This is a genomic window from Thioalkalivibrio sp. ALE28, assembly GCF_000377425.1.
Classification (GTDB): Bacteria; Pseudomonadota; Gammaproteobacteria; order Ectothiorhodospirales; family Ectothiorhodospiraceae; genus Thioalkalivibrio.
The window spans coordinates 12,973-56,175 of the sequence record NZ_KB898097.1 but is presented as its reverse complement, the minus strand read 5'-3'; the positions used below and the strand labels follow the sequence as shown (position 1 = coordinate 56,175).

The window sequence follows — 43,203 nt, the reverse complement described above, 5'->3', positions numbered from 1 at the left end:
GGGGTCGCGGCAGTCGGGCGTGTTTCTTGGTGACTTCTTTGCACGAGCAAAGAAGTCACTCGGGGCGCGCTGGCGAGTCAGCGCACGGCAGTATGTGGACCGGAGGCACCGTAAACACCGGATGCTGAACCAGGGCCAGCCTCAACAAGGCAGACGGCTGTCCGAAGCCACCAAACGACGGACGAGGACCGGCCACAGGGCGCGTCGGCAGACGGGAGGAGCGCGGCGCAGATCGTCGGGGCCGTACTGCGCGAGACGTGGACTAGTCCAGGCGCAGGGAGTAGTCGATCGCGTGGAGGTGCTTGGTCAGCGCACCCACGGAGATGTAGTCCACGCCGGTCGCCGCGATGGCCGCCAGGCTGTCGGCGGTGACTCCGCCGGAGGCCTCGGAGATCGCGCGGCCACGAATGAGCAGCACCGCAGTGGCCAGGTCGTCCAGCGACAACTCGTCGAGCATGATGACGTCGGCACCGGCGGCCAGGGCCTGGTCCACCTCGTCGAGGGTCTCGGTCTCCACCTCGACCCAGCGTCCGGCACCCAGGGTGCGGGCGCGCTCGACCGCGGCGGCGATGGAGCCGCATGCGGCGATGTGGTTTTCCTTGATCAGCACCGCATCCCACAGCGCCAGCCGGTGGTTGTAGCCGCCGCCGCAGCGCACCGCGTACTTCTGCCCATGCCGCAACCCCGGAAGGGTCTTGCGGGTGTCCAGGACGCGGCTCTCGGTGCCTTCCAGGCGCGCGACCCAGCGCGCGGTCTCGCTGGCGGTTCCGGAGAGGGTCTGCAGCAGGTTCAGGGCCGCGCGTTCGGCGGCCAGGACGGCCCGGGCCGGCCCCTCGAGCGTCGCGATCACCCGGGGTTGGCCGTCCACGGTTACCCGGGCGCTCTCGGGTACCTGCCAGTCGATGCGGATCTCCGGCGCGAGGCTGGTGAATACGCGCTCGAACCACGCCTGTCCGCAGACGATCGCGGGCTCCTTGAGCAGCAGCGTGGCGCGCGCGACGCGTTCGGCCGGGACCAGGGCGGCGGTCAGGTCGCCGTCCAGACCGTTGGGGCCCAGGTCTTCCGCGAGGGCGGCCTCGACCTCGCGCACGAGCATGGCGGCATCGGGCCGCGCCGGGCCCTGGGCGAACGGGTCGCTGGGGCCGCCTGCGACCAGGGCCTTATCCGTCATGACGATCCGGGATCGGGCGGTGGGCCACGTAGTCGTCGCGCAGCTTCTTCACCAGGCCGGCCAGAAGGATGAGCGCGATCAGGTTAGGTGCGGCCATGGCGATGTTGGCGATATCGGAGAAGTTCCAGACCACGCCCAGCGGGATGGTGGCCCCGATCACGATCAGGATGACGAACACGATGCGGTAGGGCATGACCGCGCGCTCGCCGAACAGGAAGTAGGCCGAGCGGTCGCCGTAGTAGGACCAGGCGATCATGGTGGAGAAGGCAAACAGCATCAGGCTGATCCCTACCACCATGGCGCCGAACGGGCCCAGGGTGGAGCTGAAGGCGGTGGCGGTCAGGGAGGCACCCACGACGTCGTCGGCGCGGTCAATGTAGGCCCCGGTAACCACGATGGCCAGACCGGTCAGGGTGCAGACTACGATGGTGTCGATGAACGGCTCGAGCATGGCCACCGAGCCCTCGCGCGGCGGATCGCCGTTCTTGGCCGCGGCGTGCGCCATGGCCGAGGACCCCAGGCCCGCCTCGTTGGAGAACATGCCGCGCGCGACGCCGTACTGGATGGCGAGACCAATGGCCCCGCCACCGGCCGCCCAGGGGTTGAGCGCAAGGTTCAGGATGGTGGCGACCGCGGCCGGGACGGCATCGATGTTGGCGACGATCACCACGAAGGCACCCAGCATGTAGATCACGGCCATGAACGGGACGATGGTCGAGGCGATCATGGCGATGCGCTTGACGCCGCCGATGATGACCAGCGCCACGAGCACGGCCATGGTCAGGCCGATGATCAGGGCCATCCAGCCCATGATGTCGTCGTCCGCGCGCAGGTCCGGCACGATGAAGGTCAGGCCGTCGACCACGGAGTTGGCCTGCACCATGTTGCCGATACCGAACGAGGCGATCAGGGTGAAGGCGGCGAACAGGATCGCCAGCTTCTTCATCTTCAGGCCGTTGAGGAGCGTGAACATCGGGCCGCCGGCGATGCTGCCGTCCGGGGCGATCTCGCGGTAGCGCACCGCCAGGGTGGTCTCCGCGAACTTGGTCGCCATGCCGAAGAAGGCGGTGACCCACATCCAGAACAACGCCCCGGGGCCGCCCAGAGCGATGGCCGTGGCTACGCCGGCGATGTTCCCGGTCCCGATGGTCCCGGACAGCGCGGTGGAGAGCGCCTGGAACGGCGAGATCTGTCCGGTGCCGCCGGCCCGACCGTCCGACCCGCGCAGGGCGCGCCAGCCCTCGCGGAAGGCCACGACCTGAACCAGACCCAGGCGGATGGTGAGATAGAGCCCCGTGCCCAGCAGCAGGATCAGGGTAATCGGGTTGCCCCAGAGAAGGCCGGCGGTGTCGCCGAGGAACTGGTCGATGGTGTCGAGCATCGGTGGGTCCTTGTAATCCGGGTGGGACGGCCGCAGTGCTGGCCGAAAACTCTACCGCGCACGGCCGTCGTTTACGATAGGTTGAGCGCACCGCGGCCATAGCCTGTGCCTGTGAAACCCGCAGGCGGCCCGGGAATCCATGGTAGAAACACCACGCCGTCAGGACGTTCAAGGATCGAGCATGAGCGAATCAAACGAGTCCGTCGTCGAATACGATCACGGCAAACCGGTCCCCCGGGTCTTCCTGATCGGGTCGCTGATCGCGCTGGCGGCCTTCATCTGGCTGGTCAGTCTGGTCTGGCCTTCGCTGGAAGAGCGGCTCGTCGGCCTGAGTACGCTGCAGATCGGCCTGCTGGCGAGCTTCGTGGCCGGGCTGATGACAGCCGTGGGCGCGCTTCCGATCTTCTTCCTGCGCCGGATCAGCCAGTCGGTAGAGGACGCGATGATGGGCTTCGGCGCCGGAGTGATGCTCTCTGCCACGGCCTTCGAGCTGGTTCTGCCGTCGGTGGAACAGGCCGAGCTGCAGTATGGCGGCGTGGGTATGGCGATTGTCGTGCTGGCGGTGGGTATGGCGCTCGGGGGCGGCGCGCTGCTCGCCCTGCACAAGTGCGTGCCGCACGAACACTTCCACATCGGCCCGCAAAGCGGGGCAGACCCCGCCAAGATCCGCCGTGTCTGGTTGTTTATCTTTGCCATCGCCCTGCACAACCTGCCCGAGGGATTGGCCGTCGGCGTAGGTTTCGGGGGCGATGACGTCCGTGACGGGATCGCGCTGGCCATCGCGATCGGTCTGCAGAACATGCCGGAGGGGCTGGTGGTGGCAATCGCCTTGCTGTCGCTGGGCTACAGCAAGTGGGCCGCATTCGGGGTGACCCTGCTGACCGGGCTGGTGCAGCCGGTCGGTGGTCTGATCGGGGCCGGCGCCATCACGCTGATGGAGTTCCTGTTGCCCTGGGGGCTCGCCTTCGCGGCCGGGGCGATGCTGTTCGTCATCAGTCACGAGATCATCCCCGAGTCGCACCGCAAGGGGCACGAGGCGCAGGCGACGGTCGGCGTGCTGGTCGGTTTCGTCGTCCTGCTGGCGATCGACCTGGCGCTGTAGGGCGCCACGCACATGCACCGTCATTCCGAGGAACCCCAGACGACGCGGCACAAAAACGCGCTGCGCGCTGAACGGCCGCAGGGCGGCCCGAAAGGCGGGCGCAGCGAGTCACCTTCGAAAGCTGGCCGCGCGTCAGCATCCGGTGGTTTCGTAAGGAGGTTGCTTCGTCGCTGCGCTCCTCGCAATGACGGTGCCCCGGTTGCGCGAAGGGGGCGCGGGTCGAGCGGTTGCTCCGGGCCGGAAAGTCGCCGCCGGGCGTCCGGGCTTTCGCGCCGGAGATATTTTGGTCTACAATTAGTTTCGTCTGCGGGTGCCCGACAATGCCCGCACACCGTTCTGGAAGAGATCTGCGATCGCGAGTCGATTGGCAGACGCCGAAGGCGCAACATCCGCCCGGAATCGCTCAGGCTACAGGACCGGAACGGTGCAGGAGACACACTCTGGAGAGCGGCCGGAAACGGCCCACCGAAGGGGGCGGTCACGCAGTCCGGAAACGGATTGACGCGACGCAAACTCTCAGGTTTCAGGACAGAGGGGCGGCTGGCAGATAATCCCTGCTGGCCGCCCCTTTTTTTATGCCCGGCGCACGGCGACCGGGCCTCGCGGTTCCACCGGCGGCTGCCGGCGAATCGACCACGAAACGGACGCAAGGCGAGAATCAGATGACGACGTTGAAGACAACTCCGCTCCATGCCGCGCATCAGCGCGCGGGGGCCAAGCTGGTCGATTTCGCCGGCTGGGAGATGCCGCTGCACTACGGCTCCCAGATGGAGGAGCACAAGCACGTGCGCCAATCCGCAGGGATGTTCGACGTCTCGCACATGCAGGTCGTGGATATCCATGGCCCGCAGGCGCAGGCCTTCCTGCGCTACCTGCTGGCGAACGACGTGGCCAAGCTCAAGACCGAGGGCCGCGCGCTGTACAGCTGCATGCTGAACGAGGCCGGAGGGGTGATCGATGACCTGATCATCTACTGGACCGGGGGCGCCAGTTACCGCGCGGTGGTCAATGCCGCCACTGCCGAGGGCGATATCGCCCACATGCAGAAGGTCGCGAAGGATTTCGATGTGAACGGCGAGCCGCGCCCGGAGTTCGCGCTGATCGCGATCCAGGGCCCGCAGGCGGTGGAGAAGACCCTGCCGCTGCTGCCGGATGACCTGCGTAGTGCCGGGGATCTCAAGCCGTTCTCCGCGGTCTGGAATGACACTTGGTTCGTCGCCCGCACCGGCTACACCGGCGAGGACGGTTTCGAGGTGATGCTGCCGGCCGAGGCCGCCGACGGTTTCTGGGAGAAGCTGAAGGCCGCCGGCGTGCACCCCATCGGTCTCGGCGCGCGCGACACCCTGCGCCTGGAGGCCGGCATGAATCTCTACGGCACGGACATGGACGACCAGACCAATCCGCTGACCGCGAACCTTGGCTGGACCATCGCGCTTAAGGATGCCGAACGCGATTTCATCGGCCGCGCGCCGATCGAGCGGTCGAAGGCCGAGGGCGTGCCGGAACGCATGGTCGGGCTGGTGCTGGACGGGCGCGGGGTGCTGCGTGGCGGCACCCGCATCGAGACCGAGGCCGGCGACGGCGTGGTCACCTCCGGCAGCTTTTCGCCCAGCCTCGGGGTGTCGGTCGCCTTCGCGCGGATCCCGGCCGGGGTCGAGGCCGAGGAGCTGCACGCGGACATCCGCGGACGCAAGCTGCCGGTGCGCGTGGTGAAGCCGGTGTTCGTCCGCAATGGCGAGCCGCAGATCGAACTGAATCGCTAACGAATTATTGCCTCATGCCGCGTGTGCCGGACTACACTGCGCAGGCGGGATCCAAACGAAAAAGGAAGACGTCATGAGCGAAGCACCGAAGGACCTGAAGTACACCAAGAGCCACGAGTGGGTGCGCAGCGAGGCCGATGGCAGCGTGACCGTGGGCATCACCGATCACGCGCAGGAACTGCTGGGTGATCTGGTGTTCGTCGAGGCCCCGGAAGCGGGCAGCAGCATCGAGGCGGGTTCGGCCTGTGCCACCGTGGAATCGGTCAAGGCCGCCTCGGATATCTATGCGCCGATCTCCGGCGAGGTGACCGAGGTGAACGAGGACCTGGCGGACAGCCCCGAGAAGGTCAACGAGTCCCCCTTCGAGGACGGCTGGCTGTTCAAGGTGAAGCCCTCCGATGCCGGTGAGCTGGACGTCCTGATGGACGCGGATGCCTATGCCGCGCACGTCGAGGCCGAATCCTGAGCGTAGCTGTGCATCATCGGTCCCGGCCGCGTCCGGCCGGGACCCAACCGAAGTTCGCCGCAATCGGCGAAAGCGAGACCTGACATGCCGTTTATCCCGCATACCGAAGAAGACATCCGCGCCATGCTCGACCGCATCGGTGCCGAATCCGTCGAGGACCTGTTCGACGAGATCCCCGCCGATCTGCGCTCGCCGCCGCTCACGGGGATCCCCGAGGGCGAGAACGAGATGGGGATCACCCGCCTGATGCAGGAGCGGGCGGCGAAGGACGGCATGCCATCGAATTTCATCGGGGCCGGTGCCTACGAGCACCATATCCCGGCCGCCGTGTGGCAGATCGCCACCCGTGGCGAGTTCTACAGCGCCTACACGCCTTACCAGGCGGAGGCCAGCCAGGGCACGCTGCAGCTGATCTACGAATACCAGACCATGATCAGCCGCCTGACCGGTATGGAGGTCTCCAACGCCTCCCTCTATGACGGCGCCTCCGCCCTGGCCGAGGCCGTGCTGATGGCGGTGCGCGTGAACCGCCGCTCCAAGGCCAAGCGCGTGCTGCTGCCGGGCGCCCTGCACCCGGACTACCGCAAGGTGGTCAGGACGCTGATCGGCAACCAGGGCATCGAGCTGGTGGAGCTGCCGTTCGACGAGACCACCGGCCAGACCCCGGTGGACGCCCTGGCGCCGTATGCCGACGAGGACGTCACCGCCATGGTGATCAGCCAGCCGAATTTCTTCGGCATCCTCGAGGACGTGGACGCCCTGACCGGCTGGGCCGAGGAGCGCGGCATCCCTGTGATCGCTGTGGTGAACCCGGTCTCGCTGGCGCTGCTGAAGCCGCCGGGCGAGTGGGGCACCAACGGCGTCGATATCGTGGTCGGCGAGGGCCAGCCACTGGGGGCGCCGCTGTCCTCCGGCGGGCCGTACTTCGGCTTCATGACCACCCTGAAGAAGCACATCCGGCAGATGCCGGGGCGGATCGTCGGCCGCGCCGAGGATGCCGACGGCAAGCCCGGCTTCGTGCTGACCCTGCAGGCGCGCGAGCAGCATATCCGCCGCTCCAAGGCGACCTCGAACATCTGCACCAACCAGGGCCTGGTGGTGACGGCCGCGACCATCCACATGTCCATGCTGGGTGACGAGGGTCTGACCCGCGTGGCCGAGGCCTGCTATGCCAACACCCACGCACTGGTGGAAAAGCTGGCGGCCAAGGGCATCAAGCCGCGTTTTACCGGCGAATACTTCCACGAAGTCGCGCTGGACTTCGGCGGCGATGCCGCCAGCCGCGTGCAGACCATGGCCGACGCCGGCGTGCTCGCGGGCTTCGAGCTGGGCCGCGACTACGCGCAGCTGGATGGCTGCGTGCTGGCCTGCGCCACCGAGACCAAGACCGAATCCGACCTCGAGCAGTACGTGACCACGTGGGAGCAGGCCGCCTGAGGCGGTCTGATTCCCCGGGTCAACGACCCCACGCGCCATACACACAACGCCGGGAGGCAACCATGGCCGAAATCAAGCTGCAAGGTAACCCGATCAACACCAACGGCGACCTGCCGCATGTGGGCTCGCCGGCCCCGGACTTCAAGCTGACCAACAAGGATCTGCAGGATGTCTCGCTGGCCGACTTCGGCGACAAGCGCAAGCTGATCTCCATCGTGCCCAGCCTGGACACGCCGGTCTGCGCCGATTCCACCAAGAAGTTCAACGAGATGGTGGCCAGCCGTCCGGATCTCGAGATCCTGATCGTCTCCGCCGATCTGCCGTTCGCGATGAGCCGCTTCTGCGCCGCCGAGAACCTCGAGCGCGTGACCGTCCTGTCGATGATGCGCGATCGCAATTTCGCCAAGGACTACGGCGTGCTGATCCAGGACGGCCCGCTGGCCGGGATCACCGCCCGCGGCGTGGTCGTGCTGGATACCGACAATCTGGTGATGCACGCCGAGCTGGTCTCCGAGATCGGCGACGAGCCGGACTACGACGCCGCGTTCGCGGCCCTGGATGACCGGGCCAACCTGAGCCCGACCCAGTAACCGGCGCGGAGAACCACTGCGCCGCCGGCGGCCGGGCCCCAGCTCGGCCGTCGTCACCCGAATATGCAAGCGAGAAACCGCTATGAGCACCACAGACGCCCATCTCATCTTCGAACGTTCCCGCGCCGGTCGCTCGGCCGTGGCCCAGGCGCCGCGCGAGCATGCCGCGACCCGCATCCCCGCGAACCTGCAGCGCAAGTCCGAGCCGGGTCTGCCGGCCGCCTCGGAACTGGACGTGGTGCGGCATTACACGCGGTTGTCGCAGAAGAACTTCTCCATCGACACCGAGTTCTACCCGCTGGGCTCGTGCACGATGAAGTACAACCCGCGCGCCTGTAACAGCCTGGCGATGCTGCCCGGATTCCTGAACCGGCATCCGCACGCCCCGGCCAGCCACAGCCAGGGCTTCCTGCAGACCATGTTCGAGCTGCAGGAGATGCTGAAGGAAGTGACCGGCATGAAGGCCGTGTCGCTGGCGCCGATGGCGGGTGCCCAGGGCGAGTACACCGGCGTGGCCATGATCCGCGCCTACCACGACGCCCGCGGCGATACCGAGCGCCGCGAGATCATTGTCCCGGACGCCGCGCACGGCACCAATCCGGCGACCGCGATCATGTGCGGCTACGAGGTGCGCGAGATCCCCACCGACGAGACCGGCGACGTGGATATCGAGGCCCTGAAGGCCGCGGTCGGCCCGCAGACGGCCGGGATCATGCTGACCAACCCGTCCACCGTGGGCGTGTTCGAGCGGCGCATCTCCGAGATCGCGAAAATCGTCCACGATGCCGGCGGGCTGCTGTACTACGACGGCGCCAACCTGAACGCGATCCTCGGCAAGGTCCGCCCGGGCGACATGGGCTTCGACGTGATCCATATGAACCTGCACAAGACCTTCTCCACGCCGCATGGCGGGGGCGGTCCGGGTTCCGGTGCCGTGGGGGTCTCCGAACGCCTGCTGCCGTTCATGCCGATCCCGCACGTGATCGAAGCGGAGCAGGGCGGTTACCGTTTTGCCGAGGAGTCCGACCGCCCGCAGAGCATCGGCCGCCTGTCCGCGTTTGCCGGTAATGCCGGCGTGCTGCTGCGCGCCTATGTGTACATGCGCATGCTGGGCCGCGAGGGCATGGTGCGGGTCTCCGAGTTTTCTACCCTGAACGCCAACTACCTGGCCCGGGAACTGGCCGCGGCCGGTTTCGATCTGGCCTATCCCAAGCGCCGCGCCACCCACGAGTTCATCGTCACGCTGAAGAAGCAGGCGAAGGAACGCGGCCTGACCGCGGGCGACGTCGCCAAGCGCCTGCTGGACCACGGTTACCACGCGCCGACGACGTACTTCCCGCTGCTGGTGCCGGAGTGCCTGCTGGTGGAGCCGACCGAGACCGAATCGAAGGAGACGCTGGACGGCTTCGTCGAGGCGATGGCCTGCATCCTGGCCGAGTCGGAGAACGACATGGAGACCATCAAGGCCGCCCCGCACACGCTGCCCAATCGGCGTTTCAACGAGGTGGCCGCGGCCAAGGCGCTGGATGTGGTGTTCCAGCCCGCCGAGGAAGGGGACGACAGCGCGCCCCGGACCGGTACTCACGGCTAGGGTCGGATCCACCCCGGGCGCTTCGGCGCCCTGCTCGAGACGCCCCCGCTCGCCGGGGGCGTTCTCGTTTTGCACGGCAGTAATCGCGATTTTGTAGGGTCAAGCAGAAACCAGACTCGGCATCTGGTAGTTTCTGGATTCAGTCTACTCAAGCACTGTCAGGCCCGAGGGCAGCCGGCACCGCGAGCGTGTGTCGATCAAGTCTCCGTCAAGAGAGACCAAGACGGGCAAGGAATGCAATCCAATGAGCGAGATTTGTGGCATCCACGGCTATGCGGCGCTGTTCGAACATGCGCCGGTGGGGCTGGCCGAGATGGATACCGAGGGGCGCATCCTGCGCGCCAATCCCCGCCTTGGGGCCCTGCTGGCTTTTGATCCGGCGGATCTGGCCGGTGCCACGCTGGAAGCGCACGTCTGCCCGGACGACCGCGAGCGGGTGGAGGCTCATCGCCATGCCCTGCTGAATGGCGGGTGCGGCAACGGCAAGGTCGAGGCTCGGCTACTGGATGCCACCGACCAGGCCCAGTGGGTGGAGATGACGACCAGCCGCATCCCGGCCACCGAGGAATGTCCCGAGGCCCTGCTCGTGGTGGTCGCCGACATCGGCACGCGCAAGGCGGCCGAGCAGCGCACCGAGACCCTGCTGCGGGCCAGCCCGGCGGTGATCTACACCATGGATCCGTCGGATCTGGGCACCATGACCTGGCTCAGCCGCAACGTGCAGACGGTGACCGGCTGGAGTCCGGAGCAGATCACGCGCGAGCCGGACTGGCTCGCCACCCATCTCGCCCCCGAGGACTACCGGCGCTGCGCAAGCCAGGTCAAGCGCTGGCTGGCGGAAGGCGCCCGCGGGTTCTGTCGCCTGAACTATCGCCAGCGCATGCCCGGCGGGCACTGGCAGTGGCTGGAGGACCAGATCACCGCGATCCGGGACGACCAGGGGGCGGTGGTCGAGCTGATCGGCGCCTACCAGGATGTGGGCGCGCGGGTGGAAACGGAGCGTCACCTCGAGAAGATCGCGCAGAACCTGCCGGGGGTGATCTATCAGTACCGCCAGTTCCCGGACGGGCATGCGGCGTTCCCGTATGCCAGCGAAGGGATCGTGGATATCTACGGGGTTACGCCCGAGGCGGTGATGCGCGACGCCAGCAGTGTCTTCGAGGTGATCCATCCCGAGGACGTGGACCGGGTGCGGGCGAGCATCGAGGCGTCCATGCGCTGCCTGGCGCCCTGGCGCCAGCGCTACCGGGTGCGTCATCCCGAGCGTGGCGAGATCTGGCTGGAAGGGCATTCCAGCCCCGAGGCCCTGGACGACGGCAGTGTGTTGTGGCACGGCGTGATCCTGGATATCTCCGAGCGGGTGCAGGCCGAGGAGGCGCTCCATCTGCGCAAGCGCGAACTGGCCGAGGCCCAGCGGATTGCCCACATCGGCAACTGGGTGTCGGACTTCGTGCGCAACGAGATTCGCTGGTCCGACGAGGTCTTCCGGATCTTCGGCCTGCGTCGCGGCCAATGGGGCGGGACGCACGAGGCCTTCATGCAGTCCGTCCATCCCGACGATCGCGACCGTATCCAGGCCGACGTGGATGCGGCGATGGCCGGGGAAGGAACGTTCGATACCACCCATCGCGTGTTGCGCCCCGGCGGCGAGGAACGCGTGGTGCACGAGCGCGGCTACGTCGAATTCGCCGAGGACGGCCGGGCCTTGCGCATGATCGGGACGGTGCAGGACATCACCGAGCGTCACCAGCTGGAGCGCGAGCAGCGCCTGCTGGCGGCGACCTTCGACAGCAGTCAGGCGATCTTCATCACCGACGTTGAGGGGACGATCCAGCGTGTCAACGCCACCTTCACCGAGCTGACCGGCTTCACCGAGGCCGATGCGCTGGGCCGGAACCCCCGGATCATGAACTCCGGCCGCCAGGACCGCAGCTTCTACGAGGAGATGTTCCGGGCCGTGCGCGAGCAGGGGCACTGGTCGGGCGAGGTATGGAACCGGCGCAAGGACGGCCGCGTCTTCCCGCTGCACGAGATCGTCACCGCGATCCGGGATGCCAACGGGGCGATCGAGTACTACGTCGCGGTGTTTCACGACATCTCGCGGCAGAAGGAGCTGGAGGCGGCGCTGGAGCACCAGGCCTTCTACGATCCGCTGACCGATGCGGCGAATCGCGGCCACTTCGAGGCCCTGCTGGAACAGGAGGCCCGGCGCGCCGATCGCTATGCGGACCCCTGCTCGCTGGTGATGCTGGACCTGGACCATTTCAAGCGGATCAACGACACCCATGGTCATGATGTCGGGGACGAGGTGCTCCGGCGCGTGGTCGCCACCACGAGCGATCGGCTGCGCCAGGCCGATGTGCTGGGTCGCTGGGGCGGGGAGGAGTTCATGGTCCTGCTCCCGAGCACGAAGGCCGAGGCGGCCTGTCGCCTGGCGGAGGACCTGCGGCGCCAGGTGGCCGCGCTGGAGTTGCCCCATGTGGGATCGGTGACCATCAGTCTGGGGGTGGCCGAATGCCGCCCGGGCGAGGCGATCAAGGACTGGATCAAACGCGCGGACGACGCGATGTACCGGGCCAAGCACTCCGGGCGAAATCAGGTGGTGCGACGCGATTGAACGACCATGGACGCCAAGCCGGAGCGGGGGGTATGCCGGCAGAATCCGGGCGTGACGGTCTGTTCGATCGCGCGGCCGTGGGGTTGCTGTACCTGGACGCGAACGGTCGCGTGCGGGCCGCCAACGCGCGCCTGGCGGACTGGCTGGGCTGTGCCGCGGAGGATCTCGAGGGACAGTCGCTGGCCGAGTGTGTCCCCGAGGACGCGCGCAAGGCCCTGCGCGATGCGCTGGCCGGCGCCAGCGCGAGCGAAGTCACTCTGGACCTGGCGCTTGCGGCCCCGGGTGATCGAGGCGGAGCGGCGGTGGCCTGCACGGTTGTGCTGGCGCCCGATCCGGACGGGCGGCTGGCCACGGTGCAGCGCCGGGAGCCGGGTGACTCGGCGGCCCGGGTCTACGAGCAGACCTTTACCTCCAATACCGCGCCGAAGCTGCTGATCGATCCCGAGGACGGTGCCATCGTGGATGCCAACCCCGCCGCGGAGGCCTTTTACGGCTATTCGGTCGCGCGGCTCAAGGCGATGCACATCCACGAGATCAATACGCTGTCGGCGGCCGAGGTACGCGCCGAGATGGCCCGGGCGGCGCGCGAGGAGCGCCGGTTCTTCCGCTTCCGGCACCGCGTCTGCGGTGGCGACGTGCGCGATGTCGAGGTGTATTCGGGTCCGGTGGTGCTGGACGGCCGGCGCTACCTCTACTCGATCATCCACGATGTCTCGGAGACCCGCCGCTACGAACGCGAGCTGGAGTTCTACGGGGTGGCGTTCGGCCGGCTGCCGGTGGGCGTCTACCGCAATACACCGGGGCCGGAGGGCCGCTTCGTGCGGCTCAACCCGGCGATGGTGGAGCTGTTCGAGGCCGCGACCGAGACCGAGCTGCGATCGACGCCGGTCCGCGAGCTCTACCGGGACCCTGCCGAGCGGACGGCGCTCAGTCGCGATCTGGCGGCGTACGGGCGGGTGGTCGGACGCGAGGTGGATCTGAAGACGCTGCGGGGGCGCCCCTTCCGCGCCCGGATTACCGCCTACCGGACCGAGGATGCGGACGGTCAGTGTGTGTTCGACGGGGTGATCGAGGACATCACCGAGCTGCGCGCGGCCGAGGCGTTCCAGACGCGCCTGCTGGCAAGCCTTGCCGAAGGCGTATTCGGACTGGATCGCTATGGCCGTTACACCTTCCTGAATCCGGCGGCCTGCCGTCTGCTGGGTTTCGAACGGGAGCTGGATGCCCTGGGGCAGGAATCGCATTCGACCAACCATCACGTGCTGACAGATGGGACGCCCTACCCGCCGGAGGCCTGTCCCATCTACCGCGTCCTCGAGACGGGCAGGCCACTGGAGGCCTGGGATGATCACTTCGTGCGCACCGACGGGAGCCTGTTCCCGGTCAGTGTGTTTGCCGCACCCACATTCGACGTGTCCGGTCGGGTGGACGGCGCCGTGGTCTCGTTCCAGGACCAGACGGCCCGGCGCGAGCGCGAGGCCCACCTGCTGAAGGCGACCGGTCATCTGCCGGGTGCGATCTACCAGTACCGGCTGTATCCGGACGGTCGTCATGAATTCCCGTTTGTCAGCGAGGGTGCGCAGCGGGTGTACGGGGTTTCTCCCGATCTCATCCAGGAGGACGCGGATGCCGCCTTTGCCCGGGTCGATCCAGACGACCTTCCGCGTATCCAGGCGAGCATCGAGGAGTCGGCGCGCACCATGGGCCCCTGGCAGGTCCGTTATCGCGTACGTCATCCACTGCGCGGGACGCTCTGGGTCGAGGGTCGCGCGACCCCGGAGGCACCGCGCCCGGATGGCAGCATCGTCTGGCACGGGGTGATGATCGACATCTCCGAGCAGGTAGCTATGGAGGACGCCCTGCGCGCGCGGGGCGAGGAGCTTGCCGCGGCACAGCGCATCGCGCACATGGGGAGCTGGGTCTGGGACATCGCGGCCGATCGCACACACTGGTCGGACGAGGTCTACCGTCTCTTCAGTCTGCGCAAGGAAGATCAGGAGGCGAACTACGCGGGATTCCTGCAGGCCGTGCACCCGGACGACCGCGATCGCGTGGCCGCGACGGTCGAGGCCTCGCTGGAGAGTGGTGAGTACGACATCCATTTCCGGATCGTGCGCCCCGACGGGCGCGAGCGCGTAGTCCATGCACGCGGATCGACGCAACACGATGCAGGGGGCAAACCCTGTCGCATGATGGGGACCGTGCAGGACGTGACGGAACGCCACGCGTTGGAGGAGAACCTGCGCCGGCTGGTCGGCATCCTGGAGTCCACTCCGGACGTGGTCGCGATGCACGGCCCGGCCGGCAACATGCTGTTCCTGAATGGTGCCGGGCGGCGTCTGTTCGGCCTGCCCCTGTCCTCCGGGGAGCCCTGGGATCCCGAAGGCGGCTGGAACAGCCGCGATCTGCCGGCCGAAACGGGCTCTCTGGAGACCGCGATTCGGCGGTTCCACCCGCCCTGGGCGGCCGACCAGATCCTTCAGGAGGCCGCACCCGTCGCGATGCGGGACGGGGTCTGGGAAGGGGAGACCGCGATACTCGACGCCCAGGGTCGGGAGGTGCCAGTGTCGCAGGTGATTGTCGTACGCCGCGATGGCCACGGGGATGTGCGACAGATCTCCACCATCCTGCGCGACATCTCGCAGCGCAAGGCGGTCGAAGAGGCCCTGCGCGAGAGTGAGCAGCGATTCCGCCAGCTGGCCGGCTCGGTCAACGAGGTCTTCTGGCTCCAGGACGCGGACTCCATCCTGTACGTGAACCCGGCCTACGAGCGGGTCTGGGGCTACAGTCGTGAACATCTGTTGCGCGATCCGGCGGCGATGCTGGAGGCGGTACACCCGGAGGACCGGGCACGGGTGGAATCCGTTTTTCTGGCGCAGCCACTGTGGAATGCCCGGACCGACGAGACTTTCCGGATCCGGCGGCCGGATGGGGAGCAACGCTGGGTGCGCGTCCACCGCTATCCGGTGACGGATCCGGAGGGTCACGTTACCCGAGTCGCGGGCACCGCCGTCGATATCACCGAACTCAAGACCACGCAGATGGAGCTGGAGCGCAATCAGGCTGAATTGGAGCGTCAGGCGTTTTACGACCGTCTGACCGGTGTCGCCAACCGGCGGTACTTCGAAAGCCTGCTGGACCGCGAACTCCGGCGTGCCGAACGCTATGGACAGGCCTTTTCCCTAGTGATGTTCGATCTTGATCATTTCAAGGCCGTCAACGATACCTATGGCCATGCCACCGGGGATGTCGTGTTGCAGGACGTCACCCGGGTGGCGGGCGAGCGCCTGCGCGCTTCGGACGTGCTGGGGCGCTGGGGCGGCGAGGAATTCATGGTCCTGCTGCCGGGGGACGACGCGGAGGCGGGTGCACGGGTCGCCGAATCGATCCGCGCACGCGTGGCCGAATATGCCTTCCCCGAGGTGGGACGCGTGACCATCAGCCTCGGGGTGGCGGCCTTCACCTTTGGCGAACCGCGCAGTGACCTGTTGCGCCGGGTCGACGAGGCGCTTTACCGGGCAAAGCGCGAGGGTCGCAACCGGGTGGCGATCGCGGACCGGCCGGCAGGTTCGGTCGTCCGGACCGGGGACGAACCCGATGGCGCATAGCGGGCGTCGCGGCCTGAGTCGGGTGTGGCACGCGTTCGGGTATTCCTGGCGCGGGCTGCGCGAGGCATTCCGTCACGAGGCCGCATTTCGCCAGGAGCTGGCGCTGGCGGTCGTACTCCTGCCCCTGGCGATGGTGCTGGGGCAGGATGGCGTCGAACGCGCATTGCTGGCGGGCAGCGTGCTGCTGATCCTGGTGGTGGAACTGCTGAACTCGGCGGTGGAGGCGGCGATCGACCGCTTCGGCGACGGGCATCACCCGTTGTCGGCGCGGGCCAAGGATATTGCCTCGGCCGCCGTGCTGGTCAGCTTCCTGCTGGCGGCACTGGTCTGGGGCCTGGTTCTGCTCTGATCGCAGAAGGGCATCCGTGCCGCTTCCCTGGCCCACTCGGGTCGCAGCAAAGTGTAGGGCCGGGATCTCCGGTGTTGGGGGTTGCCACGAGGAGCCAGATCCCGGGTCACCGCTTCGCGGTGGCCGGGATGACGGCCGAGGGGCGTGTGGCGGTCACCGCGCGGCCTGTGCCATGCAGTCGGTGAAGCCGTCGGCCAGGCCCTGCATCAGGTCGAACCAGGCATCCGGGCCCGGCTCCAGCTCCGCCCCGATGGGGTCGAGCATGCCGAGGCGGGTGTCCGTACCCTCGACCACGGTCTCGGCGAGGGCCGGGCGGAACTGGGGTTCAGTGAACAGGCAGGTGACATCGCCCTCGGCCAGGCGCGTGCGCAGTTCGGACAGTCGGCGCGCCCCGGGCATGCGCGACGGGTCGACGCTGATGGAGCCGGCCGCGTTCAGGCCGTAGTGCCGCTCGAAGTACTGGTAGGCGTCGTGGAACACCATGAAGCGCTGGTCGCGCACCGGCGCCAGTTGTTCGGCGATCCCGGCATCCAGGTCTTTGATGCGCTGGAGCAGGCGATCCCGGTTGTCGCGGATGGTGGCGGCCTGGTCCGGGTCGTGTTCCGCGAGGCGGTCGGCCAGTTGTTCGACGACGGCCGTCGCCACAGCCGGCGACAGCCACAGGTGGCTGTCGACACCGCCGTGCGCGTGCCCGTGCCCGTGGTCGTGGTCATGCTCGCCGTGCCCGTGCCCGTGCCCGTGCCCGTGCCCGTGCCCGTGCCCGTGCCCGTGCCCGTGCCCGTCCGACCCGTGTGCATCGGGGGCATGCTCGTCATGGGTGTGTCCGTGGTCCCCGTGCTCGTGGTCCCCGTGCTCGTGGTCCCCGTGCTCGTGGTCAGCGTGGTCGTGTTCATGCCTGTCGAGCGCTTCGTGGTGATCGCCGCGCGCGTCATGTCCGTGGTCGCCATGGTCGTGATGACCTTCCCATACGCCGCCGCTACGGCCTTCCAGCAGGTCCAGGTCGAGGTCGTGCATCAGGCTGATCACGGTAGCGCGGTCGGAGATCCCGCGCAGCGGCCGCTCGAGGAAGCCTTCCAGCTCCGGGCCGACCCAGATGACCACGTCGGCCTGTTGCAGGCGGCGCGCCTCGGAAGGCCGCATCGCGTAGCCGTGGGGCGATGCGCTGGCCGGGACGAGCAGTTCGACCTCGTGGGTATCGCCGGCCAGTGCGGCAACCAGACTGTGGACGGGTAGAATCGAAGTGACAATGCGCGGCGCGTCCGCCTGAGCGGGAACGGTCAGCCCCGGCAGCAACGCCAGGGCCAGCAGCAGGGCGGGGAAGATCGGACGGCGAAAGGCGGAACGCATGGGCGGATTCTCCATCGGGGCTATCAACGTTATACTATACCAACATGATCCGAAAAAGCCCTTCCCAGCCCGCTGCAGCGGAAATCGACGCATCGCCCTTGCTGGCGGCTCGTGACGTATCGCTGGAGCGTGCGGGTCGGGTAATCCTGGATCAGGTCTCCGTCCAGGTGCGACCGGCCGAGGTGACGGTGGTGATCGGCCCCAACGGAGCTGGCAAGACCTCTCTGCTGCGCGTCCTGCTGGGGCTTTGGAAACCGGGGCGGGGTCGGGTGCAGCGCCGACGCGGCCTGCGCATCGGCTACATGCCCCAGCGCCTGCAGATCGAGCCGGTGTTGCCGCTGTCGGTGCAGCGCTTTCTGACATTGCGCCAGCGGGCCCCGGAGGCGGTGCTGCGGGAACGGCTCGAACGGGTGGGGGTGCCGCACCTGCTGCACAAGCCCGTGCAGTCGCTCTCCGGGGGAGAGATGCAGCGGGTACTGCTCGCCCGCGCGCTGCTCAATCGACCGAACCTGCTCGTGCTGGACGAACCGGCTCAGGGGGTGGATATCGTCGGCCAGGGCGAGGTGTTCAAGCTGATCGACGATATCCGCCACGAGACGGGTTGCGGGGTGCTGATGGTCTCGCACGACCTGCACCTGGTGATGGCGGGGGCGGATGCGGTGATCTGCCTGAACCAGCATGTGTGCTGTACCGGGCGGCCGGAAGAAGTATCGCGGCACCCGGAATACCAGCGCCTGTTCCCGGAGTCGGACATGCAGGGCATCGGGGTCTACCGGCACGATCACGACCACGTGCATGACGTGGCCGGGGAGGTGCATGAGCATCATGCCGGCTGTGCCCATGGTCGGCCGTCAGGCCCCGGCGGAGGTGGGTCCCGATGATGGAAGGGCTGCTTGACGACTTCCTGGTGCGCGCGCTGCTGGCGGGCCTGATGGTGGCGGCTGTGGCCGGGCCGCTGGGGGCCTTCGTGGTCTGGCGGCGCATGGCCTATTTTGGCGATACCGTGTCGCATTCGGCCCTGCTCGGCGTGGCCCTCGGGGTGTTGCTGGGGTTGAACCTGAACCTGATGGTCACGCTGGTATGCGTGGCCATCGCGATCCTGCTGGTGCTGCTGCAACGCCGCCAGGAACTGGCCGCGGACACGCTGCTCGGGATCCTCGCGCACAGCGCGCTGTCGCTGGGGATCGTCGCGATCACCTTTATCGAGGGGCTGCGGGTGGACCTGATGGCCTACCTGTTCGGCGACATCCTCGCGGTCGGGACCGGGGACCTGCTGTCGATCGCCATTGGCGGTGCCGTGGCCCTGCTGCTGCTGATCGTCCTGTGGCGCCCGCTGCTGGCGCTGACGGTGCACGAGGAGCTGGCGCAGGTGGAGGGGGTACCGGTGCTGCTGGTACGGCTGGGCCTGATGCTGCTGATCGCGCTGGTGATCGCGGCGGCGATGCAGGTCGTCGGGGTGTTGCTGATCACCGCGCTGATGATCATCCCGGCCGCCAGTGCAAGGCGCTTCGCCACCACCCCCGAGCAGATGGCGATCCTTGCCGGCATCATCGGCATGCTGGCAGTGGGGGCCGGGCTGTGGGGTTCCTTCCAGTACGACACGCCGACCGGCCCGACCATCGTGGTTGCCGCGATGCTCGGCTTCATCCTCGTCCACCTGCTGCCGGGCCGCCTGATCCCCCATTTCGGCGGCCGCTGAACCCCTTTGTATTCACCACGAAGCACACGAAGGCACGAAGAAAGGCCAGGTCAAAAGCAAAAAGCTTGAACAGGAAGAAAGGAAGTCAGGAAGGATTCTGAAATGGGTCTGTCCCTGCGGTGCGGGCCTGCGCACGCTGGTTAGCCCTGATTCATATCATCCTTCAAATCTTCTCATCTTCCTGTTAACGCCCTTGACCTAGCTTTTCTTCGTGCCTTCGTGTGCTTCGTGGTGAACAAAAAGGGCGCCGGAGAGTGGTCAGCAGGAGCGGCGTTCGAGGCGTTCGAAGGTGAAGGGGCAGGCGTGGCGATCGTCGGCCTCGTGGTGTTCGGACCAGACGACGTCCCAGTCCGCGGGGTCGATCGCGGGGAAGTACGTATCCCCGGCGTGGCGCTCGTGCACGCGGGTCAGGTGCAGCACGTCGGCGCGCGGCAGGGCCTCCTCGAACAGGCCCGCGCCGCCGATCACGAAGGCCGGGCCCGCCTCGATGCTGGCCAGGGCCGCGTCCAGATCCGAGTAGACCTCGACGCCGTCAGCGCGCCAGTCCGACTGGCGGGTCAGGACCAGATTGCGCCGCTTCGGTAGCGGTCGTCCGATGGACTCGAAGGTGCGCCGCCCCATGATCATTGGGTGGCCGTTGGTCACGCGCTTGAAGTGCTGCAGGTCCTTCGGCAAATGCCAGGGAAGGTCGTTGTCGCGCCCGATCACGTGATCCGGATCGAGCGCGACCATCAGGTGGATCTCGGGTTGGCGCATGTAGAGATAGTCCGATCGCGGATGGGTCAGGCGGCGTCGACCTGAATGATTTCGCTCTGGCAGTGCGGCTCGGGAATGGGCTCCCCTTGCTCCCGGAGGCCTTCGAGATGGAACTTGATGGCCTCCCGGATTAGGGTTACGACCTCTTCGCGGCTGGCCGCCGAGGCCATACAGCCGGGCAGATCGGGCGCATATGCACCCCAACCATCCTCGCTTTCCTCGATGATCACGGTGTAGTTCATCATCGCCTCCTCGGGTTTTTGTCCTTGAGACCCGCCTGTTTCAGCGCATTGTTCAGTGTTCCGGGGGGGAATATCCAGATCAGGTTTTCCCGCCACGGTTACAAGTCCCGGCTTCGTTGGATGCTTGAATTGGCGGTGGCTGCCTCTTTGTCGAACCTGAACCCATCCATCGCGTTCCAGGCATCTGATCAGTTCCTTGATCTTCATTCGGCTTCCTTGCCGGTATCCATTTGCGAGGGTAGCGGAGTCAGATGGCGATGGGGGCCTTGATCGGGGGGTGGGACTGGTAGCCGCGGACCTCGATGTCGTCGAAGGTGAAGGCGAACAGGTCGGTGACGTCCGGGTTCAGGTGCAGAGTCGGCAGCGGCAGCGGCTCGCGTCCGAGCAGTTCTTCGACCTGGTCCTGGTGGTTGCGGTAGAGATGGGCGTCGCCGAAGGTGTGCACGAATTCGCCCGGCTTCAGGCCGACCACCTGCGCGAGCATGTGGGTCAGCAGAGCGTAACTGGCGATGTTGAACGGCACCCCGAGGAAGACATCGGCGCTGCGCTGATAGAGCTGGCAGGACAGGCGGTCGTCGGCCACGTAGAACTGGAACAGGGTGTGGCAGGGCGCCAGCGCCATGCGTCCGGCCGCCGCGTTGGCCTCCGGCGAGACGGACTCGTCGGGCAGATCGGCCACGTTCCAGGCGCTGATGATGTGGCGCCGGGAGTGCGGTCGGTGCTTCAGGTTGCCGACCAGTTCCGCGAGCTGGTCGTGGCCGGCCCAGTTGCGCCACTGCGCGCCGTAGATCGGGCCCAGGTCACCGTCCTCGGTCGCCCATTCGTCCCAGATGCGGACCTTGTTGTCGCGCAGGTAGCGGATATTGGTGTCGCCGGCGATGAACCACAGCAACTCGTGGATCACCGAGCGCAGGTGAGTGCGCTTGGTGGTGACCAGCGGGAAGCCGTCAGCCAGATCGAACCGCATCTGGTAGCCGAACACCGAGCGCGTGCCGGTACCGGTGCGGTCCGGACGATCCGTGCCATGGTCGCGGATGTGCCGCACCAGATCGAGGTATTGCTGCATCTCAGGAGGCCTCCGGGGCCGGGCGGGCTGCGGGCAGCGGGTTGCGCCGCGACCAGACGATCAGGGCCACGCCGAACAGGATAACCGGCAGGCTCAGGACCTGGCCCATGGTCAGCCAGTCGAAGGCGAGATACCCGATGTGGGCATCGGGCACGCGGACGAACTCGACCGCAAAGCGGAAGCTGCCGTAAAGCGCGAGGAACAGCCCGGAGATCAGCCCCGTGCGACGCGGCTGGCGCGAGACGATCCACAGCACCACGAACAGCACCAGCCCCTCGAGAAAGGCCTGGTATAACTGCGACGGGTGGCGCGGGATGTAGTCCGCGGCCGGGAAGACCATGGCCCAGGGCAGGTCGGTGGGCTTGCCCCACAGTTCGCCGTTGATCCAGTTGCCGATGCGGCCGGCGCCGAGGCCGATCGGGATCAGCGGGGCGATGAAGTCGGTCAGGCGGAAGAACGGCTGGCCGATCTTGCGGGCATACAGCCAGCAGGTGACCAGCACCCCGGCGAGTCCGCCGTGGAAGGCCATGCCACCTTCCCAGATGCGGAACAGGCTCACCGGGTCGGCCAGTGTGGCGTCCAGGTTGTAGAACAGGGCATAGCCGAGCCGTCCGCCGACCACGACCCCGACCACGCCCCAGAACAGCAGGTCGCCGACCTGCCAGGGGTGCAGGGGGTCCCAGTCGCGGGTACGCGTGCGCCAGACGCCGAGTGCCCAGAAGGCGATGAAGCCGACCAGGTACATCAGGCCATACCAGTACAGGGTCAGCGGGCCGATGGACAGCGCGACCGGGTCGATAAACGGGTGTGTGGGCATGGGCGCTTGCGGATGAAAAACCGGCTGCACATGCTACCCGGCCTGACCCTGGCATGCACCTGCATGCGGGCAGCCGGATCCATGAATGAGCGTTTCCCTGGGAGGCCGCACGATGAATCGACTGGCCGGGGCCAGCAGCCCTTATCTGTTGCAGCACGCCGACAACCCCGTGGACTGGTATCCCTGGGGCGAGGAGGCGCTGGAACGCGCCCGCCGCGAGGGCAAGCCGATCCTGCTGTCGATCGGCTACTCCGCCTGCCACTGGTGCCATGTGATGGCGCACGAGTCCTTCGAGGACCCGGACACCGCCGCGGTGATGAACGAGCGGTTCGTCAATATCAAGGTGGACCGCGAGGAGCGCCCGGATCTCGACCGCATCTACCAGAACGCGCATATGCTGCTGTCGCAGCGTCCCGGGGGCTGGCCGTTGACCGTCTTCCTGACGCCCGACCAGGTGCCGTTCTTTGCCGGGACCTACTTCCCGAGCACCCCGCGCCACGGCCTGCCATCGTTCGTGGATCTGATGACGCGGGTTGCCGACTTCCTCGCCGAGCACCCCGACGAGATCCAGCGCCAGAACGAATCGCTGCAGCAGGCGCTGGGTCGGATCTACCGCCCCGCCGGAGGCGCGATCCCGGCGCTCAGTGTCATCGACAAGGGACGCGCGGAACTGGCGAAGACCTTCGACGAGCAGTTTGGCGGCTTCGGGGATGCCCCCAAGTTTCCGCACCCGGCCTCGCTCGAGTGGCTGGCCTGGCACGCGGCGCGCCATGGCGATGCCGAGGCCGACCGCATGCTGGGGCGCACCCTGGACGCGATGGCCGCGGGCGGTATCTTTGATCAGGCGGGGGGTGGCTTCTGTCGCTACTCGGTGGATGCCCGCTGGATGATTCCGCACTTCGAGAAGATGCTCTACGACAACGGCCCGCTGCTGGGGCTCTACGCCGAGCGCGCGGCCGGCGGCGATCTTCGCGCGCGGCGGGTGGTGGAACAGACGGTCGCCTGGCTGAAACGCGAGATGCGGGACGGCTCCGGGGCCTTCTACTCGAGCCTGGACGCGGACTCCGAGGGCGAGGAGGGACGCTTCTACGTCTGGGATCCGGACACCGTGGAGGCGTTGTTGCCGGAGGACGAATGGGCCGTTGCCAGCCGGGTCTGGGGGCTCAATGGCCCGGCCAATTTCGAGGGGCGATGGCATCTGCACGAGGTCGTGCCGCCGGCGACCGTCGCGGAGGCGCTGGGGATCGACGAGGCGGAGGTGAACCGGCGGCTGGATCAGGCCCGGGAACGTCTGCTGACGGCCCGCGCGGATCGGGTGCGACCGCACCGGGACGAGAAGATCCTCGGCGCCTGGAATGCCCTGATGATTTCCGGACTGGCGCGGGCCGCGCGCGCCCTGGGGCGTCCGGAATGGCTGCACCTGGCACGTGACGCGATGACCGCCGTGCGTGAGCGCCTGTGGCGCGACGGCCGGCTGTACGCCAGCGTGCGCGAGGGGGCCACCGGTGCGATGCCGCGCGCCTATCTCGACGATCACGCCCTGTTGCTGGAGGCCACGCTGGCGTTGCTGGAGACTGAATGGGACAGCGAGCTGCTGGGCTGGGCCGTGACTCTGGCCGATACCCTGCTGGCGGAATTCGAGGACCGCGAGCACGGCGGTTTCTTCTTTACCGCCGGCGATCACGAGGCGCTGATCCAGCGCCCGAAAGTGTATTCCGACGATGCCATGGCCAATGGCAACGGTGTCGCGGCGCAGGCCTTGCAGAAGCTCGGGTTCCTGCTGGCCGAGCCACGGTATATCGAGGCGGCCGAGCGCACCCTCGCCAACGCCGGACCGATGATCGAACAGGCCCCGGTGGGACACATGAGCCTGCTGATGGCGCTGGATATCCACTATCAGCCGCCGGCCCTGGTCGTGCTGCGCGGGGCGGCGGACGAACTTCCCGCGTGGCAGCAGGGCCTGCGGGCGCAGGCTGCCCCAGTATGGGCCCTCGCGATCCCGGCCGATGCCGGCGACCTGCCCGCTGCGCTGGCGGAGAAGGCCGCGCCGGAGACGGGTGTGCGTGCCTATCTCTGCCGCGGGCTGCAATGCGAGGCGCCCGTGACTGACCCTGCGGCGCTGGACAGCGCGTTCTCACAGGGTTGAAACGCCGGGTCACGTACCCACGGTAGAATGCGTCCGGTGGTAGGAGCCTGCAAGCAGGCTCCTACAAAGACATCCAGATCATTGCAAAAGGGAAGGTTCGAATGAGCGAGAAGAAGCTGATGGATTTCGTCGCCGAGGCGCGCAAGAACGTGAAGGAGATTGCCCCGGCGGATCTCGCCGAGAAGATGGAAGCGGGCGAGGACTGGCTGGTGGTCGACGTGCGCGAACCCTATGAGTTCGAAAAGATGCACGCGCCGAATTCCATCCTCGTCCCGCGCGGCCTGCTGGAGGGCGCGGCCGACCCCAACACCCCGCACCGCATCGACGCCCTGGTGGAGGCCCGCGAGAAACCGGTGGCCGTGATGTGCGCGACCGGCGGCCGGGCTGCCATGTCCGTGCAGCGGCTGCAGGAGATGGGCTTCACCAACGTGGTGAATATCGCCGGTGGCATCAAGGGCTGGGAAGGCGAGGACCTGCCGGTCGAATCCGGCGCCTACACCGGCAAGCTGCCGTAGCTCGGCCTCGCGGGGCGGGGGCTAGTGCCTCCGCCCCCAATGCCACCCTCTGCGGGTGGGCATCCGACGGCGGATTCACCCGACCGTCATCGTTTCTACACGGGATGGTCAAGCGCGCGGCGTAGTCTCCGGGGCAGTTCAACCGGAGGTCGCCACCATGACCGCACCGCCTCGCTCCCTGTCCGTGTCCTCCACGGATGCCGAAACTGCCTATCGCGTCCATCTGGCTTCCAGCCCCGCGGATCTGGAAGCCGCTCAGCGCCTGCGCCACGAGGTCTTCGCCGGCGAGATGGGCGCAGCGCTGCCGGACACCGCCTCGGGGCTGGATCGAGACCCGCTGGACGCCTTCTGTCATCACCTGCTGGTGCGTGATCGACGTTCGGGCGGTGTGGTGGCCTGCACGCGCATCCTCACCGAAGAGAGTGCGAGCACGGCCGGCGGTTTCTATTCGCTGTCCGAATTCGAACTGGGCCCGCTGATGAATCTGCCCGGGCGCACTCTGGAGGTCGGTCGTACCTGCGTGCGCGCCGACCATCGCCAGGGCGGCGCCATCAACGCACTGTGGACCGGGCTGGCGCGTTTCATGAATGCCCATCGCTACGACTACCTGATGGGCTGCGCCAGCCTGCCCCTGACCGAGCAGACACCGGCCCAGCTGGCCTGGCTGCGCATGTTCCATCGGGCCCCGTCGCGCCTGCGGGTCACCCCGCGCCGACCGCTGCCCAATGCGCTGACCATCTGCCACGGCACGCCCAGCCGCAGCGGTATGCCGCCGCTATTGAAGGCCTACCTGCGCCTGGGCGCGCGGGTCTGCGGCGAGGCCTGTTTCGATCCCGATTTCAATGTGGCCGACGTGCTCGTCTTGCTGGATGTGCGCGCCATGCCGGACCGTTACCATCGGCACTTCCTGGGCGCCGCGGCGCCTGCAAGCCGAGGAACGGAACATGACCGGAACACTGCGGGCACTGGTTAGGCTGATGCGTATCGTGCTGCACATGCTGGCGGGGGTCTGGCTGACCTGGCGGATGGCCCGCCGCGAGGCCGACTTCGACGAGCGCAGTCGCATCCGCAGGGCCTGGTACGACCGTGCCCTGTGGATCGCGGGGGTGCGTTTCCGGATCCATGGCGAGCCGCCCCGGCGGCCGTCGCTGGTGGTCTCCAACCATGTCTCCTGGCTGGATATCCCGTTGATCGGGGCAGCGCTGGACCCGTGCTTCCTGTCCAAGGCGGAGATCGCGCGCTGGCCGGTCATCGGCTGGCTGGCCCGGCAGCACGACACCCGCTTCATCGAGCGCGGTGCGCACCAGGCCTCCGCCCATGTCGAGGCCATGCAGGCTGGCCTGGACGAGGGCCGCCACTTCGTGGTGTTTCCGGAGGGGACGACCAGCCGGGGCGAGTTCGTGCGCCGTTTCCACCCGCGCCTGTTCGCGGCCGTCACCGGCACTCGGCATCCGGTGCAGCCGGTGGCGCTGGCCTACGAGCGGACGCCCGACGGCGCGGTTCCGGTGTCGTATTCCGGCGGGGATCGCCTGATCCCCAACGTATGGCGCTTGCTGTGCCGCCGCGAGACGCGTGTGGACCTGCATTTTCTGGCGCCGCTGGAAGTCGCGGACCAGGACCGGCGCAGCCTGGCGGACGGTGCCCGTGAGGCCATCGTCCGCGTGCTGGACCTGCCACTGGAACCGCCAGCTGGTCGCGAAAGCGATCGCTCGCCTGCATAGCGCCGGCCGCGGCACGGGGATTCATCATGTGGTCGCAACCGCACATCGAGTCCCCGGGCCCCTGCCGCACACGCCTGCATCTGGCGCTGGTCACCGAGACCTGGCCGCCGGAGGTTAACGGCGTGGCGCATACCCTCGCGCGGCTGGTCGAGGGGATGCGCGAGCGTGGCCACCGGGTGCAGGTCGCCCGCCCGCGCCAGCCGGGCGAGGTGGCGCGCCCCTGCGGGGCGGGCGACGAATCAGTGACGTGTGACCACCTGCTCGCGGGCCTGCCGCTGCCTGGCTACAGCGGCCTGCGCATGGGTCTCCCGGCGCGGCGCCGGCTGCAGGCCCTGTGGTCGGAGGACTGCCCGGATGCCGTGTATATCGCCACCGAGGGTCCGCTGGGGCATGCGGCCCTGCGCGCGGCGCGGCGCCTCGGGATTCCGGTCGCCTCGGGTTTCCATACCCATTTCGACGGCTATGCTCGCTACTACGGTGTCGGCTGGCTGACCCCGCTGGTGCGCGCTGTCCTGCGCCGTTTCCACAACCGCTGTGACGTGACCCTGGCCCCGACCGGGGCACTGGCGCACACGCTGGCGGCGCAGGGATTCCAGCGCGTGCGGGTGATGGCGCGGGGCGTGGATACCCGGCGTTTCACCCCGGCGCGGCGGTCATCGCGCCTGCGCCAGCAATGGGGTGCGGCGACCGCCACACCGGTCGTGCTGTACGTCGGGCGCCTGGCACCGGAGAAGAATCTGGCCCTGGTGGTGGATGCCTTTCGCGCCATCCAGGCGGCGCGCCCCGACGCGCGCCTGGTGGTGGTCGGCGATGGCCCCTCGCGAACGGAGCTGGAGCGGGCCAATCCGGACGCGATCTTCACCGGCCAGCAGATGGGCCAGGCCCTGGCACAGCACTACGCCAGCGCCGATCTGTTCCTGTTTCCGTCGACTTCCGAGACCTTCGGCAATGTGGTGATCGAGGCCATGGCGAGCGGGCTCCCGGTGCTGGCCTTCGATTCGGCCGCGGCTCACGAGCATGTGACCAGCGGCGTGAGTGGCGCCCGGGTGCCGCTGACGGGAACGGCGTCCGAGGATGCCGCCGCCTTCGTCGGCGCGGCGGGCGCTCTCGCGCAGGATCCGGAGGCCTGGCGCGAGATGGGCCGTCAGGCGCGAGCGCATGCCCGCGGGCTCGACTGGGTCGAGGTGGTGGCCGAGTTCGAGTCCCAGTGTCTGGGAATCCTCAAGGAGGGTCGCGATGCGCGTCCTGCAATGGATGGATGAGCTGGAGCTGGCGGTCTGCCGGCAGTTCAACCACTACAATCGGCGCCGCGTCGTCAGCGGGTTCTTTGGCGGGGTGAGCCGGCTGGGCGACGGGGTGGCCTGGTATGCGCTGATGCTGGTGCTGCCGTTGCTGCACGGGCCGCAGGCGGCTTGGGTCAGCCTGCAGATGGCGGTGGTGGGGCTGGCGTCGCTGCCGGTGTACAAGTGGCTGAAGCGACGCACCAGCCGGCGGCGGCCCTGCCACCGTGATCGCCCGTTCACGCGGACGGTGGACCCGCTGGACGAATTCAGCTTCCCCTCCGGCCATACCATGCACGCGGTGGGATTCACCGTGGTCCTGGTGGCGTGGTTCCCGGTCTGGGCCTGGCTGGTGGTGCCGTTCGCGGCGCTGGTGGCCGCCTCGCGGCTGGTACTGGCGCTGCACTATCCAAGCGACGTCGCCATGGGCGCGCTGATCGGGGCCTCGATGGCCGGCGCGGTGCTCTGGCTCGCCGGGCTGTTCTAGGGGAACACCTCGCGTCATCCCGGCCGAAGCGCAGCGAAGCGCCGGGATCCCCGCGTCGCGGATGCCCCATCGCCCTGATCGGCCCCGGCGTTGGAGATCCCGGACAACCGCTGCGCGGTTTCCGGGATGACGCCTTAGCGGGCGGGATCAGCCGCGGGAGGCGAGCGCCTCTTCGTTGTAGGCGGCGTCGATGGTGACGATGGTTTTCTCCACCAGGCGGAAGCCCTCCACGGGTGCGTCATCGCCCATGTACTTCAGGCGGGTCGGGCCGATGGCCTTGACCGCCTCGGCGCGTTCCAGGGTGGTGTCCGGGCTGTCGGCGCCGGCCCCGTCCATCAGCGCGACCAGGACCTCGGCCGCGATGGGGTTGCGGTGTTCGCCGCTGCGCGCCTTTTCCAGCGACGCGGCAGGGTCGCCGTCCAGGAACACGCCGTCCATGTGTTCATCCAGGTACTGCAGCAGTTCGCTTAGCGTCATGGTGCGCCTCCCGTTGGGTCTCGCGGGGCCGCCAGCGCGCACGGGCGCGGCGGCGGCCGGTGATCGGTGGGTTCAGCCCTGCTGCGCGTAGGCGGCCCGGGCAGCGGGCATCGCGCGGCCGGGGGTGACGGCCCCCATGTCGGCCAGCACGGCCTCGAGCGCGGACAGGCACAGCAGGACGTTCTTCTCGTTGGCGCCGTAGCCCATCAGGCCGATGCGCCAGACCTTGCCGGCATACGGTCCCAGCCCGGCGCCGATCTCCAGGCCGTAGCGGTTCAGCAGTTCGCTGCGCACCGCGGCCTCGTCTACGCCCTCGGGCACGTGCACCGCATTGAGTTGCGGCAGGCGATGCTCGGCATCCACCAGGAAGCTCAGGCCCATGGCCTCGAGGCCGGCGCGCAGGGCGTCGTGGTGGCGGCAGTGACGCGACCAGCTGTTCTCCAGGCCTTCCTCGGCAAGGATTACCAGCGATTCGTGCAGGGCGTACAGGCCGTTGATCGGGGCGGTGTGGTGGTAGGCGCGCTTGCCGCCGCCGCCCCAGTACCCCATGACCAGGTTCAGGTCGAGGAACCAGCTCTGGACCTTGTGGTTGCGCGCCTGGATGCGCTCTACCGCGCGTTCGCTGAAACTGACCGGCGACAGGCCCGGGGTGCAGGACAGGCACTTCTGCGAGCCGGAGTAGATTGCATCCACGCCCCAGTCATCCACGTACAGCGGGCTGCCGGCGAGGCCGGTGACCGAGTCGACGATGCTCAGACAGTCGTGTTCGCGCGCCAGCCGGCAGAGGGTCTCGACATCCGAGCGCGCGCCGGTGGAGGTCTCGGCGTGCACGAAGGCCAGGATCTTCGCATCCGGGTTGCCCTTCAGCGCGTCCTCGACCTTCTGCGGGGAGACCGGGGCGCCCCAGTCGTCCTCCACCACCACGGCAGTGGCGCCACAGCGCTCGACGTTTTCCTTCATGCGCGTGCCGAACACGCCGTTGATGCAGACGATCACCTTGTCGCCCGGCTCGACCAGGTTCACGAAGCAGGTCTCCATGCCGGCGGAGCCGGGGGCGGAGACCGGCAGGGTCAGCGCGTTACTGGTCTGAAAGGCGTACTGCAGCAGGCCTTTCATCTCCTCCATCATGCCGACGAAAACCGGGTCCAGGTGGCCGATGATCGGGCGGCTCATCGCGCTCAGAACACGCGGGTTCACATCGGAGGGGCCGGGGCCCATCAGGGTGCGCTGCGGGGGGAGAAAGGATTTTGCCTGCATGGATGCGTCTACCGGATTGGAAAAGGGGGAATCTAGATCGTCGCCGGGGCGCGGGCAAGCGCCCCTACGCACCGGCGGGAGTTGCCGGACAGTGACGCTCGAGCAGCGTGAGCCAGTGCTCGACCGGGGTGTCCGTGCCACTTTGCAGATGGGTCTGGCAGCCGATGTTGGCGGTGACGATGCGCGCGGGGCCCGCGGCCTCGAGGTTGTCCAGCTTGCGCTGGCGAAGCCGACCTGCCATCTCCGGCTGCAGGATCGAGTAGGTGCCGGCAGAGCCGCAGCACAGGTGCGGCTCGATGACCGGAACCAGATTGAAACCGGCGGCCTGCAGGAGCGGTTCCACGCGCCCGGGCAGGGCCTGGCCGTGTTGCAGGGTACAGGGGGCGTGCCAGGCCACTGGTGGGTGATCGGCCGGTGCGCGGATCCCGAGCTCGCGGATGCTTTCGGCGTCGAACAGTTCCACCGGGTCGCGAACCCGTGCCGCCAGCCGGGCCGCGCGCTCGGCGTACGTCGGGTCGTCGGCCAGGATGTGCCCGTAGTCGCGTAGCAGCACGCCGCAGCCACTGGCGGTGCTGACGACCGCGTCGACGCCGCGCTCCAGGACCGGTTCCCAGGCGTCGAGGTTGGCGCGGACCCGGGCGCGGGTCCGTTCCTCGAAGGCCAGGTGGTGTTCCACCGCTCCACAGCAGCGGGCCGCCCCGGTCTCCACTACCTCGACGCCGCGGCGGGCCAGCAGGTGGCGCAGGGCCGCGTTGATGCGGGCGTCGATGGCGTCATGCACGCAGCCGCCCAGCAGCAGCACGCGCCCGTGCTGGAAGCCGGGTCCCGCAGCACCGTTGGCGGGCCGGGGTACGGTCCCGGTGGCCTGGCGCGGCGGCACGCGTCGCTTCAGTCGCGCGGGCAGGGCCGGGCGGGCGAGACGCCCCAGCCCGAGGGCCAGACGGAACGGCCAGCGCGCCGGCAGGGCGCGCGCCAGCAGGCCGCGCAGCAGCCGCTCGCGCCAGGGGCGGTCGAGGTCGCGCTCGACGACCTCGCGGCCCACCGCCACCAGGTGGTTGTAGTCCACGCCGGAGGGGCAGGTGGTCATGCAGTTGAGGCAGGTCAGGCAGCGGTCCAGATGGGTGCGCGTCGTGGCATTGGCCTCGCCGCTCTCCAGGACCTCCTTGATCTGGTAGATCCGGCCGCGCGGGCCGTCCAGCTCGTCGCCCTGTTCCTGATAGGTCGGGCAGGTCGCGTTGCAGAAGCCGCAGTGCACGCAGGCGCGCAGCGCGTCCTCGGCGATGCGCGCCGCCGGGTCGTTCTCGAAGCGGGGGTGCAGGCGGGTTTCCATGGTCTCAGCTCGCCCGGGCGGGGCGTGGATGGGGGGCAATCAGTGGGGCGAAAAATACCCCGTCCGGGTCCATTGCCGCGCGGACTTCCCCTTCCAGGCGCGCGTGCGGCGCGGGGCGCGGGTGCAGCCAGGGGCCGCCGGCGGGATTGCCCAGCCACAGCCGGGCATGCCCGCCCGCGTCTGCGACCGTCGTGCGGACCGTTTCCGGGGCCGCGCTGGAGCGCAGCCAGCGCTCGCCGCCGCCCCAGTTCATCAGCCACTCGCCCGGCAGGTCGAGGGGCGGGGTCGCCGGCGGCAGGCTCAGACGCCACAGGCGTTCGTCGCCGGTCACCGAACCGGTCAGGAACGGCAGGTGACGATCGCGCAGCCGGGTCCAGAAGGGCGGACCCTCCAGATCGGCATCCGCGCCCAGGCGCTCGGCGGCCTCCTGCACGGCCTCCTGCCCACCGCCCAGGCGGATCCGGGTGATCCCGTCGGCCCAGGCCAGGCCGGAGAAGGGCAGGGCGGTGCGTCCCCAGTCCCGAGCCTGCTGGATGAATTCGGCCGCGGAGGCCTCGCGGCGCAGCCAGGCCTGGTAGGCGGGGGCGGGGAGCAGCTTGAAACTGGCTTCCAGCAGCAGGCCCAGACTGCCCATGCTGCCCGCCATCAGGCGCGAGACGTCGAAGCCGGCGACGTTCTTCATGACCTCGCCACCGAAGCGCAGGATCTCGCCGCGGCCGTTCACGATGCGCGTACCCAGCAGCGCGTCACGCAGACTGGCGGTCCAGGGGCGGCGCGCGCCGGACAGCCCCAGGGCGACCATGCCGCCCACGGTGCTGGACGGGGTGGGCATGGCCGGCTCGAAGGGCAGCATCATGCCGACCTCTTCCAGCGCGGCCTGCAATTCCATCACCGGTGTGCCGGCACGCACCGTCACCACCAGCTCGCTGGGGGCCAGATTGACGATGCCGTGGTGGCGGCCTGCCTCCAGCAGCTGCACATCCGCCGGATATCCTTCGGGGAACGCGAGGGCACGCTGACTGCCACTGCCGGTGATGGCCAGGCGGTGGCCGGCTGCACTGGCCGAACGGATGCGCTCGGCCAGTAGCAAGGACTGGTCGGTTCCGGGTTCCATCAGATGCGGGCGCGGCCCACTAGCCCGTCTCCAGTGTCAGGCGTACCCGTTCCAGGCGATGCCGCACATCTTGAGCAAGGTCCTCGACACCGGGCTTGTTGACCAGACCCATCACCGCGACCGGGTCCATGAAGCCGACCGTGCAGGTCCCGTTCTCGTTGTCCTGTACCAGGACGTTGCAGGGCAGCAGCAGCCCGATGTTCGGATCCGCCTCGATCGCCTGGCGGGCCAGGTTCGGGTTGCAGGCGCCGAGGATGCGGTAGGCCCGATGATCCAGGTCCAGTTTCTTCTTGAAGGCCGCGGCCACGTCGATCTCGCTGAGAATGCCGAAGCCTTCCTCGCCCAGGGCGGCCGTGGTGCGCTCGATCACCTGATCGATCGCGCCCGGCACGATCACGTTGAAGCCGTATTGAGGTTGTTCCATCGCGGGTCCTCCGTTCGTGGTGAGGTCGGGTTACGCCGACAGCGCCGGGGCGTCGGCGGATGGCCCGCCTCCCGGTGGTGTCGTGCGCCGGCGCTGGTTCCAGGCGACCAGGAGCCCCAGGGCCAGTGCGGGGAGGTAGAACCAGTAGGGACTCGGACGGTCGGTGGGCACCAGCACGCCGGTGATGGCCCAGCCACCCTCCAAGCCTACCCGGCCGGCCGGGCTGCCGAAAGCAACCGTTTGTATCTGCGCCTTCTGCGCGTCGGGATCGAAGCGCACGTCCAGGCCGGCATCGGCCAGGCGTTCGCGCGGGGCCAGATCCGGGCTGCCCAGTGGGAACATCACCGTGCGGGTGATCTCGCGGCCCTCCAGGTCGATGCCGGTGGCCTCCACGCGCAGCGAGTCACGATCCGGGATCGTTTCGACGACCTCCAGCAGGGTCTCCGGCGGCTGGTGCGCAAAGGGCGGCGCGATGCGGTCCATCAGTACCGTGGGCACCAGCAGCACGAAGGCCACCACCAGCAGGGCGCCGGATTCCCAGTAGCGGCTGCGGGTCAGGAACCAGCCCTGGGTGGCTGCGGTAAACGCGAGGATGCCCGCCAGCGAGCCGAGGAATACCAGCGTCAGCTGGAACACGTTGTCCACGCCGATCAGCAGCAACTGGCTGTTAAAGATGAAGAAGAACGGCAATGCGATGGTGCGCAGGCTGTAGGCAAAGGCCTGGATCCCGGTGCGGATCGGGTCGGCCTTCGCGATCGCCGCGCCGGCAAACGAGGCCAGACCCACCGGCGGCGTCACGTCGGCCATGATGCCGAAATAGAACACGAACAGGTGGGCCGCGATCAGCGGGATCAGGATGTCGTGCTGGGCGCCCAGGTCGACGATGATCGGGGCCATCAGGGTCGCCACGATGATGTAGTTCGCGGTGGTCGGCAGGCCCAGCCCCAGGATCAGGCTGATCAGGGCCGTCAGCACCAGCACCAGCAGCAGGTTGCCGCCGGACAGGGTGTCCACCAGGTCGGTCAGCACCAGCCCGACGCCGGTCATTGCCACGGTGCCGACGATGATCCCGGCCGCGGCGGTGGCCAGGCCGATACCGATCATGTTGCGCGCGCCGGTCTCGAAGCCCTGAAACAGCTCCCATACCCCGACCCAGGTCGCCTGCAGCAGCCGGCCCTGGCGCCGGAACAGCGCGACCAGCGGGCGCTGGGTCAGGACGATGAAGATCATGAAGGCCACCGCCCAGAACGCCGCCAGCCCCGGCGACAGGCGTTCCACCACCAGGGCCCAGACCAGCACCACCAGCGGCAGCACATAGTGCAGACCGCCCAGTACCGTGGGTAGCACGCGCGGCAGGGGTTGCTCGGTGTCCAGGGGTTCCGGCTCGGGTTCGCGAGCGACGATCCACAGCAGGATCAGGTAGGCGGCGAACAGCAGGCCGGCGATGATCCAGGCGGCGGCGTCGCCGGCCACGTCCTTGATCCAGCCAAGCCCCCAGTACACCGCGGCGGCCAGGATGATCAGGCTGGAGACGGTGATTCCGAAGCTGATCAGGCGCCCGCGCCAGGTGGTCACGGTGGCGCGCTGGAGCCCCTCCATGCCGTTCTTGCAGGCCTCCAGATGCACGATATAGATCAGCGCGATATAGGCGATCAGCGCCGGCAGAATCGCGTGTTTGAGCACCTCCACGTAGGGGATGCCGACGTACTCGACCATCAGGAAGGCGGCGGCCCCCATCACCGGCGGCATCAACTGGCCGTTGACCGAGCTGGCCACCTCCACCGCGCCGGCCTTGTGCGGGGCGAAACCGACCCGGCGCATCAGCGGCACGGTGAAGGTGCCGGTGGTGACCACATTGGCGATGGATGAACCGGAGACCACCCCGGTCATCCCCGAGGCCATCACCGCGGCCTTGGCCGGCCCCCCGCGCAGGTGCCCGAGCAGGGAGAAGGCGACACGGATGAAGTAGTCGCCGGCGCCGGCGCGTTCCAGCAGCGCGCCGAACAGCACGAACAGGAACACGAAGCTGGTGGAGACCCCGAGCGCGATCCCGAACACGCCCTCGTTGGACAGCCACTGCTGCGCCATCGCGCGCGGGTAGCTGGCGCCGCGATGGGCGATCAGGTCCGGCATCAGCGGTCCGGCGAAGGTGTAGAACAGGAAGATCGCCGCGATGATGGTCAGCGCCGGGCCGAGCACGCGACGGGTCGCCTCCAGCAGCAGGATCAGGCCGATCCCGGCCATCACCAGGTCCAGCTCGGTGGGGGCGCCGGGGCGCGCCGCCAGGGCCTCGTGGAACAGGTAGAGGTAGAGCGCACTGAAGGCCGCGACCGCGGCGAATACCCAGTCGCCCAGGGGCACACGATGCACGGGGTCGTTCCCGCGCAGCAGGGGCCAGGCCACTACTACCAAAGCAATGCCCAGGGCCAGATAGACCTCGCCGAGGCGTTCAAGGCCCAGCAGCTGCCATAGCCCTAGTGCGATCAGGGCCAGGCCGCCGAGGGCATAGAGGATGCCGATCGCGTGCTGCCAGCCCTTGCCGCGGGCGGTGGGACGTACCGCGGGGAAGAGCAGGTAGCCGAGGAAGATCGCGAAGGCCAGATGGATGGAGCGGGCCTCGGTCTCGGAGACCACGAAGACATCCACCCAGTCGGCCATCGGCGCGGCGATCCAGATCTGGAACAGCGACCACGCGACGGCCGTGATCCAGATGAGACTGCGGGTCGCGCGGCCGGGGTGGCGGCCGCCGGTCTCCAGCTCGGCGACCTGACGGTCTTCCGGGCTGGCGGCATCCTGGGCTCGGGTATCAGTCATCGATCAGTCCTGCCTCGCGAAAGTAGCGTCGGGCGCCGGGGTGCATGGGCGCGGACAGGCCCTCGTCCACCATGCCCTCGCGTTCGAGCCCGCTGAAGGCCGGGTGCAGGCCGCGGAAGGTCTCGAAGTTCTCGAACACGGCGCGGGTCAGTTCAAAGGCGGCGGTATTCGACGTGCGGTCCGAGGTGACCAGGGTGGCACCCACGCCGTAGGTGCGGATGTCCTGGTCCTGCCCTGGGTAGGTATCGGCGGGGATCACGGCGGTGAGGTAGTAGGGGGTCGAGCGGATCAGTTCCTCGATGGCCGGCCCCTCGATGGAGACCAGGCGTGCATCACAGGTGGCGATGGGCTCCTGGATCGCCGCCGAAGGGTGGCCGACGGAGAACACGAAGGCGTCGATGCGATTGTCGCACAGGGCCTGGGCCTGCTCGCGCGAGGGCAGCTCGCTGACTCGGCGGAAGGTATCGTGATCCCAGCCGAGCTTCTCCATCAGCTCTTCCATCAGGGTGCGCTGGCCGGATCCGGGGTTGCCGATGTTCACGCGCTTGTCCGGCAGATCATCCAGTCCGGCAATCTCCGCGTCGGGACGCACCACCAGGGTCAGGGGCTCCGGGTGCAGGCTGAACATGGCCCGCAGGTGCGTGGCTGGCCCGAAGGCCTCGAAGCGGCCGCTGCCGTGGTAGGCGTGGTACTGCAGATCCGACTGGGCCACGCCGAAATCCATGTCGCCGGAGCGCACCATGTTCAGATTGAACACCGAGCCCCCGGTGCTTTCCGCGGTGCAGCGCATCCCGTGTTCGTCGCGGCGAGTGTTGAACAGGCGGCACAGGTGCTGGCCCGCCGGGTAGTAGACCCCGGTGACGCCGCCGGTGCCGATGTTGATGAAGCGCTGCTCGGCCGCCGCCAGGGGCGCGAGCAGCAACAAAGCCAGGCTCAGGCCCAGGGCCGGCAGCCCGCGGGTCAGGCGACGTGTAGGGATGCGGTGCACGGCGGATCCTCGCATGTGTTCTCCCGGGAACAGGCGGTATCGCGAGTGTAGGGAATCGGGCCGTAATGTACACGCCCGCCGGTCCGGGTAACGCGGCAAGGTTTTTCTGGCTCTGCGGTCAAGCGGCGCGTAGGGTGAGGCCTCCATCCGACGCAGGCATTGCCCCATGTGGCTTGAAACCCGCTGTGACTTCGAATTCGAGATCCCCGTCCCGACACCGTTCGTGCTGATGCTGCGCCCGCGCAGCGGCCCGCTGCAGTGGATCGCGCGCGAGGAGTATCGCCTGGTGCCGAACGCCCCGGTGACCGAGTTCGTGGATGTCTACGGCAATCTCTGCCAGCGTCTGGTCGCGCCGCCGGGGCCATTCTCGATCCACACGGCGGCCGAGGTGCAGACGGCCGATGCCCTGGATCGCGCCCCCGGCGCCCCGTTTGTCGAGGTACAGGCCCTGCCGGACGCGACCCTTGGCTACCTGCTGCCCAGCCGCTTCTGCGAATCGGACCGTTTCAATCGCATGGCGACCGAGATCACCGCCGGGCAGTGGCTGGGCTACGACCAGGTGGCCGCCATCGAGCAATGGCTGCGTGACCGCATCGAGTATCTTCCCGGCACCAGCGACATCCCGATCTCGGCGGTGGAGGTGAACCAGCGCGGGAGTGGGGTGTGCCGCGACCTGGCGCATCTGGGCATCGCCCTTTGCCGCAGTCTCAGTATCCCGGCGCGCATGGTGGTCGGGTATCTGCACGGCCTGCAGCCGATGGACATGCACGCCTGGTTCGAGGCCTTCGTCGGCGGTCGCTGGTACAGCTTCGATGCGACCCAGCCCGAGTTGCGGGGCGGCTATGTGGTGGTGGGCTATGGCCGCGACGCGGCGGATGTGGCGATCTACAACCAGTTCGGGCTCCCGGTCTACCCGGTCCGCCACGACGTGGATGTCCATCGCATCGAAGCACCCGCCTGACGCGCGCCGGGCGCGGTATTCCACGGTCACGGGAAGGGGCTTGAGCCGGCCCCGTCCGCGCCGAAGGGACCGGCATCAAAGTACTTGATCGGGCTTGCGAAACCCGCAATTTCGGAGCGTTCGCGAGGCGTCGTGGTGGGCGCCCCGGGAGCCGCCCGGTCTGAAAAGAGGGGCCGGATGACGTATGATAAGCGGCCTTTTTGACGGCAGTGCCGCCTTCCGGCGGGCGCGCCGCAATCCGCCGAATCCGAAGCCTTGAACGGGAGAACCGAATGTTTTCGATCGACATGAGTATCCACGGTTACGACGACGAACTCTGGGGCGCCATCAGCAAGGAAGCGCAGCGCCAGGAAGAGCACATCGAGCTGATCGCCTCCGAGAACTACACCAGCCCGCGCGTGATGGAGGCCCAGGGCTCCGTGCTGACCAACAAGTACGCCGAGGGCTACCCGGGCAAGCGCTACTACGGTGGCTGCGAGTACGTGGATATCGTCGAACAGCTCGCGATCGACCGTCTCAAGGAGCTCTACGGCGCCGACTACGCAAACGTGCAGCCGCATTCCGGCTCGCAGGCCAACGCGGCCGTGTACATGGCCCTGCTGCAGCCGCATGACACCGTGCTGGGCATGAGCCTGGACGCCGGTGGCCACCTGACCCACGGCGCCAAGCCGAACTTCTCCGGCAAGATCTACAACGCGGTGCAGTACGGCATCACCGACGAGGGCCTGATCGACTACGACGAGGTCCAGCGTCTGGCCACCGAGCACCAGCCGAAGATGATCGTCGCCGGCTTCTCCGCCTACTCGCGCGTGGTCGACTGGAAGCGTTTCCGCGAGATCGCCGATTCCGTGGGCGCCTACCTGATGGTGGACATGGCCCACGTCTCCGGCCTGATCGCCGCGGGCGAATACCCGAACCCGATCGACCACGCCCACGTGGTCACCTCCACCACGCACAAGTCCCTGCGCGGGCCGCGTGGCGGCTTCATCATCACCAAGGGTCAGCCGGAGCTGAACAAGAAGTTCCAGTCGCTGATCTTCCCGGGTACCCAGGGTGGCCCGCTGATGCACGTGATCGCCGGCAAGGCGGTGGCGTTCAAGGAGGCCCTGGAACCGGAATTCAAGACCTACCAGAAGCAGGTGATCGCCAACGCCCGCGCGATGGCCGAGGTCCTGGTCGAACGCGGCTACGACATCGTCTCCGGAGGCACCGACAACCACCTGTTCCTGCTGAGCCTGGTGTCCAAGGGCATGACCGGAAAGGCCGCGGATGCCGCGCTGGGTCGCGCCAACATCACGGTCAACAAGAACGCGGTGCCGAATGACCCGCAGTCGCCGTTCGTGACCTCCGGCATCCGCATCGGCACCGCCGCGCTGACCACGCGTGGCTTTACCGAGGCCGAGTCGCGCGAGCTGGCCGGCTGGATCGCCGACGTGCTGGACGACCACGAGAACGAGCAGGTGATCGACGCGACCCGCGACAAGGTCGTCGAGATCTGCCGCCGCTTCCCGGTCTACGGCGCGCCCGAATAATCTCGGCGAGTCACGGGTCGCGGGCGCGGGATGCGCTGTCCGTCCTGTCATGATCAGGATACCCGCGTGGTCGATTCGCGGGTGGCCGGCCCGGAGCAGGAACAGATCCGGCGCCGGCGCCAGTGCCGCGCCTGCGGGGCGCGCTTTACCACCTTCGAACGGGCGGAGTTCAGCCTGCCGCGGGTGGTCAAGCGCTCCGGCGAACGCGTCGCCTTCGACGAGGAGAAGCTGCGCAGCGGTCTGCGTCGGGCCCTGCACAAGCGCCCGGTGAAGACCGACGATGTCGAGCGGGTCATCGACGACATCAAGCGCCAGCTGTCCGCGCTCACCGCCCCCGAAGTGAAATCCGACCGGATCGGCGAAATGGTCCTGGCCGCCTTGCACGGCCTCGACCATGTGGCCTATATCCGGTTTGCCTCCATTTATCTCAGCTTCGCCAGCGTGCAGTCCTTCCGCGAGGCCATCGAACGGCTGGAGGAAGACCTCAGCCCGGAGATGCGCCGCTCGCAGCTGCGCCTGATCGACGAGGAGGCGCCCGGTCCTGCCCCGGAATCGGCGGCGGGCGGCCCGCAGGTGCCACCGGGGAGTGGTGACTCGTCCAGGGGGGAGTGATGGAAGCACCCACGACCGAGCAGGCGATCACGGACCGCCGTTACATGGCGCGGGCCCTGGAGCTGGCCGACTACGGCCGCTTCACCGCGGACCCGAACCCGCGGGTCGGGTGCGTGATCGTGCGCGACGGACGCGAAGTCGGCGCGGGACTGCACTGGAAGGCCGGCGAGGCCCATGCCGAGGTGAACGCACTGCGGGCGGCCGGCGAGGCCGCGCGTGGCGCAACCGCCTACGTCACCCTGGAACCCTGCAGCCATCACGGCCGGACTCCGCCCTGCACCGATGCCCTGATCGGCGCCGGGGTAGCCCGGGTCGTGATCGCCATGCAGGACCCCAACCCGCAGGTCTGTGGCGGCGGGATCGAGGCCCTGCGGGCAGCAGGTATCCCGGTCGACAGCGGCGTGCTGGAGGCCGAGGCGCGTGCCCTGAATCCCGGATTCGTGCGGCGCATGGAGCAGGGACGCCCCTGGGTGCGCGTCAAGCTTGCCGCGAGCCTCGACGGGCGTACCGCCATGGCCTCCGGCGAGTCGCAATGGATCACCGGCGAGGCGGCGCGCCGCGACGTCCAGCAGTGGCGGGCCCGCGCGGGCGCGATCCTGACCGGCAGCGGCACCGTGGTCGCCGACGACCCGCGCCTGAACGTGCGCATGAAGCCGTTCGACCTGGCCGCCCATGCCGGATTTCCGGACGACCCCCGCTATTACGACCTGCCGGGACGCCAGCCCCTGCGGGTGATCCTGGACGCCCGCCTGCGGACGCCGCCGGGCGCGCAGATCCTGCGCGAGGGACCGGTCTGGATCCTCACGGGGCCCGATGCCGCGGACTCGCCGGCCGCGGACACCCTGCGCGGCCGAGGGGCGGAGGTCCGGCCCGTGCCGTTGGCGGAGGAATCCGCCGAAGGCGGGCTGGATCTTGGCGCGGTGCTGGCGGAGCTGGGCCGCGCCGAGGTCAACGAGCTGCATGTGGAGTCCGGACCGGGTCTGGCCGGCGCGCTTGCGCGTGGTGGCTGGGTCGATGAATGGCTGATCTACCAGGCCCCCCTGCTGATGGGCTCCAATGCTCGCCCCCTGGTCGAGTGGCCGCTGGCCCGCATGTCCGAGCGCGCCGAACTCGAGATCGTCGATTCCCGCTGGGTCGGCGAAACCCTGCGCCTGCGCGCCCACCCGCGTTCGTAAGGGCTGATTTCACCACGAAGCGCACGAAGGCACGAAGAAGGGAAAGGTCAAGGGCGGTCTACAGGAAGACGGGAAGAGTGGAAGGATGACTGGGTTTGAAACGGGGTGCGCAACGGCATCGCATGGGCAGACCATGACCATCCGCTATTGTTATTTACCGAAAAACCCTTCCAGTTTTCCCATCTTCCTGTGAACCGCCTTTGACCTTCTTCGTGTCTTCGTGTGCTTCGTGGTGAACAAGGGGTTTCCGGGCAGGAACCGGGTAAAAGGGCGGGGCGTGGTGCGAACTCATTAGGGTTTCCCTATGATGGGCGGCGAGCAGCCCGGCGCGGTCCGTGCGGGCACCCCGGAACGAGCGGACGTCCATGTTTACCGGAATCATCGAGACCCTAGGCAGCCTGGAGCGCCAGACCCCCAGCGGTGGCGACGTGCGGCTGCACGTGAACGCGACCGGGATGGACCTGTCGGACACCCGGCTGGGGGACTCGATCGCGGTGAACGGGGTCTGCCTGACGGTGACCGACCTGGCGGGCAGCGGCTTTGCCGCCGATGTCTCGCGCGAGTCGCTGGAGGTGACCACGCTGGGCCATCTCGAACCGGGGGACCGGGTGAATCTCGAACGGGCGCTGGCCCTGGGCGACCGCCTGGGCGGGCACATGGTGTCCGGGCACGTCGACGGCGTCGGCGAGGTGGTGGCGATGGAGCCCGATGCGCGCTCGACCCGCGTGCGCTTTCGCGCGCCACCGGCACTGGCCCGCTACATCGCGGCCAAGGGCTCGATCACCATTGATGGCACCAGCCTGACCGTGAACCGCGTGGACGGCGCCGAGTTCGAGGTCAACATCATCCCGCATACCTGGTCCCTGACCCGCTTCGCCGTCTATACGGTGGGCACCCCGGTCAACCTCGAGGTCGACCTGATCGCCCGCTATCTGGAGCGTCTGATGCTGGGCGAGCGGGCGGCCGAGCCCGGCGCGCAGGCGGGCGACCTGTCGGAGGCCTGGCTGGCTGAACAGGGCTTTCCCAATCAATCCGGGCCGCGCGACTGAACGCACGGCCCCCGACCGAAGGCACGCATGGAATTTTCCAGTACCGAAACCATCCTCGAGGAACTGCAGGCCGGACGCATGGTGGTCATCGTCGACGACGAGGACCGCGAGAACGAGGGCGACCTCTTGATGCTGGCCTCGCACGCGCGGCCCGAGGACATCAACTTTATGGCCAAGTACGGCCGCGGCCTGATCTGCCTGACGCTGACCCGCGAGCGCTGCAAGCAGCTGGCGCTGCCGCTGATGGTGACCGACACCAATGACGTGCATGGCACCAACTTTACGCTGTCGATCGAGGCCGCCGAGGGCGTGACCACCGGCATCTCGGCCTACGATCGCGCACACACCATCCGGACCGCGGTCGCGCCCAACGCGAAGCCCGAGGATATCGTCCAACCGGGGCACGTGTTCCCGCTGATGGCACAGCCCGGTGGGGTCATCGTGCGCGCCGGCCATACCGAGGCCGGCTGCGATCTGGCGCGCCTGGCTGGGGCCGAACCGGCGGCGGTGATTGTCGAGATCCTGAACGAGGACGGCAGCATGGCGCGGCGTTCGGATCTCGAACGCTTCTGCGCCGAGCACGATCTCAAGATGGGCACCATCGAGGACCTGATCCGCTATCGCATCGAGAACGAGAAGACCGTGCGTCGGGTTTCGGAGCGTCCGTTCCCGACCGAGCATGGCGAATTCCGCCTGCTGGCGTTCGAGGACGAGGTGGATCACGAGCTGCATTTCGCGCTGGTGCGCGGCGAGCCGAAGCCGGACCAGGAGACCCTGGTGCGTGTCCATTTGGAGAGCACGCTGTACGACACGCTGGGCTATGCCGGCCCGGACCGTGGCTGGCCGCTGGACGATGCCCTGCGCCGGATCGACGCGGCCGGCGAGGGTGTGGTGGTGGTGCTGCGCAAGCACGAGAGCCCGGAGGCCCTGGCCCAGCGTCTGGAGCATATCGGCCAGCCGGCGCCGGAAGAGCGCAGTGGGCGGGAGAACTCCGCCGAGTGGCGCATGTATGGCATTGGTGCCCAGATCCTGGCTGACTGCGGGGTGGGGCGCATGAAGCTGATGTCGGCGCCCAAGCGCTTTCATGGCCTCGGTGGCTTCGGCCTGGAGGTCGTGGACTACGTCCACGAGTAGCCCCCGGCCGCCTGCCTCGTGGTGGCTGGCCATGGTTCGTCGCTCGGTGTTTACGGTGCCTTCGGTCCGCCACCTGCCCGGCGCTGACTCGCCAGCGCGCCCCGAGTGACTTCTTTGCTCGTGCAAAGAAGTCACCAAGAAACACGCCCGACTGCCGCGACCCCGGCCCGCTGTGCGGGCCGGGG

At 68.2% G+C, this 43,203-nt stretch carries 37 protein-coding genes, 1 pseudogene and 2 riboswitches; of the genes and pseudogenes, 23 read left to right on the top strand and 15 right to left on the bottom strand.

The window, feature by feature from the left end:
* Positions 1-262: 262 nt before the first annotated feature.
* Both nadC and D105_RS0106470 read right to left on the bottom strand, forming a co-directional pair.
* Positions 263-1,171: a carboxylating nicotinate-nucleotide diphosphorylase gene (nadC, locus tag D105_RS0106475; RefSeq protein ID WP_018877898.1), complete on the bottom strand. Its 909-nt coding sequence runs from the start codon at positions 1,169-1,171 to the stop codon at positions 263-265.
* Positions 1,161-2,552 (bottom strand): sodium:alanine symporter family protein, encoded by a 1,392-nt coding sequence (locus D105_RS0106470; protein WP_018875834.1) that lies wholly within the window; start codon positions 2,550-2,552, stop codon positions 1,161-1,163. The genes nadC and D105_RS0106470 overlap by 11 nt, the downstream gene beginning before the upstream one ends.
* 181 nt (positions 2,553-2,733) lie before the next feature.
* Between D105_RS0106470 and D105_RS0106465 the strand changes: the two genes are divergently transcribed.
* From D105_RS0106465 to D105_RS0106425, 9 genes are all read left to right on the top strand, one after another.
* Positions 2,734-3,654, top strand: a complete 921-nt coding sequence (locus D105_RS0106465; protein ID WP_018877897.1) for a ZIP family metal transporter — start codon at positions 2,734-2,736, stop codon at positions 3,652-3,654.
* Between the two features lie 327 nt (positions 3,655-3,981).
* Positions 3,982-4,083: riboswitch (glycine riboswitch) on the top strand.
* Between the two features lies 1 nt (position 4,084).
* A riboswitch (glycine riboswitch) is annotated at positions 4,085-4,196 on the top strand.
* Between the two features lie 120 nt (positions 4,197-4,316).
* On the top strand, positions 4,317-5,417 hold the full coding sequence (gene gcvT / locus D105_RS0106460) for a glycine cleavage system aminomethyltransferase GcvT (RefSeq protein WP_018877896.1): 1,101 nt from the start codon (positions 4,317-4,319) through the stop codon (positions 5,415-5,417).
* 73 nt (positions 5,418-5,490) lie between these two features.
* Positions 5,491-5,883, top strand: a complete 393-nt coding sequence (gene gcvH, locus D105_RS0106455) for a glycine cleavage system protein GcvH (protein ID WP_018877895.1) — start codon at positions 5,491-5,493, stop codon at positions 5,881-5,883.
* An 84-nt stretch (positions 5,884-5,967) separates the two neighbouring features.
* On the top strand, positions 5,968-7,320 hold the full coding sequence (gene gcvPA, locus D105_RS0106450) for an aminomethyl-transferring glycine dehydrogenase subunit GcvPA (RefSeq protein ID WP_018877894.1): 1,353 nt from the start codon (positions 5,968-5,970) through the stop codon (positions 7,318-7,320).
* A gap of 62 nt (positions 7,321-7,382) precedes the next feature.
* Positions 7,383-7,910, top strand: coding sequence for a thiol peroxidase (gene tpx, locus D105_RS0106445; RefSeq protein WP_018867859.1), 528 nt, complete (start codon positions 7,383-7,385; stop codon positions 7,908-7,910).
* 82 nt (positions 7,911-7,992) lie between these two features.
* Positions 7,993-9,501, top strand: a complete 1,509-nt coding sequence (gene gcvPB, locus D105_RS0106440) for an aminomethyl-transferring glycine dehydrogenase subunit GcvPB (RefSeq protein ID WP_018877893.1) — start codon at positions 7,993-7,995, stop codon at positions 9,499-9,501.
* A 244-nt stretch (positions 9,502-9,745) separates the two neighbouring features.
* Positions 9,746-12,118, top strand: a complete 2,373-nt coding sequence (locus D105_RS0106435; protein WP_018877892.1) for a PAS domain-containing protein — start codon at positions 9,746-9,748, stop codon at positions 12,116-12,118.
* A gap of 32 nt (positions 12,119-12,150) precedes the next feature.
* Positions 12,151-15,726: a PAS domain S-box protein gene (locus tag D105_RS0106430; protein WP_018877891.1), complete on the top strand. Its 3,576-nt coding sequence runs from the start codon at positions 12,151-12,153 to the stop codon at positions 15,724-15,726.
* Complete coding sequence (locus D105_RS0106425) at positions 15,716-16,075, top strand: diacylglycerol kinase (protein WP_028484892.1); 360 nt, start codon at positions 15,716-15,718, stop codon at positions 16,073-16,075. The genes D105_RS0106430 and D105_RS0106425 overlap by 11 nt, the downstream gene beginning before the upstream one ends.
* Positions 16,076-16,228: 153 nt before the next feature.
* On the opposite strand, the gene znuA is transcribed toward D105_RS0106425, so the two are convergent.
* Complete coding sequence (znuA, locus tag D105_RS0106420) at positions 16,229-17,422, bottom strand: zinc ABC transporter substrate-binding protein ZnuA (protein ID WP_018877890.1); 1,194 nt, start codon at positions 17,420-17,422, stop codon at positions 16,229-16,231.
* A 98-nt stretch (positions 17,423-17,520) separates the two neighbouring features.
* Here znuA and D105_RS0106415 point away from each other — a divergent pair, with 98 nt between their 5' ends.
* Entirely contained in the window at positions 17,521-18,303 is a 783-nt protein-coding gene (locus D105_RS0106415) for an ATP-binding cassette domain-containing protein (protein WP_018877889.1), read from the top strand.
* Positions 18,300-19,121, top strand: coding sequence for a zinc ABC transporter permease subunit ZnuB (znuB, locus tag D105_RS0106410; RefSeq protein ID WP_018875825.1), 822 nt, complete (start codon positions 18,300-18,302; stop codon positions 19,119-19,121). The genes D105_RS0106415 and znuB overlap by 4 nt, the downstream gene beginning before the upstream one ends.
* Before the next feature lie 258 nt (positions 19,122-19,379).
* Here the strand turns inward: znuB and D105_RS0106405 are convergent, their stop codons facing one another.
* From D105_RS0106405 to lgt, 5 genes and pseudogenes are all read right to left on the bottom strand, one after another.
* Entirely contained in the window at positions 19,380-19,877 is a 498-nt protein-coding gene (locus D105_RS0106405) for a dihydrofolate reductase (protein ID WP_018877888.1), read from the bottom strand.
* A 26-nt stretch (positions 19,878-19,903) separates the two neighbouring features.
* On the bottom strand, positions 19,904-20,119 hold the full coding sequence (locus D105_RS0106400) for a type II toxin-antitoxin system HicB family antitoxin (protein ID WP_018867850.1): 216 nt from the start codon (positions 20,117-20,119) through the stop codon (positions 19,904-19,906).
* Positions 20,119-20,326 (bottom strand): annotated as a pseudogene (locus D105_RS14595) (type II toxin-antitoxin system HicA family toxin). The gene D105_RS0106400 and the pseudogene D105_RS14595 overlap by 1 nt, the downstream one beginning before the upstream one ends.
* 40 nt (positions 20,327-20,366) lie before the next feature.
* Positions 20,367-21,185: a thymidylate synthase gene (locus D105_RS0106395; protein WP_018877886.1), complete on the bottom strand. Its 819-nt coding sequence runs from the start codon at positions 21,183-21,185 to the stop codon at positions 20,367-20,369.
* Between the two features lies 1 nt (position 21,186).
* Positions 21,187-22,002 carry a prolipoprotein diacylglyceryl transferase gene (gene lgt / locus D105_RS0106390; RefSeq protein WP_018877885.1) on the bottom strand — a complete coding sequence of 272 codons (816 nt, stop codon included), beginning with the start codon at positions 22,000-22,002 and terminating at the stop codon, positions 21,187-21,189.
* Between the two features lie 112 nt (positions 22,003-22,114).
* Here lgt and D105_RS0106385 point away from each other — a divergent pair, with 112 nt between their 5' ends.
* The 6 genes from D105_RS0106385 (at position 22,115) to D105_RS0106360 (ending at position 28,151) form a co-directional block, all read left to right on the top strand.
* Positions 22,115-24,148, top strand: coding sequence for a thioredoxin domain-containing protein (locus D105_RS0106385; protein WP_018877884.1), 2,034 nt, complete (start codon positions 22,115-22,117; stop codon positions 24,146-24,148).
* A gap of 101 nt (positions 24,149-24,249) precedes the next feature.
* Complete coding sequence (locus D105_RS0106380; protein ID WP_018867845.1) at positions 24,250-24,663, top strand: rhodanese-like domain-containing protein; 414 nt, start codon at positions 24,250-24,252, stop codon at positions 24,661-24,663.
* Positions 24,664-24,820: 157 nt separating this feature from the next.
* Positions 24,821-25,636 carry a GNAT family N-acetyltransferase gene (locus D105_RS0106375; protein ID WP_018867844.1) on the top strand — a complete coding sequence of 272 codons (816 nt, stop codon included), beginning with the start codon at positions 24,821-24,823 and terminating at the stop codon, positions 25,634-25,636.
* A gap of 4 nt (positions 25,637-25,640) precedes the next feature.
* Positions 25,641-26,384 carry a 1-acyl-sn-glycerol-3-phosphate acyltransferase gene (locus D105_RS0106370; protein WP_018877883.1) on the top strand — a complete coding sequence of 248 codons (744 nt, stop codon included), beginning with the start codon at positions 25,641-25,643 and terminating at the stop codon, positions 26,382-26,384.
* Between the two features lie 26 nt (positions 26,385-26,410).
* Positions 26,411-27,646: a glycosyltransferase family 1 protein gene (locus D105_RS0106365; protein ID WP_018877882.1), complete on the top strand. Its 1,236-nt coding sequence runs from the start codon at positions 26,411-26,413 to the stop codon at positions 27,644-27,646.
* Positions 27,621-28,151, top strand: a complete 531-nt coding sequence (locus tag D105_RS0106360; RefSeq protein ID WP_018867841.1) for a phosphatase PAP2 family protein — start codon at positions 27,621-27,623, stop codon at positions 28,149-28,151. Before D105_RS0106365 ends, D105_RS0106360 begins: the two co-directional genes overlap by 26 nt.
* Before the next feature lie 147 nt (positions 28,152-28,298).
* Here the strand turns inward: D105_RS0106360 and D105_RS0106355 are convergent, their stop codons facing one another.
* The 7 genes from D105_RS0106355 to D105_RS0106325 form a co-directional block, all read right to left on the bottom strand.
* On the bottom strand, positions 28,299-28,628 hold the full coding sequence (locus tag D105_RS0106355; RefSeq protein WP_018867840.1) for a hypothetical protein: 330 nt from the start codon (positions 28,626-28,628) through the stop codon (positions 28,299-28,301).
* 72 nt (positions 28,629-28,700) lie between these two features.
* Positions 28,701-29,885: an alanine--glyoxylate aminotransferase family protein gene (locus D105_RS0106350; protein WP_018877881.1), complete on the bottom strand. Its 1,185-nt coding sequence runs from the start codon at positions 29,883-29,885 to the stop codon at positions 28,701-28,703.
* A 64-nt stretch (positions 29,886-29,949) separates the two neighbouring features.
* Positions 29,950-31,215 (bottom strand): glycolate oxidase subunit GlcF, encoded by a 1,266-nt coding sequence (gene glcF, locus D105_RS0106345; RefSeq protein WP_018877880.1) that lies wholly within the window; start codon positions 31,213-31,215, stop codon positions 29,950-29,952.
* A 4-nt stretch (positions 31,216-31,219) separates the two neighbouring features.
* The gene (gene glcE / locus D105_RS0106340) at positions 31,220-32,329 is read right to left on the bottom strand and encodes a glycolate oxidase subunit GlcE (protein WP_018877879.1); all 1,110 of its coding nucleotides are present in this window, start codon (positions 32,327-32,329) and stop codon (positions 31,220-31,222) included.
* 19 nt (positions 32,330-32,348) lie between these two features.
* Entirely contained in the window at positions 32,349-32,753 is a 405-nt protein-coding gene (locus D105_RS0106335) for a DUF302 domain-containing protein (RefSeq protein WP_018867836.1), read from the bottom strand.
* A gap of 30 nt (positions 32,754-32,783) precedes the next feature.
* Positions 32,784-35,567: a TRAP transporter permease gene (locus tag D105_RS0106330; RefSeq protein WP_018877878.1), complete on the bottom strand. Its 2,784-nt coding sequence runs from the start codon at positions 35,565-35,567 to the stop codon at positions 32,784-32,786.
* Positions 35,560-36,570, bottom strand: a complete 1,011-nt coding sequence (locus D105_RS0106325) for a TAXI family TRAP transporter solute-binding subunit (protein WP_018875813.1) — start codon at positions 36,568-36,570, stop codon at positions 35,560-35,562. Before D105_RS0106325 ends, D105_RS0106330 begins: the two co-directional genes overlap by 8 nt.
* Before the next feature lie 151 nt (positions 36,571-36,721).
* Here D105_RS0106325 and D105_RS0106315 point away from each other — a divergent pair, with 151 nt between their 5' ends.
* The 6 genes from D105_RS0106315 to ribBA all read left to right on the top strand — a co-directional run bounded on the left by D105_RS0106315 (position 36,722) and on the right by ribBA (position 43,018).
* The gene (locus tag D105_RS0106315) at positions 36,722-37,516 is read left to right on the top strand and encodes a transglutaminase family protein (protein WP_018867833.1); all 795 of its coding nucleotides are present in this window, start codon (positions 36,722-36,724) and stop codon (positions 37,514-37,516) included.
* 272 nt (positions 37,517-37,788) lie between these two features.
* Positions 37,789-39,048, top strand: coding sequence for a serine hydroxymethyltransferase (glyA, locus tag D105_RS0106310; protein WP_018867832.1), 1,260 nt, complete (start codon positions 37,789-37,791; stop codon positions 39,046-39,048).
* Between the two features lie 30 nt (positions 39,049-39,078).
* Positions 39,079-39,660 carry a transcriptional regulator NrdR gene (gene nrdR, locus D105_RS0106305; RefSeq protein ID WP_026279321.1) on the top strand — a complete coding sequence of 194 codons (582 nt, stop codon included), beginning with the start codon at positions 39,079-39,081 and terminating at the stop codon, positions 39,658-39,660.
* Positions 39,660-40,835, top strand: coding sequence for a bifunctional diaminohydroxyphosphoribosylaminopyrimidine deaminase/5-amino-6-(5-phosphoribosylamino)uracil reductase RibD (gene ribD, locus D105_RS0106300; RefSeq protein ID WP_018867830.1), 1,176 nt, complete (start codon positions 39,660-39,662; stop codon positions 40,833-40,835). Before nrdR ends, ribD begins: the two co-directional genes overlap by 1 nt.
* Positions 40,836-41,200: 365 nt before the next feature.
* Positions 41,201-41,884 carry a riboflavin synthase gene (locus D105_RS0106295; RefSeq protein WP_018867829.1) on the top strand — a complete coding sequence of 228 codons (684 nt, stop codon included), beginning with the start codon at positions 41,201-41,203 and terminating at the stop codon, positions 41,882-41,884.
* A 27-nt stretch (positions 41,885-41,911) separates the two neighbouring features.
* Positions 41,912-43,018: a bifunctional 3,4-dihydroxy-2-butanone-4-phosphate synthase/GTP cyclohydrolase II gene (gene ribBA, locus D105_RS0106290; protein ID WP_018867828.1), complete on the top strand. Its 1,107-nt coding sequence runs from the start codon at positions 41,912-41,914 to the stop codon at positions 43,016-43,018.
* The last annotated feature ends 185 nt before the right edge of the window (positions 43,019-43,203 follow it).

What these genes read in the sequence shown, in the direction of transcription:
- D105_RS0106325 (WP_018875813.1), bottom strand. Translation starts at nt 36,570, where the DNA reads ATGCGAGGATCCGCCGTGCACCGCATCCCTACACGTCGCCTGACCCGC.
- D105_RS0106295 (WP_018867829.1), top strand. Translation starts at nt 41,201, where the DNA reads ATGTTTACCGGAATCATCGAGACCCTAGGCAGCCTGGAGCGCCAGACC.
- tpx (WP_018867859.1), top strand. Translation starts at nt 7,383, where the DNA reads ATGGCCGAAATCAAGCTGCAAGGTAACCCGATCAACACCAACGGCGAC.
- D105_RS0106355 (WP_018867840.1), bottom strand. Translation starts at nt 28,628, where the DNA reads ATGACGCTAAGCGAACTGCTGCAGTACCTGGATGAACACATGGACGGC.
- D105_RS0106350 (WP_018877881.1), bottom strand. Translation starts at nt 29,885, where the DNA reads ATGCAGGCAAAATCCTTTCTCCCCCCGCAGCGCACCCTGATGGGCCCC.
- D105_RS0106465 (WP_018877897.1), top strand. Translation starts at nt 2,734, where the DNA reads ATGAGCGAATCAAACGAGTCCGTCGTCGAATACGATCACGGCAAACCG.
- D105_RS0106385 (WP_018877884.1), top strand. Translation starts at nt 22,115, where the DNA reads ATGAATCGACTGGCCGGGGCCAGCAGCCCTTATCTGTTGCAGCACGCC.
- D105_RS0106380 (WP_018867845.1), top strand. Translation starts at nt 24,250, where the DNA reads ATGAGCGAGAAGAAGCTGATGGATTTCGTCGCCGAGGCGCGCAAGAAC.
- ribBA (WP_018867828.1), top strand. Translation starts at nt 41,912, where the DNA reads ATGGAATTTTCCAGTACCGAAACCATCCTCGAGGAACTGCAGGCCGGA.
- gcvPB (WP_018877893.1), top strand. Translation starts at nt 7,993, where the DNA reads ATGAGCACCACAGACGCCCATCTCATCTTCGAACGTTCCCGCGCCGGT.
- D105_RS0106400 (WP_018867850.1), bottom strand. Translation starts at nt 20,119, where the DNA reads ATGAACTACACCGTGATCATCGAGGAAAGCGAGGATGGTTGGGGTGCA.
- glcF (WP_018877880.1), bottom strand. Translation starts at nt 31,215, where the DNA reads ATGGAAACCCGCCTGCACCCCCGCTTCGAGAACGACCCGGCGGCGCGC.
- znuA (WP_018877890.1), bottom strand. Translation starts at nt 17,422, where the DNA reads ATGCGTTCCGCCTTTCGCCGTCCGATCTTCCCCGCCCTGCTGCTGGCC.
- ribD (WP_018867830.1), top strand. Translation starts at nt 39,660, where the DNA reads ATGGAAGCACCCACGACCGAGCAGGCGATCACGGACCGCCGTTACATG.
- D105_RS0106395 (WP_018877886.1), bottom strand. Translation starts at nt 21,185, where the DNA reads ATGCAGCAATACCTCGATCTGGTGCGGCACATCCGCGACCATGGCACG.
- D105_RS0106360 (WP_018867841.1), top strand. Translation starts at nt 27,621, where the DNA reads ATGCGCGTCCTGCAATGGATGGATGAGCTGGAGCTGGCGGTCTGCCGG.
- D105_RS0106315 (WP_018867833.1), top strand. Translation starts at nt 36,722, where the DNA reads ATGTGGCTTGAAACCCGCTGTGACTTCGAATTCGAGATCCCCGTCCCG.
- D105_RS0106470 (WP_018875834.1), bottom strand. Translation starts at nt 2,552, where the DNA reads ATGCTCGACACCATCGACCAGTTCCTCGGCGACACCGCCGGCCTTCTC.
- D105_RS0106365 (WP_018877882.1), top strand. Translation starts at nt 26,411, where the DNA reads ATGTGGTCGCAACCGCACATCGAGTCCCCGGGCCCCTGCCGCACACGC.
- D105_RS0106425 (WP_028484892.1), top strand. Translation starts at nt 15,716, where the DNA reads ATGGCGCATAGCGGGCGTCGCGGCCTGAGTCGGGTGTGGCACGCGTTC.
- D105_RS0106335 (WP_018867836.1), bottom strand. Translation starts at nt 32,753, where the DNA reads ATGGAACAACCTCAATACGGCTTCAACGTGATCGTGCCGGGCGCGATC.
- D105_RS0106375 (WP_018867844.1), top strand. Translation starts at nt 24,821, where the DNA reads ATGACCGCACCGCCTCGCTCCCTGTCCGTGTCCTCCACGGATGCCGAA.
- D105_RS0106435 (WP_018877892.1), top strand. Translation starts at nt 9,746, where the DNA reads ATGAGCGAGATTTGTGGCATCCACGGCTATGCGGCGCTGTTCGAACAT.
- gcvT (WP_018877896.1), top strand. Translation starts at nt 4,317, where the DNA reads ATGACGACGTTGAAGACAACTCCGCTCCATGCCGCGCATCAGCGCGCG.
- D105_RS0106405 (WP_018877888.1), bottom strand. Translation starts at nt 19,877, where the DNA reads ATGCGCCAACCCGAGATCCACCTGATGGTCGCGCTCGATCCGGATCAC.
- D105_RS0106330 (WP_018877878.1), bottom strand. Translation starts at nt 35,567, where the DNA reads ATGACTGATACCCGAGCCCAGGATGCCGCCAGCCCGGAAGACCGTCAG.
- gcvPA (WP_018877894.1), top strand. Translation starts at nt 5,968, where the DNA reads ATGCCGTTTATCCCGCATACCGAAGAAGACATCCGCGCCATGCTCGAC.
- glcE (WP_018877879.1), bottom strand. Translation starts at nt 32,329, where the DNA reads ATGGAACCCGGAACCGACCAGTCCTTGCTACTGGCCGAGCGCATCCGT.
- nrdR (WP_026279321.1), top strand. Translation starts at nt 39,079, where the DNA reads ATGCGCTGTCCGTCCTGTCATGATCAGGATACCCGCGTGGTCGATTCG.
- glyA (WP_018867832.1), top strand. Translation starts at nt 37,789, where the DNA reads ATGTTTTCGATCGACATGAGTATCCACGGTTACGACGACGAACTCTGG.
- lgt (WP_018877885.1), bottom strand. Translation starts at nt 22,002, where the DNA reads ATGCCCACACACCCGTTTATCGACCCGGTCGCGCTGTCCATCGGCCCG.
- gcvH (WP_018877895.1), top strand. Translation starts at nt 5,491, where the DNA reads ATGAGCGAAGCACCGAAGGACCTGAAGTACACCAAGAGCCACGAGTGG.
- znuB (WP_018875825.1), top strand. Translation starts at nt 18,300, where the DNA reads ATGATGGAAGGGCTGCTTGACGACTTCCTGGTGCGCGCGCTGCTGGCG.
- D105_RS0106430 (WP_018877891.1), top strand. Translation starts at nt 12,151, where the DNA reads ATGCCGGCAGAATCCGGGCGTGACGGTCTGTTCGATCGCGCGGCCGTG.
- D105_RS0106370 (WP_018877883.1), top strand. Translation starts at nt 25,641, where the DNA reads ATGCGTATCGTGCTGCACATGCTGGCGGGGGTCTGGCTGACCTGGCGG.
- nadC (WP_018877898.1), bottom strand. Translation starts at nt 1,171, where the DNA reads ATGACGGATAAGGCCCTGGTCGCAGGCGGCCCCAGCGACCCGTTCGCC.